The following is a 55,603-nucleotide window of genomic DNA, read 5'->3' on the forward strand; positions in this document are numbered from 1 at the left end:
TCTTCGCGCGGGCCCGTGCCATCGCGCTGGAGCGCGAGTCCGATCACCAATGGGTCCGCCAGCTGCAGGCTGAGCAGGGCCCGCAACGCCACCGCCACGAATCATGAGCAGCTTGCAAACCCTGATCGATCTGGGCGGCTACGGCCGCTACGTCTGGCCGGCCTATGGCCTGAGCCTCCTGCTGATGTTGGTGGAGCCTTGGCTCTTGCGCCGGCGCCTGGCGCGCGCGCTGGCACCGCGCCAGGACGGGGAGGGCGAGGCATGAAGGCGCGCAACAAGCGGCTCCTCCTGGCGGCGGGCGCACTCGCCCTGCTGGGCCTCGCAGCCGCCCTGGTGATGAATGCCTTCCGCAGCAACCTGGTGTTCTTCTATTCGCCGAGCCAGGTGCAGGCCGGCGAGGCGCCGCAGGGCCGGCTGTTCCGCATCGGCGGCCTGGTGGAGGCCGGCAGCGTGAAGCGCGATGGCGTGGTCGTGAGCTTCCGCGTCACCGACACCACGCATGCCATGGTGGTGGACTACCAGGGCATCCTCCCGGACCTGTTCAAGGAGGGCAAGGGCGTGGTGGCCCAGGGCCGGCTGCAGGGCGATGGCCGTTTCGTCGCGCAGGAAGTGCTGGCCAAGCATGACGAGAACTACATGCCGCCCGAGGCCGCTGAGGCACTGGAGCGTGCGCGCAAGGGCGGCAGCCTGAAGACTTCGTCGGTGGGCGCGCCATGAGGGTCGAACTGGGACACCTCGCCCTGTGGCTGGCGCTCGCGGCGACGCTGGTGCAGTCGCTACTGCCGCTGTGGGGCCTGCAGCGCGGCCGGGCCGAGCTCGCGGCGCTGGCGCGGCCGCTGGCCCGGCTGATCGCCGGCCTGGTGGCTTTCTCTTTTGTGATGCTGACGCTCAGCTTCGTGGCCAATGACTTCAGCGTGCTCTACGTGGCCGAGCATTCCAACACCGCGCTGCCGCTGGCCTACAAGATCGCTGGCGTCTGGGGCGGCCACGAGGGCTCGCTGCTGCTGTGGCTCTTGATGCTGCAGCTCTGGACCCTGGCGGTGGACCGCTTCAGTGCCCGCCTGCCCGAGCCGCTGGTGACGCGCTTGCTGGTGGTGCTGGCCTGGGTGGCGCTCGGCTTCCTGCTCTTCATGCTGCTGACCTCCAACCCCTTCGAGCGCTTGATACCCGCTGCGCCCGACGGCCGCGACCTGAACCCGCTGCTGCAGGACCCTGGCATGGTCATCCATCCGCCCATGCTCTACATGGGCTATGTGGGCTTCTCGGTGGCCTTCGCCTTCGCCATCGCGGCGCTGCTGAGCGGCGAACTGGATGCGCAATGGGCCCGCTGGACGCGCCCCTGGACCACGGCGGCCTGGGTCTTCCTCACGCTCGGGATCATGCTCGGCAGCTGGTGGGCCTATTACGAGCTGGGCTGGGGCGGCTGGTGGTTCTGGGACCCGGTGGAGAACGCCTCCTTCATGCCCTGGCTGGTGGGCACGGCCCTGATCCATTCGCTGGCCGTGACCGAGAAGCGTGGTGCCTTCAAATCCTGGACCGTGCTGATGGCCATCCTCGCTTTCTCGCTGTCCCTGCTCGGCACCTTCCTCGTCCGCTCGGGCGTGCTGAGCTCGGTCCATGCCTTTGCGTCGGACCCGAAGCGCGGGCTCTTCATCCTGGCCTTCCTGGGCGTCACCGTGGGTGGTGCGCTCGCGCTCTATGGCTGGCGCTCGGGCAAGGTGGGCCTCGGGGCCCGCTTCGAGCTGCTGTCGCGCGAGACGGCCTTGCTGGCCAACAACGTGCTGCTGCTGGTGGCCACGGCTGCCGTGCTGCTGGGCACGCTGTACCCACTGGTGCTCGATGGACTCGGCCTCGGCAAGATCTCGGTGGGCGTGCCTTACTTCGAGGCGGTCTTCGTGCCGCTGACGGCGCCGCTGCTGTTCCTGATGGCCGTGGGTCCGCTGCTGCGCTGGAAGGCCGCCGAACTGCCTCCGCTGCTGCTGCGCCTGCGCTGGGCCGCCTTGGTGGCGGTGCTGGCCGGCGTGGGCAGCACCTGGGCGGCCGGCCGCATCGGCTGGCAGGCGGCGCTGGGGCTCACGGCGGCGTTCTGGATTGTTGGCGGCGTGCTCACCGACGCCTGGCCCCGAGGCGCGACCTGGCCTGAGCGCTGGCGCCAACTGGCCGCGCAGCCGCGTGGCGCCTGGGGCATGTGGCTGGCCCATGCCGGCGTGGCCGTGTTCATCATCGGCGTGGTGATGGTCAAGGGCTACGAGCAGGAGCGCGATGTGCGCGTGCGGCCCGGCGACACGGTGAGCTTCGAGCACCTCAGCTTCCGCTTCCTCGGCGTGGAAGACGTGCAAGGTCCCAACTACCTGGCGGCGCGCGGCACGGTCGAAGCCTGGCGTGGCGAGAAGCGCGTGGCCGTGATGCAGCCGGAGAAGCGCATCTATCGCGTGCAGCAGAACCCGATGACCGAGGCCGCGATCCACACGGGGCTGCGCGGCGACCTCTATGTCTCGCTGGGCGAAGCCCTGGAGGACGGCTCCTGGACCTTGCGCGTCTACCTCAAGCCCTTTGTCGACTGGATCTGGGGCGGCTGCGTGCTGATGGCCCTGGGTGGCGCCTTGGCCGCCACGGATCGGCGTTATCGACAAGTGATACGCGAACGGCGCCTGGCCGCGTCGCCGATGCAGGAGGGGGTGGCATGAAACCGCTGTTCAGGCATTGGAAGCTTTGGCTGCCCCTGCTGCTGTTTGCCGTGCTGCTCGGCTTCCTGGCGCGCGGCCTTTCGCGCGACCCGCGTGAGGTGCCGAGCCCCTTCATCGACAAGCCGGCCCCGGCCTTGGACCTGCCACGCCTTGATCAGGCCGGGCTGCGCCTGCGCCGCGAGGACCTGCTCGGCCAGGTCTGGCTGCTCAATGTCTGGGCCTCCTGGTGCGTGGCCTGCCGCGAGGAGCACGAGACCCTGCTCGCCTACTCGCGGCGCGGGCGCGTGGCTGTCTACGGCCTCAATTACAAGGACACACGCGCAGCGGGCCAGGAGTGGCTGCGCCGCTTCGGCAACCCCTATGTGGCCTCGGGCTTCGATGACCAGGGCCTCGCGGGTATCGACTGGGGCGTCTATGGCGTGCCCGAGACCTTCGTGATCGACATGGATGGCCGTGTGCGGCTCAAGCACATCGGCCCGCTGACCGAGCAGGTCATCGCCGAGAAGATCGAGCCGCTGCTCGTGCAACTGGGAGTCTGAGGATGAAACGCTGCTGGACGCTCCTGCTGCTGTGCGTGCTGGCCCTGCCCGGGGCCCGGGCTGGCGAGGCTTCACCGCTCGCGGCCGACCCGGCGCTCGAGGCGCGCGTGATGGCCGTGTCCTCGGAACTGCGCTGCCTGGTCTGCCAGAACCAGACCATCGCCGACTCGCATGCGGGCCTGGCCATCGACCTGCGCGAGCAGGTGCGCCAACGCCTGGCGCGGGGCGAGAGCGAGGCCCAGGTGATCGCCTTCATGACCCAGCGCTATGGCGACTTCGTGCTGTACCGCCCGCCGGTCCAGCCCAGCACCTGGCTGCTGTGGTTCGGGCCGGCGCTGCTGCTGTTCGCGGCGCTGGCGGCCCTGCTGCTGCACCTGGCGCGGCGGCGCACCTTGGCCGACGCCGCCTTCGAACCCGACCCCACCGACGACTTCCTGGAACCCCGCCGATGAACCCGAACGACCTGAACCTGCTGCGCCAGCGCATTGAACAACTGGACCAGATGCAGCGCGACGGCCTGCTCTCCGAGGCCCTGCACCAGGAAAGCCGCCAGGCGCTGGAGCGCGAACTGGTGGCGGCAGTGCTGGCCGCACCGGCCGTGACGGCGGCTGCGCCGCGTGCCGGGCTGCGCACCTGGTTGCTGATCGGCGCCGTGGTGGCCGGCCTGGGCGGTGCCGGCTATTGGTGGAGCGGCTCGGCCGAGGCTGGCTGGTCCGGCATGCAGGCGGGTTTGCCCCCTTCGGCCGCGCCGGCGGCCCCGGCCGCTTCGGCGCCGCATGCGCTCGGCAACGAGCAGATGGCGGCCATGGTGCAGAGCCTCGCGGAGCGGCTCAAGACCAGCCCCGACGATGCCGAGGGCTGGGGCATGCTGGCCCGCTCCTACGCCACCCTCGGCCGGCCTGCCGAGGCGCTGCCGGCCTACGAGCGCGCGCTCAAGCTGGCGCCCAAGGATGCGCAGCTGATGGCCGACTATGCCGACACCCTCGCCCTGCAGCAGGGCCGTCAGCTCAGCGGCGCACCGATGGACTGGATACGCAAGGCCTTGCAGGCTGATCCGCGTCAGCCCAAGGCCCTGCTGCTGGCCGGCACCGAGGCCTTCAATCGCAAGGACTACGCCGCCGCACTCAAACACTGGGAGGCCGTGGTGCAGGGTGGCGTGGGGGGCAATCTGGTCGAGCAGGCGCGGGCCGGTGTCGAGGACGCACGCCAGGCGCTCGGTCAGCCGGCGGCCTCCGGCACTGCCCTGCCGGGCCTGGCCAGTGCCCGCGTAGCCGGCCAGATCCGCCTCGCGCCGGCCCTGCTGAAACAGGTGCAGCCGGACGACACGGTGTTCGTGTTCGCCCGCCCGGCCGAAGGCGCGCGCATGCCGCTGGCGATGCTGCGCAAGCAGGTGAAGGATCTGCCGCTTTCCTTCGTGCTCGACGACTCGCTGGCCATGAGCCCGCAGGCCCGCCTGTCCTCGGCGCGCGAGGTCGTGGTCACGGCCCGCATCTCGCGCAGCGGCCAGGCCCAGCCCCAGCCCGGCGACCTGGAGGGCAGCACGGCCGCCGTGGCCGTGGGCAGCGAGCAGCTGAAGTTGGTGATCGCAACGCCAGTGAAGTGACATTGTTCACGGGCGCGACTTCTCGCTTCAGCTGCGCTTCAGGTTCGGCCGGTGTCATGCCCGGCGAGAGAAGAAGAGCTTGCGTTCGATCAAGCCGACCATGAGTTCCAGGGAGCAGATTGAGAAGATCGGCGCAGCGAAGCGCCGGGAGATCGAGCATGAACTTCCTGAACCGCTTGAGCATTCGAGCCAGGCTGGGACTGGGTTACACCATCCTCACGCTGGCCGTTCTGGTCGTTGCCCTGGTGGCCATCCGCGCACTCTCCGATTCCCAGCGCAACTTCGAGGCCCAGGTCGAGCAGCTGGATCGTCTGCAGACCCTTGTCAATGATGTGCTGGACAGCACGAACGGTCGCGCGGTCGCGGCCCGCAATCTGGTGCTGGCCAGTTCTGCAGCAGATGCGTCGACCGAAGAAGCGGCGATCCGCAAGGCCCACGCGGCCGTGCAGGACAAGTTCAAGGCCTTGCAGCAGTTGGTCGAGCAGTCGGGCGGATTCTCGGCTGAGGTCAAACGGCTGTTGGTCGAATCGAGCCAGACCGAATCCCGCTATGGCCCCGTGGCGCTCGAGATCACGCGCTTGGCGGTGGCAGGCCAGCGCGAGGCCGCCGTCGCCAAGATCAACCAGGAGTGCCGGCCCTTGCTGGCACAACTGCTGCGCCAGCTGCATGAGCTGCTGGACGAGAGCGAGAAGATCAGCGCAAGCAATGTGGCGCACTCCCAGGAGGAGTTCGGCATGCTGCGCAATGGGCTGGTGGGGCTGGGCCTCGTCGCCGCCGCGATTGCCGTGGTGCTGGGGCTGACGACCACGCGATCCATCGTCCAGCCGCTGGAGCAGGCAGCCCAGGCCTCGCGCGAGTTCGCGCAGGGCAACCTGAGCCGCGAACTGAAAACAGATGGGAATGACGAGATCGCCCGCATGCTGACCGAGATGGAGACCATGCGTGGCAACCTGTCGGGCATCGTGTCCAGCGTGCGCATGTCAGCTGACGGCGTGGCCACGGCCAGCGTGCAGATCGCGCAGGGGAACCAGGACCTGTCGGGCCGCACCGAGAGCCAGGCCAGCGCCTTGCAGCAAACCGCCTCGTCGATGGAAGAGTTGAACTCGACCGTGCGCCTGAATGCTGACAACGCCACGCAGGCCGACCAGCTGGCGCGCGACGCCTCGGCCATCGCGACCCAGGGTGGCGAGGTGGTGACCGAGGTCGTGACCACGATGCGCGGCATCCATGACAGCGCCCGCCGCATCTCCGACATCATCGGCGTGATCGACGGCATCGCCTTCCAGACCAACATCCTCGCGCTGAACGCAGCCGTCGAGGCGGCGCGGGCTGGCGAGCAGGGGCGTGGCTTTGCGGTCGTGGCCGGCGAGGTGCGGGCGCTGGCCCAGCGCAGCGCGGCGGCGGCCCGCGAGATCAAGGGGCTGATCAACGACAGCGTGTCCCGCATCGAGCGCGGCTCCGAGCTGGCCGAGCGGGCCGGCAGCACCATGCAGCAGGTGGTCGACGGCGTGTCGCGGGTGACCCAGATCATGAACGAGATCAGCTCGGCTTCCGGCCAGCAGAGCCAGGGTGTCTCGCAGGTCAATGTGGCCGTGACGCAGATGGACCAGGCCACGCAGCAGAACGCCGCCCTGGTCGAGGAAATGGCCGCAGCCGCCAACAGCATGAGCCAGCAGGCGCAGGACCTGGTGCGCGCGGTGGCGATCTTCCAGCTGCAGGGTCAGCGTCCCTGAATCAGGGGCGGCGGGGCTCAGGCCTCGCCGTGCTTGGTCTCGAAGGCAATGCCCATCTGCTGCAGCAGGGCCGTGGGCAGCACGCCGCCGGCGCAGACGATCAGCGCGTCGTTGGGGCGTGAGAGCGGGCCGCTGCTGCCACGCAGCGACACCGCCTCGGGCGTGATGCGCTCGATCTCGGTCTGCAGCAAGAGCTCGATGCGGCCGGCGGCTGCAGCGGCATCCAGCGCGCTGCGGTTCTTCGGTTTCACTCGGCTGAAGGCCTGGCTGCGGTAGGACAGCTGCACCGTCGTGCCGGGCTGCTCGGCCAGCTGCAGCGCGGCTTCCAGCGCGCTGTCGCCGCCGCCCACCACCATCACCTGCTGGCCGCGGTACTGCTCGGCATCGATCAGCCGGTAGACCACCTTCTGCAGTTCCTCGCCCGGCACGCCCAGCTTGCGCGGCGAGCCGCGCCGGCCTATGGCCAGCAGCACCGAGCGGGCACGATGCTGGCCCTGGCTGGTGTGGATCACGAAGCTTTCGCCCTGTGGCTCGATGCGGTCCATGCGCTCGTTGAAGCGGAGCGTGAGGCCGGTCTTCCCGACGATGCCATGCCAGAACTCCAGCAGCTTCTCTTTGGAGACCTCGCTCATGCGCACGCTGCCCACCAGGGGCAACCTGACCGGCGCCGTCATCGCGATCTTGGCGCGCGGGTAGTGGTAGATCGCGCCGCCGAGCGAGTCTTCCTGCTCGATCACGGCGTAGCGCAGGCCCTTCTCCTGCGCGGCCAGCGCGGCGCCGAGGCCGGCGGGGCCGGCCCCGACGATCAGCAGGTCCAGTTCGCCGGTGCCGGCCTTGCGCCGGCGTATCGCATCGACGGCCTGCACGCCCTGGCTCGCGGCCTTGCGTATCAGGCCCATGCCACCGAGCTCGCCGGCGATGAAGAGGCCCGGCACGTTCGACTCGAACTGCGGCGAGACCTTGGGAATGTCGACGCCGCGCTTCTCGGTGCCGAAGACCAGGGTGATTGCCTCGACCGGGCAGGCCTCGGCGCAGGCGCCATGGCCTATGCAGGCCGAGGCATTGATCAGGGTGGCGCGGCCCTCGACGATGCCCAGCGCCCCTTCCGGGCAGGCCGTGACGCAGCCACCGCTGCCTATGCAGCGCACCGGGCTGACGATGGGATGCAGCGAGGGCGGTTCGTTGAGCCCGGCCTGGTCGGCCTCGGCGCGTGCCTCGGCATTGCCGCGCTCGCGCCGGCGGCGCATCAAGAGGTGCAGGCCGACGGCGGCGGCGCCGACGCCGAGGTAGAGGGGGAGGTAGGTGCTGCTGCTCATGGCTTGGCGCGGGGCGGGCGGCTGTCGATCAGGCCGCTGACCGGCAGCTCGGGCCGTGGCGCCGCCCGCTCCGCGAGTGCGTAGTGTTGGCTGAACAGGCCGCCCTGGGAATGCAGCTGCAACCATTGCTCACCTTGTGCCTGCTCCGCTGTCCAGCGGCGGCTGCCACCAGCCCAGGACAGCTGCAGCTCGGGGCTGCCTTGGGGCGGCAGCAGCACGCGGACCCGCGTGCCTGGCAGCAGCCAGATCGGCGGCTCGCCGGCGAGTTGCACGCGCACGCGGCCGTGGCGGTCGTCGGGCTCGGCACGGACCAGGTTCAGCACCCGGTCGCCGGGCTGCAGCGGCCGCTCGGCCAGAGGCCGGGCCGTACACAGCGCCTGGCGAACATGGGGTACGCACAGGCGCTCGCCGACCACCGTCGTGCCGGGCAGGGCGCAAGCGGCCAGCCAGGGCAGCAGCAGGGCGAGTGGGATCCAGGGCTTCATGGGGAACTCCTTGTGACGGGGGGACCGGACATGGGCCAGAGCCGGCCACTTGCCAGCGCGAGGCGGCCTTCCAGCAGCTGCTGATCGATGCGCGCCTGGGCCTGGGCCAGCGCCGCCTCCTGGGCCTGGCGGCGTGCGGCCCAGCGGTCGCCCAGTTGCGCTTCGCCAAGGGCATAGGCGCGGGCGAGCTTGTCGGCGTGCTGTTGCAAGGCCTCGGCATGGCGGGCCTGCAGGCTCAACTGCTGCTGCGCAAGTTCGAGCTGGCGCAACAGCTGCTGGGCCCGCAGTTGCGCGTCGAGGCGGGCCTGGTCGAGCGTGGCCTCGGCGGCGGCCGCGCGGGCCTCGGCAGCCCGGCCGGCCTGGCTGCGGCCTTCGCCACCAAAGGGCAGGGTGAGGCTCAGGCCCAGCACGCGCTCCTCGCCGCTGCGGCCCCGCAATGCGCGCACCGCCAGCACCGGGTCGGGCCGCTGTTCGCGCCGCTCCAGCTCGGCCAGGCGCCGGCTGAGCCGGGCCTCGGCCTCGGCCAGCATCAGTGCGGCATCCTGCTCTGAGAGTTGGGCTGCGTTGGTGCCCTGCGCGGCCGGTGCCTGCCAGGTGGCGGGCGGCAGCGGCGCATCGCCCAGCAGGGACTGCAGGCGCCGCCGCTGTTCGTCGGCGGCGCTGCGGCCCTGGGCCAGGCGCGACTCGGCACCGGCCAGCGCCGCCTCGGCCTGCAGCAGCTCGGCGGGGGCGGCATCGCCCAGTTGCCGGCGCCGCGTCAGCGCAGCCACCTCCTGGGCCACGCTGTCGCGTTGAGCTTGCAGCAGCGCCTGACCCTCGGTCTCGCGCCGCCAGGCGGCCCATTGCGCCAGCAGCCGCTCGGCCTGCTCGCGCCAGGCCAGCGCCAGCCGGGCACGGCCATAGTCTTCGCGGGCGCTGCCGGCCAAGTCGGCGGCGGCGGCCTTGCCAGGCAGGCGCCAGGGGCGCTGCAGGCTGAGCTCCAGGTCCTGGTTGCTTCCGGGCTGCAGCAGCGGTTCACGGCGCTGGGCGGTGGCCAGCGAGAGGGTCCATTCGCCGCTGCCGGCGCGGGTCTGGGCGGCCAGGGCGCCCTGTTCCTGGCGGCCGGCCAGGGCCGCGCGCCAGGCCGGTGAGGCCAGCAGGGCGGGCTCGGGCGACCAGATCGCAGGCGTCTGCGCCGAGGTGCTCGTCCAGGCGCTCATCCACACCGCCAGCAGGCCAACAAGGGTCCAGCGTTTCATGCGAAGGCCTCCAGCTGTTCCACCGGCTGCACCCACAGGCCGCCATCGGTGCCGGCCAGCAGGGCCTTCAGCGCTGCGATCAGTGCTGCACTGTGCTCGCGCGCCAGCACCAGCTTGACCTCCACGCGCTCGGCATAGCCTTGCACCCGCTCCTCGATGCCGGCCAGCTGCACCAGCGGCCCGCGTGCGGCGACGCGGTGCACAGCGAACTCGATGGCCTCGCCCGGCTGTTCCATCAACCAGTCCACCAGGCGCGGCTCGGCGGCGGCCGGCACGACCAGCACCACGCAGACCAGATCACTCATGGGCTTCATCACAGGGCCTCCTTGGCCAGGCCGAAACGGCGGAACATCAAAGGCAGCAGCAGCAGGGTCAGCGCCGTGGACGAGAGCAGGCCGCCGATCACGACGATGGCGAGTGGCCGCTGGATCTCGCTGCCCGGGCCGCTGGCAAACAGCAGCGGCACCAGGCCGCCGGCGGTGATGGCCGCCGTCATCAGCACCGGCCGCAGCCGGCGCTGCGCGCCCTCGCGCACCACCTCGGCCAGCGGCCGCCCGGCCGCCAGCAGCTCGTTGAAATGGCTGAGCATCACCACGCCGTTCAGCACGGCGATGCCCAGCAGGGCGATGAAGCCCACCGAGGCCGGCACCGACAGGTATTCGCCCGCCACGCTCAGCGCCGCGATGCCGCCAATCAGCGCCAGCGGCACATTGGCCAGCACCAAGAGGGCCTGGCGCACCGAGCCGAAGGTGCTGAACAGCAGGAAGAAGATCAGGCCGAGGCTGACCGGCACGCCCAGCGCCAGGCGGCGCGCGGCGCGCTGCTGGTTCTCGAACTGGCCGCCCCAGGCGAGGCTGTAGCCGGCCGGCAGCTTGAGCTCGCGGGCCATCAGCGCCTGGGCCTCGCGCACGAAGCCGACCAGGTCGCGGCCGCGCACATTGGACTGCACCATCACGTAGCGCTGGGCCTGTTCGCGGTCGATCTTGACCGGGCCCTCGACGCTGGCGAGTCGGGCCACGCCGGCCAGCGGTACGGCGATTCCCTGGTCGCTGGCGATGCGCAGTCTTGCGAACGCGTCAGGGTCACTTCGCAGGGACTCCGGGCCGCGCACTTGAAGCGGTATGCGTCGGCCCTCGCGGTGCACCAGGCCGGCGCTCTCGCCTTCGACCCAGTGGCGCAGCTCCTGCTGGATGGTCTCGGCGTCCAGCCCCAGGCGGCCGGCGGCGCTGCGGTCGATGTCGACCTGCAGGTAGCGCACGCCGTCGTTGCGCAGCGTCAGCGTGTCCTCGGCGCCGGGCAGGCTGGCGATCAGCTTCTCGGCCTGCTGGGCCAGCTGGTTGAGGCGGGCCAAGTCGCTGCCGTAGATCTTGAGCGCCAGGTCTCCGCGCGCGCCGGACAGCATCTCGCTGATGCGCATGTCGATGGGCTGGGTGAAGGCGATGTCCACGCCGGGGAAGTCGCTCATCACCGCGCGCAGCTGCTCGAGCAGCCAGGCCTTGTCGGGCTTGCGCCATTGCTCGATGGGCTTGAGCACCAGGAAGCTGTCGGTCTGGTTGAGGCCCATGGGGTCGAGGCCCAGCTCGTCGGCGCCGCTGCGGGCCACCACGTGCAGCACTTCGGGCACGCGCTCGCGCAGCGCCTGCTGCACGCGCAGGTCCAGGGCCACGGTGGCGTCAATGCCTATCGAGGGCAGCTTCTCCAGCTGCAGGATCATGTCGCCTTCATCCATGGTGGGCATGAAGGTCTTGCCCACCCAGGCCATGGCGCCTACGGCGCCCAGCAGGGCGACGGCCGTGCCGAGGGCAAGCGTCCGGCCGTGGGCCAGCGCCCAGTCCAGCAACCGTGCATAGGCCGGTGCGATGCGCCGCATCAGCCAGGGCTCGTGCGGATCGCCCGTCTTCAGCAACCAGGAGGCCAGCACCGGCACCACGGTCAGCGACAGCAGCAGCGAAGCCAGCAGCGCGAAGACGATGGTCAGGGCCACCGGCCCGAACAGCTTGCCCTCCAGCCCCTCCAGGCTCAAGAGCGGCAGGAAGACGATGACGATGATGGCGATGCCCGAGGCCACCGGTGCGGCCACGGCGCTGCCGGCGCGGTAGATCAGGTGCAGCACGCCGGCGCGGCGGGCGCGCTCGCCTTGCGCCAGCTCGCTCTCGATGTTCTCGACCAGCACCACGGCGCCGTCCACCAGCATGCCGATGGCGACGGCCAGGCCGCCGAGGCTCATCAGGTTGGCCGACAGGCCGAAGGCGCGCATCAGCACGAACGTGGCCAGCGCCGCCAGCGGCAGCATCAGGGCCACGACCAGGGCGGGGCGCAGCTGGCCGAGGAAGACCAGCAGCAGCACCACGACCAGGACCACGGCTTCCAGCAAGGCGCGGCCCACGGTGCCGACGGCGCGGTCCACGAGGCGGGCGCGGTCGTAGAAGACCTCGACCTTGAGCCCCGGTGGCAGCTGCAGTTCGGCGAGGCGCTGCTTGACGCCGGCCACCACCTGGCGTGCGTTGGCGCCGCGCAGGCCCAGCACGAGGCCTTCGACCGCCTCGCCCTGGCCGTCGCGGGTGACCGCGCCGTAGCGTGTCAGCGCGCCGGCCTGGACCGTTGCGATGTCGGCCAGGCGCACGACCTGACCCTCATGGCGGCGCACCACGGTCTGGGCCAGGTCGTCCAGCGTGCGGATGGCGCCCTCGGCGCGCACGATCAGGGCTTCCTCGCCGGCGGCCAGGCGGCCGGCGCCGTCATTGCGGTTGGCCGCCTGCAGGATCTCGCGCAGGCGCTTGAGCGTCAGCCCCTGGGCCTGCAGGGCCAGCGGGTCGGGCACGACCTCGAAAGTCTCGACCCGCCCCCCGAGACTGTTGACATCGGCCACGCCGGGCACGGTGCGCAGGGCGGGACGGATCTGCCAGTCCAGCAGCCGGCGCTTCTCGGCCAGCGACTGCGGGCCTTCCAGCGTGAACATGAACATCTCGCCCAGCGGCGTGGTGATGGGCGCGAGGCCGCCGGACAGGCCTTCGGGCAGGTCCTTCATCACGGCGCTGAGGCGCTCGCTGACCTGGGCTCGGGCCCAGTAGACGTCGGTGCCGTCCTCGAAATCCAGCGTGATGTCGGCCAGCGCGTACTTGGAGGTGGAGCGCAGCACGCGCTGGCGCGGCAAGCCGAGCAGCTCCTGCTCGATGGGCACGGTGATGCGCGACTCGACCTCCTCGGGCGTCAGGCCCGGCGCCTTCAGCACCAGCTTGACCTGGGTGCTGGAGACATCAGGAAAGGCGTCGATAGGCAGCGATTCGAAAGCCGCGATGCCGGCGCCGGCCAGGGCCGCGGTGGCGATGGCGACCAGGGCGCGTTGGCGCAGGGAGAACGCCAGCATGCCGGCAAACAGGTTCATGGCGAGGGCTCCGTCAGGGCTTGGCGTTGTCCAGCAAGGCGCGCAGTGCGGCCGTGCCCTGGGTCACCAGGCGCACGCCCGGCGGCAGGCCTTGCAGCAGGGCTTCGCTGCCGCGCCGCTCGACGCTGCTGGGGCGCAGCGCGCGGTAGCGGCCCTGGCCCTCGTCCTGGAAGACCAGCGGCTTGCCGTCGCGCTCGGACAGGGCGCTGGCCGCGATGCGCTGGGGCTGGGCGCCCGGTGTCCGGATCTCGACCTCGACCCACTGGCCGGGCCGTGGCGGCGAGCTGCCTTCGTAGCGGGCGCGCAGCGTCACCAGCTGCGTTGTGGGGTCGGCCACACCGGCGACGCCCAGCAGCACAGCCTGGCCGCTGCGGCCGGGCAGTTCGATGCGGGCGCCGGGGCGCAGCTGGTCGGCCAGCGGCGCCGGCAGGCTGAGCTCGATCCAGACCTGGTCGAGCCGGGCGATGCGGTACAGCGGCTGGTTGGCCTCGACCCGCTGGCCCACCTGCACCAGCTGCTCCAGCACCAGGCCCGCCATGGGGGCGCGGGCGCTCAGCAGGCCATTGCTGTCGCTGGCCGAGAGGGCGAGGGCCGTCTGGCGACCTTCGTGCATCAGCTCGGCCTGGGCCAGGGCGGCGCGGCTCGCATCCAGACGCGATTGCGCGATCAGCCCCTCCGCGGCGAGCTGCTCATCGCGCGCTGCGCTGCGGCGCGCGGCGGCCAGCTGCTGGTGGCTGCCTTCCAGGTCGTGGCCCAGCTCATGGCCTTGTGCGCTGCGCAGCTGGGCCATCAGCGCGCCGGCCGGCACGGTCTCGCCGGGCGCGAAGCGCAGCTGCTCGACCAGGCCCGGCAAGGGCAGGGCCACGACCCGCTGGGCTTGCGGCGGCAGCGCGGCGCGGCCGCTGGCGCGCTGGGCAGCACCCTGTTCGGTCTGTGCCAGGGCGCTTCGCAGGCCGAGGGCCCGCACCTGGCCGTCCTGCAGGGCCAGGACTTGAGCTTGCGCAAGGCAAGGCATGAAAGACAGGGTCAGTGCAAACGCTGCGAAGGCACGGATGGGCAACATGAGGGCTCCGATATGAACGGGCCGGATGCTGGGCAGCGCGCCTGAAGTCCAGCTGAAGCCGGCGCGGCACCCGCGGTGTTACCTTGGCTGTCCGGAGAGTGATGTCATGCGGCTGCTGTTGATCGAAGACGACGAAACCCTGGGCGAGGCGCTCAGCGCCTTCCTGCGCCTGGAGGGCCATCTGGTGGACTGGTTCAAGCGCTTGCTCGACGCGCAGACGGTGATGAGCGAGCCCTACGACGCCTTGCTGGTGGACTGGCAGCTGCCCGATGGATCGGGGCTGGACTGGGTCCGGCGCCTGCGCGAGCGCGGCGGCACCGTGCCCATCATCATGATCACGGCACGCGACCTGCTGAGCGAGCGCATCCGCGGCCTGGACAGTGGCGCGGACGACTACCTGGTCAAGCCCTTCCAGCCCGAAGAGCTGGCCGCCCGGCTGCGCGCGCTGAGCCGGCGCGCCGTCACGCAGGGCGCACCGCGCGTGCGTCTCGGCGAAGGCGCCGAGCTGGACCTGACGGCCAAGCAGGCCTTCTGGCATGGCGTGCTGGTGGAGCTGACGGCGCGGGAGTGGAATGTGCTCGGCGCGCTGGTGTCGCGGGCGGGGCGGGTGGTGTCCAAGTCGGACCTGGAGGCCTTGTCCACCGGTTTCGAGAGCGAGAGCGCCAGCAATACCCTGGAGGTCCATGTGTTCAACTTGCGCCGCAAGCTGGGCCGCGACTGCATTGAGACGGTGCGCGGCCTTGGTTACCGGGTACCGAAATGAACAACAAGTTCGAGCACCTGCCTTCGCTGCAGCGCGAGCTGATACGCACGCTGACCCTGGTGAGCCTGGGCTGGATGCTGGCGCTGTTCCTGACCCTGACCTGGGGCGTGCGCCACGAGGTCGACGACCTGATGGACGACACGCTGCGCGAGGCCGGCGAGGTGATCTACGGCCTGGTCGCGCTGCGGCCCAACCTGCCGGACGAGGCGCTGGGCGAGTTGCTGCCGGCGCCGCCCCATGTGGAGCGCGTGGTCTGGCAGATCCTGGAAGCCGACGGCAGCCTGGTGCGCCGCTCGCATGGCGCGCCCCGGCCGCCGCTGCTGCGCAGCTTCCATGCCGGGCTGTCGGATGGCAGCGACGGCTGGCGGGTCTACGGCATGCGCCTGCTGGACCGCAACCGCATCCTCTACGTCGCCCAGCATGGGGCCGAACGGTTCGAGTCGCGCTACGAATCGGTGGTTTTCGTCGGGCTCAGTGCAATGGCGGTCAGCGTGGTCTTCGCGGTGCTGCTGCGCCGGCGCGTGGCCGCAGCACTGAATCCGCTGCGCGGCCTGGCCGCCCAGATCGAGCACTACGACCCGCTGCGACCCGACACCCTGCTGCCCGAGGCCACGCGGGCCGAGATCGCCGTGGTCCGGGCCTCGATCACGGCGCTCGGAGAGCGTCTGGCGCGCCAGGTGCAGCAGGAGCAGGCCTTCGCCGCCCATGCCGCCCACGCGCTGCGCACACCGCTGGCCGGCATGGATGCGCAACTGGCCCTGGCCTTGCGCGAGGTGGATGAGTCGGCCCGGCCGCGCCTGCAGCGCACGCGCGCGGCCGTTGACCGGCTCAAGCGCGTCGTCGCCTCGCTGCTGGCCCTGTTCCGCAGCGGCCATGAACTGGCCTTGCAGCCGCTGACACTGGCCGACCTCACTCGCCAGTTGCCGGTGGAAGACCTGAGCCTGCACCTGGAGGGCGGCCCGCCGCTGCGTGCCGACCCCGACCTGATCAGCGCCGCGCTGGCCAATCTGCTGGACAACGCCGTGCGCCATGGCGCCACCGAGGTCTGGCTGTCCACCCGGCGCGAGGGACAGGTGCAATGCCTCTGTGTGCGCGACAACGGTCCCGGCGTCGATGAAGGCCGCCGCGCCGAACTGCAGGCGGGGCTGGGCGACACCAGCGAGCGGGCCGAGTCAGGCCTCGGCCTGCGCCTGGTGGACCTGATCGCACGTGCCCACGCCGGCTCGCTGACGCTGGAGCCGGGGCCGGGGTTCGCCGTGACGCTGCGCCTGTGGGAGCGCGCCCATTCGGATGGCGAGCCGATGGCTGGCTGAAGACAGGCAGAGGCCATCCTTGGCAAAACTTAAGTTAGCCCCTCGCAAGCCCTGCGAGACTGAGCGCCGCCCAAACCGGCCCTGACCAAGACCTTCCCAAGAAGGCCGGCGGGTATCGCCAGTTCGACAGTGAGTGAAACGAGGGAGTCTCCAGTGAGGAAGAGCAAGACACAGGGCTGCCAGCCGGCCTGGTTGGTCCTGGGCGTGAGCCTGGGTTGCACGGTATTGCCGGGCTTGGTCCGGGCCGCCGAGGCCGATGAATCCAAGGCGCAGAAGCCGCCACCGGCCAGCAAGGGCGAGCCGGCGACACGCGCGGCCGAGACGCTGCCGCCGGTGGTGGTGCAAAGCGCGCGCCCGGCGCTCAGCAAGCAGGTGCTCAGCGGCGCCGAACTGGGCCGCGTGGCGGGGGCCGGCAGCGACCCGATGCGGGCACTGCAGGCCCTGCCCGGCGTGGTGGCGGCGAGCGACAGCGAGGCTGCGCCGGCGATCCGCGGTTCGCGTCCGGGCGACAACCTCTACTACGTCGACTTCCTGCCGGTGGGCTATGCCTTCCACCTGGGCGGCTACCTGAGCACGGTGCATGGCGACCTGGTTCAGCAGTTCGAGCTGCACACCGGCGCCTTCGGCCCCGAGTTCGGCGACGTGAACGGCGGCATCGTCGACATCCGCCTGCGCGCGCCGCGCAAGGACCGCATCGGTGGCAAGATCAACAACGGCCTGCTCGGCGCCGACCTGCTGGTGGAAGGCCCGGTCAGCGAGAACCAGAGCTTCTACTTCGCCGCCAAGCAGAGCTACCTGGACCTGTTGATCAAGAAGTCGCAGAAGGACGAGGACAGCGGTGTGCTCTACAAGCTGCCCAAGTACGGCGATTACCAGGGCCGCTTTGCCTGGACGCTGCAGCCGGGCCAGGAGCTGAGCTTCTATGCCCTCGGCGCGCGCGACGCGATCAAGTTCAGCCTGGCGGCCGATGACACCCTGGGCCAGCAGCAGCCGGCCCTGGTCGGCAACTCGAGCTCCCGAGAATCCAGCCACACGGAAGGCCTGGTCTGGGATGCGCGTATCAGCCCGCAGCTCAGCAACAAGCTGGCCATCGGCCACCTGAGCACGGCGAGCCGGGGCCAGATCGGCTCGGCGGTCAGTGCCGACATCACCGGCAGCCAGAGTTTTCTGCGCGACCAAATGCGGCTGCGCCTCGGCGACTCGCATGAGCTCAGCGCCGGCGGCATGCTGAGCGCCTACCGCTACAAGCTGGACCTGGACCTGCTCGATGCGCGCTGCACCGAGTTCGATCCGCAATGCGATCTCTCGAGCGCCGAGCGCAAGCGCTACAAGGACGAGATCAAGTTCAACTACGCGACGGTGTTCCTGAAGGACCGCTGGCAGATCAGCGAGCAGCTCGCGGCCACGGCGGGCCTCCACTACACCCGCGACAGCTACCTGCGACGCAACATCGTCGAGCCGCGCCTCGGCCTTGAATGGCGCGCCCAGGCCAACACCACGGTCAGCCTGGCCTATGGCGAGCACAACCAGCCGCCCGAAGGCCCGCAGGTGCTGCGCGAGCTCGGCAACCCGAGCCTCGCCCATGTGCGCTCACGCCAGACCGTGCTGGGCGTGCAGCAGAGCTTGACGGACGGCTGGAGCTGGAAGGCCGAGGTCTACGACAAGCGGCTCCGCGACTTCATCGTGGCCGATCCGCGGCTCAACTATGTCAACGGCGGCAGCGGCGATGCGCGCGGCCTGGAGCTCTTCATCAAGAAGGACCCGCAGGGCTCGCGCTTCTCGGGCTGGGCCTCGGTCAGCCTGTCCAAGGCGCGGCGCCGCAACGACCTGAGCGGCCAGCAGTTCGACTTCGAGTACGACCAGCCCGTGGTCGTGAACCTGGTCGGCAACTACGAGTACAGCGAGCGTTGGCGCTTCGGTGCCAAGTGGAGCCTGCACAGCGGCAACCGCTACACGCCCATCGTCGGCACCGGCCGCTACCCGGACGGCCGCGTCAAGCCGCTGTACGCCGGCATCAACTCCGACCGCCTGCCGGCCTACCACCGCCTGGACCTGCGCGCCGACCAGAAGGTCTCGGACCGCCTGAGCTTCTACTACGAGCTGATCAATGCCTACGCCCACAAGAACATCTCGGGCTACAGCTACAACGCCGACTACAGCAAGCGCAAGGTGGTCAGCGAGCTGGGGCTGATGCCCAACGTGGGGCTGGAGTACAAGTTCTGAGTTAGCCCTGCGCCAGCAGCGTCGCCAGCTCGGCTGCCGAGCGCAGGCCGAGCTTGGCGAAGACGCGGGCGCGGTGAACCTCGACGGTGCGGATGGAAACATGCAGCTCGTCCGCAATCACCTTGTTCAGCTTGCCGGCCGCGACGCGGTGCATCACCTCGCGCTCGCGTTCGGTGAGCGAGGCGAGGCGGGCCGTGCGCTCGGCCGCATGGGCGCCTTCGGCCTGCATGGCCGCTTCGACGGCCAGGGCCTGCTCAATGCGGTCGGCCAGCGCGTTGTCGCTGTAGGGCTTTTCGAGGAAGTCGAAGGCGCCTTTCTTCAGCGCGTCGACCACCATGGGGATGTCGCCATGGCCGGTCAGGAAGAGCACCGGATTGCGCAGCCCGCGCGCCAGCAGTTCATCGTGCAGACGCGTGCCGGTCATGCCCTCCATGCGCACGTCGAGCAGGAAGACGCCGCGTGGCCGGTGGCTGAGCGCATCCAGCGCGGCCAGCACCGCCGCGCCGCTCTCGAAGGGCCGCACCTGCAGGCCGCGTGAGCCCAGCAAAAAGGCCAGTGCGTCCCGCACATCGTGGTCGTCGTCGACCAGCCAGACATCAGACATCGCTCAGCGCCTCCTCTTCATCGCCCTGATTGTCTTGATCGGCCCTCACCAAGGGCAGGCTGAACGAGAAGCGGGCACCGCCGCCCGCCGCCTCGCCGGCATCGAGCAGGCCCTGGTGGGCCTCGACGATGGAGCGGCAGATCGCGAGGCCCATGCCCATGCCTTCGCGCTTGGTGGAATAAAAGGGCGCGCACAGCTGCTCGGCCGTGAGGCCTTGCAGGCCGGGGCCGTTGTCCTGCACGTCGATGCGGACGAAGCGCTCGCCGGCGCGGCGCGCCGAGACCTCGATGCGGCGCGGCTCGGGATGCGCCGACAAGGCATCGGCGGCATTGCGCACCAGGTTGATCACGACCTGCTCGACCAGCACGGCATCAGCCACCACGTCGGGCAGATCCGGGTCCAGCTGCAGCTTGAGCTCCACGCGTGAGCGGGCCAGCTCCTTGGCTAGCAGGCTGACAGCATCGGCGATCACGCCGGGCAGGGCGCAGCGCTCGCGCTGCGGTTCGCGCCGGGTCAGGAACTCGCGGATGCGCTGCACCACGCGGCCGGCCTGGGCGGCCTGCTGGCCGAGGCGTTGCAGGGCACCCATCACGACGGGATCGGCGCCCCCCTGGCGCTCCAGCGAATTCAACACGCCGGCGTTGTAGCTGGCGATGGCGGTGAGCGGCTGGTTCAACTCATGGGCCAGCGTGGAGGCCACTTCGCCCAGCATGGTCAGGCGCGCGTTGTGGGCCTGCGTCTCGACCTGGCGGCGTTCGCGTTCTTCCAGCCGCTTGCGCTCGGTGATGTCGAGGATGGAGCCCATCCAGCCGATCTGCTGGCCGGCGGCATCGACCAGCGGCGACTCGAACACCAGCACCTCGATCGCATGGCCGTCGCGGTGGCGCCAGCGGGCTTCGTAGCCCTCGCGCGGTGCCTCGCCGGCCAGCGTGCGGCGGTTGCGGCGGGCCACTTCCTCGATGGCATCGGGTGGCCAATACGGCATGGGCGGCGTGAGCCCGAGCAAAGCTTCGGCCGGCCAGCCGACCAGCTCGCAGAAGGTGCGGTTGACGTACAGCAGCCGCCCCTCAGCATCGCGGGCCCGCAGCCCCACGAGGGCCGAGTCTTCCATGGCCTGTCGCCAGGCGGCCTCGGTGCGCCAGGCACTCTCCGCCTTCATCACCTGGCGCATCTGGCGGCGCAAGAGCCAGCTCGCCACGGCCGACAAAGGCAGGAAGCCGGCGATCAGCACCAGGGCCAGCGGCTTGAGCGCCGTGGGCTGGGGCTCGCGCAGCGTCAGCACCAGGGCGGCGTCGCTGAGCGCGGCCTCGGCCAGCGGGCCGGTGCGCAAGGGGCCGGTCAGGGCCACACGGTAGCTGGGGCCGGGCGTGGGGGCCGGCCGCAGCTCCTCGGTGCTGGCGATCACCAGGTCGGCGCTGTCCACCATCTGCACCGCGTACTTGCGCGACAGCCACCAGGGCACGCCGTTCTTCAGGAGCAGGGTGGGGTCGTAGCGCACCACCAGCTGGCCCTCGCGGCCCTCGGCACCGACCGGCTCGACCAGGTGCAGGCTGAGGCCGTCGCTGGCCGTGCTGCCCTGTGTGGGCAGCTGGGCGATCTGGCGGTTGAGGCCGTCCAGCCAGGTGACGCTGAGCCAGAGCCGGCGCAGGCCCACATTGACCTCGGGCCGCGCCGCCAGCGCCTCGGCACCGGCGTGCTGGCCGGCCAGGCCCGTGGCGAGGCGCCGCAGCAACGCTGCCTCCTCGGCGATGCGGTTGCGCAGCTGGGCCTCGGTGGACAGGGCATCCGTGATCAGGGTCTGGCGTTCCAGCTCGCGCTCGGCGAGCTCGTTGGCCCACACCCAGGCGATCACGCCGGCCACGAAGACCAGGGACAGCAGCAGCGGCAGGGTCCACAGCAGCGGCCGCCAGCCACCCCGGCGGGGGTGGGCGTCGTCTGACGTGCTGGGCCGGGCTTGCATGGCGGAAAGTCTACGGGCGCTGCGCGTGGCCGTGCCCGTGGTGCAGCCGCAAATGTGGATGTCCACAATTCCCCCCGCCCCGGGGGGCTTCAGACAATCGCCCGCACAGTGGCCGGAGCGTCCATCGCTCATCCTTCACGCAGGCCACGCCACCAGGAGACATTCATCATGACCCAGCGCCCCCACCTTGCCCGTCGCACCCTGGCCCTCGCGGCCGCCGGCCTGCTGGCCTTTGCCAGCTTCGGCGCCCAGGCCCAGAGCCCCATCGTGATCAAGTTCAGCCATGTGGTGGCGCCGGACACCCCGAAGGGCAAGGGCGCAATCCGCTTCAAGGAACTGGCCGAGCAGCGCACCGGCGGCCGCGTCAAGGTGGAGGTCTACCCGAACAGCCAGCTCTACAAGGACAAGGAAGAGCTGGAGGCCCTGCAGCTCGGCTCGGTGCAGATGCTGGCCCCGTCGCTCTCCAAGTTCGGCCCGCTGGGCGTCAAGGAATACGAGGCCTTCGACCTGCCCTTCATCTTCAAGGACACCGAGGCCTTCCGCGCCGTGACCGAAGGGCCGGTGGGCGCCGGCCTGTTCAAGAAGCTGGAGGCCAAGGGCATCACCGGCCTCGCCTACTGGGACAACGGCGCCACCCACATGACGGCCAACAAGCCGCTGAAGAACGTGGCCGACTTCAAGGGCGTGAAGATGCGCATCCAGGCCAGCAAGGTGCTGGACGCGCAGATGCGCTCGCTGGGCGCGCTGCCGCAAGTGATGGCCTTCAGCGAGCTCTACCAGGCGCTGCAGACCGGCGTGGTGGACGGCACCGAGAGCACGCCGTCCAACATCTACACGCAGAAGGTCTATGAGGTGCAGAAGCACATGACGCTGTCTGGCCACGGCCACCTGGCCTATGCCGTCGTCGTGAACAAGAAGTTCTGGGACGGCCTGCCGGCCGAGCTGCGCAGCCAGCTCGAAGGCGCCATGAAGGACGCCACCACCTACGCCAACGCCATCGCCGCCACCGAGAACGCCACGGCGCTCGACAAGATCAAGGCCAGCGGCAAGACCACCATCTACACGCCCACGGCGGCCGAGATCAACGAGATGAAGAAGGCCACCTCGGTGGTGCACAAGGAGATGGAGTCGCGCGTCGGCAAGCAGATGATCGCCGACATGTACAAGGCGGCCGGCTACGTCGTCGCCAAATAAGGCACGGGAGCGATCTGCCATGTTCAACCGCTTCCTCAACCACCTCGAGGAATGGCTGATCGCCTTCCTGATCGGCGGTGCCACGCTGGTGATCTTCGCCGCCGTGGTGCACCGCTACCTGTCCGGCGTGCCCTACATCCAGGACTACACCATCCAAATCAACATGAGCTGGGCGCAGGAGCTGTGCATCTTCATGTTCGTCTGGATGGCCAAGTTCGGCGCGGCCTATGGCGTGCGCACCGGCATCCACGTCGGCGTGGACGTGATTCTGCGCAAGCTCAAGGGCCGGGCGCACAAGGCGCTCGTGCTCGTGGGCCTGCTTGCGGGCGCGCTGTTCACCGGCACGGTGGCGGTGATGGGGGCCAACTTCGTCTGGCACATGTCCGAGACCGAGCAGACCTCGGTGGACCTGGAAGTGCCGATGTGGATCGTCTACCTCTGCGTGCCGCTAGGCTCCTCGCTGATGAGCTTCCGCTTCCTGCAGGTGGCCTGGAGCTTCTTCCAGACGGGCGAGCTGCCCCACCATGACCACGGCCATGTCGAGGGCCTGGACGACGACGACCAAGCCGCGCCGGCCAAGGCCTGAGGAGCACAAGCATGAACGCTGCCATCATCTTCGTGCTGCTGATCCTGCTGATGCTGACCGGCATGCCGATCAGCATCTCGCTGGGCCTCACGGTGCTCACCTTCCTCTTCACCATGACCGAGGTGCCGATCCAGTCGGTCGCCTTGAAGCTGTTCACCGGCATCGAGAAGTTCGAGATCATGGCGATCCCGTTCTTCATCCTGGCCGGCAACTTCCTGACCCATGGCGGCGTGGCGCGGCGGATGATCCGCTTCGCCACCAGCATGATCGGCCACTGGAGCGGCGGCCTCGGCCTTGCCGGTGTGATGGCCTGCGCGCTGTTCGCGGCGGTGTCGGGCTCCTCGCCAGCCACGGTCGTGGCCATCGGCTCGGTGATCCTGCCGGCCATGGTCAAGCAGGGCTTCCCCAACCGTTTCGGCGCCGGCATCCTGACCACCTCGGGCTCGCTGGGCATCCTGATCCCGCCGTCCATCGTGATGGTGATGTACTCGGTCTCGACCAACACCTCGGTGGGCTCGCTGTTCATCGCCGGCGTGGTGCCGGGCCTGCTGCTCGCGATCTGCCTCGGGTTCACCACCTGGTTCATCGCGCGCAAGAACAACTACCCGCGCATGCAGAAGGCCAGCTGGGCCGAGCGCTGGAAGGCCTTCCGCGAGAGCGTCTGGGGCCTGCTGCTGATCGTCATCGTGATGGGCGGCATCTACACCGGCATCTTCACGCCGACGGAAGCGGCAGCCATGTCGGCGGTCTATGCCTTCGTGATCGCCACCTTCGTCTACAAGGACATGTCCTTGAAGCGCCTCCCGAAGGTGCTGCTGGATTCGGCCAGCATGAGCGCGATGCTGCTCTACATCATCACGAACGCCGTGCTGTTCAGCTTCCTGATGACCAGCGAGAACATCCCGCAGGCCATGGCCGACTGGATGATCGGCCAGGGCTTCGGCCCCATCGCCTTCCTGCTGGTCTGCAACATCCTGCTGCTGCTGGCCGGCAATGTGATGGAACCCAGCTCCATCGTGCTGATCCTCGCGCCCATCCTGTTCCCGGTGGCGATGAAGCTCGGCATCGACCCGGTGCACTTCGGCATCCTGATCGTCGTGAACATGGAAGTGGGCATGTGCCACCCGCCGGTGGGCCTGAACCTCTACGTGGCCTCGGGCATCACCAAGATGGGCATCTCCGAGCTGACCGTGGCCGTCTGGCCCTGGCTGCTCACGATGCTGATCTTCCTGGGCGCGGTCACCTATGTGCCGCAGATCTCGCTGTGGCTGCCGCACCTGCTGCTCAAGTGACGGGGGCTTGAAGCTCAGTGCAGGGCCCGCTTCGGCGGGCCCTGCCGTTTCAGCGCGGTGCGATGATGCGGCGTTTTCCATTTCGCAGACCGCTCATGCGCCAGATCCTCGCTGCCAGCCTTCTTGCTGGCCTCGCTCTCGTTGGTACCGCACAGGCGGCCAGCCCCGTCACCACGCCCTCCGGCCTGGTCTACACCGAGCTCGTGGCCGGCAAGGGCCCAACGCCCAAGCCCACCGACAAGGTCCGCGTGCACTACCACGGCACCTTCCTGGACGGCCGCGTGTTCGATAGCTCGGTGGAGCGGGGCGAGCCTTCCGTCCTGCCCTTGAACCGCGTGATCAAGTGCTGGTACGAAGGCGTGCAGCTGATGAAGGTGGGCGGCAAGGCCAAGCTCAACTGCCCGGCCGCCTTGGCCTATGGCGAGCGCGGTGCCGGCGGCGGCAAGATTCCGCCGAACACGCCGCTGAACTTTGAGATCGAGCTGATAGGCATCGTCACGCCTTGAAGATCGCGCCGCCGGGCATGCTTCTTGCGCCGATCTGGCCAAGATGCCCGATTCCCCTGACTTCCCGCCTCCCAGCCTTCGCGTCCTCCTGATCGACGACGGCGCGCACCGCATCGCCCTAATACGCGATGAGTTGACGCGCCTGGGCTGCGAGGTGTTGGGCGTGGTGGAGCTGGCCACCCTGATCCACGACTGCGTGCAGCGGCTCAAGCCCGATGTGGTGATCGTGGACAGCGAATCGCCGACGCGCGACACGGTGGAGATGCTGGCCACGGTCTCGGAGACGCTGCCGCGGCCGGTCGTGATGTTCTCGGAGGACGGCAGCGGCGAGACCATGCGCCGGGCCCTCAAGGCCGGCGTGAGCGCCTATGTGGTGGACGGCCTGCGGGCCGAGCGCCTGGCGCCGGTGCTGCAGGTGGCAATCGCCCGCTTTGAGCAGGACCTGGCGCTGCGCCAGGAGCTGGGCCGCGCCCAGGCTCAGCTGGCCGGTCGCAAGAGCGTGGAGAGGGCCAAGGGCATCCTGATGAGCGAGCTGGGCCTGGACGAAGACGCGGCCTACAAGCGCCTGCGCAGGCTCGCGATGGACCGAGGCGAGCCCCTGGCCGCCGTGGCGGACCGGGTTATCGACGCGCACTCCCTCTTGCGCCCTGGTTGATGTTGCGTCGCACCAATCTGGCGCAACACTGCCGGCAAACAGTGCATCGCAGCCGCCAAAACCCTCCGAAATCGCTGGCACGCTTTCTGCTGAACTGAAGCCGACGGGCCCGCAACGGCGTGGGCTTTTCTGGAATCGAACAAGGACAAAGGCGTCCGACCGATGGAGACACGCGAGTGCTCTCTGGGTCGCGACGCCTTTGTCCTTTTCTGCTTGGAGATCTCGATGAACCGCACGAACGCAATGCCCATGCACAACAAGGAGGGTCTGATGAGCGAAGAACGCCGCACATTGCTGGCCGGCGCTGCCGGTGCCGCCGTGAGCGCCCTGAGCCCCATGGCCTGGGCCGCCGGCTCCGACAAGCCCGAGAAGGAGGAAGTGCGCATCGGCTTCATCCCCTTGACCGACTGCGCCTCCATCGTGATGGCCTCGGTGCTGGGCTTCGACAAGAAGTACGGCATCAAGATCATCCCGACCAAGGAGGCCTCCTGGGCCGGCGTGCGCGACAAGCTGGTGAATGGCGAGCTGGACATGGCCCATGTGCTCTACGGCCTGATCTACGGCGTGCACCTCGGCGTCAGTGGCCCCAAGAAGGACATGGCCGTGCTGATGACCCTGAACAACAACGGCCAGGCCATCACGCTCTCGAAGAAGCTGGCCGACAAGGGCGCGGTGGATGGCGCCTCGCTTGCCAAGCTGATGGCCACCGAGAAGCGCGAGTACACCTTCGCGCAGACCTTCCCGACCGGCACGCATGCGATGTGGCTGTACTACTGGCTGGCCAGCGCGGGCGTGAATCCGATGAAGGATGCCAAGGTCATCACCGTGCCGCCGCCGCAGATGGTGGCCAATATGCGCGTCGGCAATATGGACGGCTTCTGCGTTGGCGAGCCCTGGAACCACCGCGCGATCGTCGACGGCATCGGCATCACCGCCGTGACCACGCAGGACGTGTGGAAGGACCATCCCGAGAAAGTGCTCGGCACGACCGGCGAATTCGCCAAGAAGTACCCGAACACCGCGCGCGCCGTGATCATGGCCGTGCTCGAGGCCAGCCGCTGGATCGATGCGGGCCTGCAGAACAAGCTGAAGATGGCCGACACCATCGCCGACAAGTCCTACGTCAACACCGGTGTCGACGCGATCAACCAGCGCATCCTCGGCCGTTACCAGAATGGCCTCGGCAAGACCTGGGACGACCCCAACCACATGAAGTTCTTCAACGACGGGGCGGTGAACTTCCCCTATCTGTCGGACGGCATGTGGTTCCTCACCCAGCACAAGCGCTGGGGCCTGATCAAGGAACATCCCGACTACCTGGGCGTGGCCAAGCAGATCAACCAGATCGAGCTCTACAAGCAGGCCGCTTCGCAGCTGAAGGTCAATATTCCTTCGGCGCCCATGCGCACAAGCAAGCTGATCGACGGCGTGACCTGGGACGGCAAGGATCCGGCCAAGTACGCCGACTCCTTCAAAGTGAAAGCCTGAGGAGCGTGCCATGGTCTCCGCCGTCTTTCATTCCCCGCGCGAAGTGATCACTGAAGAGCCAGCCGCGGTGGCGGCCAAGCCTCGCGAGCCGGTGGCTGTCGCGGCCAAGCCGCAGCCCAAGCCGCGCGCAGCGCTCGACTGGCGCGCCTTCTGGATGCGCGTCCTGCCACCCATCCTCGGCATGGCCTTGCTGGTCGGCGTGTGGGGGCTGCTGACGCAAAAGGGCGGCAGCTTTCCCACGCCCGCTCAAACCTTCGATGCCGCCGTCAAGCTCTTTGCCGACCCCTTCTACAGCAAGGGCCCGAACGACCAGGGTATAGGCTGGAACATCCTGTTCTCCTTGCAGCGCGTGGCCATGGGCTTCGGCCTCGCGGCGCTGGTGGGCATTCCGCTGGGCTTCATCATCGGCCGCTTCGAGTTCGCGAACCGCATGGTCTCTCCGCTGATCAGCCTCCTGAAACCGGTGTCGCCGCTGGCCTGGCTGCCCATCGGCCTGCTGGTCTTCAAGAGCGCCAACCCGGCCGCGATCTGGACCATCTTCATCTGCTCGATCTGGCCGATGGTCGTGAACACCGCCGTGGGTGTGCAGCGCGTGCCGCAGGACTATCTGAACGTCGCCCGCGTGCTGAACCTGAGCGAGTGGAAGGTGATCACGCGCATCCTGTTCCCGGCCGTGCTGCCCTATCTCTTGACCGGCGTGCGTCTGTCCGTCGGCACCGCCTGGCTGGTGATCGTGGCGGCCGAGATGCTGACCGGCGGCGTGGGCATCGGCTTCTGGGTCTGGGACGAGTGGAACAACCTGAACGTCCAGCACATCATCATCGCGATCTTCGTGATCGGCATCGTGGGCCTGGCCTTGGAGCAACTGCTGATGCTCGTGGCCAAGCGCTTCTCCTTCAGCGAGGACTGACCCCATGAGCAACAGCAAAGCTTTTGTCCTGGTGCAGGACGCTGAGATGGTGTTCTCGACCCGCAAGGGCCAGTTCCATGCGCTGCGCGAGATCAACCTCGAAGTGCAGCGCGGCGAGTTCATCACGCTGATCGGCCATTCGGGCTGCGGCAAGTCCACGCTGCTGAACTTGATCGCCGGGCTGCTGTCGCCCACCCGTGGCGGCCTGATCTGTGATGGCCGCGAGATCGCCGCGCCCGGCCCTGAGCGGGCGGTCGTGTTCCAGAACCATTCGCTCCTGCCCTGGCTCACGTGCTTCGAGAACGTGTACCTGGCGGTCGAGCGCGTTTTCGGTGCCGAGGAGACAAAAGCCCAGCTCAAACAGCGCACGACTGATGCGCTGGTGCTGGTCGGCATGGGACATGCGGCCGCCAAGAAGCCGCAGGAAATTTCGGGCGGCATGAAGCAGCGCATCGGCATCGCCCGCGCGCTGGCCATGGAGCCTAAGGTCTTGCTGATGGACGAGCCCTTCGGCGCGCTTGACGCGCTGACCCGCGCCAAGCTGCAGGACGAGCTTCTGAAGATCGTGGCGAGAACGCAGAGCACGGTGGTGATGGTGACGCACGACGTGGACGAGGCCGTGCTGCTGTCGGACCGCATCGTGATGATGACCAACGGGCCCGCCGCCACCATCGGCGAGATCCTCTCGGTGGACTTGCCGCGTCCGCGTGACCGCGTGGCGCTGGCCGAAGACCCGGTCTATGTGCATGCCCGCAAGGCGGTGATCGACTTCCTCTACACCCGCCATGCCCATGTGGAGGCTGCAGCATGAAGAAGATGAAACTGGTGATGGTGGGCAACGGCATGGCCGGCGTGCGCACGCTGGAAGAGCTCTTGAAGATCGCGCCCGATCTCTACGACATCACCGTGTTCGGCGCCGAGCCGCATCCGAACTACAACCGCATCCTGCTGTCGCCGGTGCTGGCCGGCGAGCAGACGCTGGACGAGATCGTGCTCAACCCGCTCGCTTGGTACGCGGACCACGGCATCACCCTGCACCTGGGCAAGAAGGTCGCGCAGATCGATCGCGTGCGCCGCAAGGTCATCGCGGAAGACGGCACCGAGGCCGAGTACGACCGCCTCCTGATCGCCACCGGCTCCACGCCTTTCATCCTGCCGGTGCCCGGCAAGGAGCTGGACGGCGTGATCGCCTACCGCGACATCGCCGATACCAACGAGATGATCGACGCGGCCACGAAGTACCAGCATGCGGTCGTCATCGGCGGCGGCCTCTTGGGCCTGGAAGCGGCCAACGGTCTGATGCTGCGCGGCATGCAGGTGACCGTGGTGCATCTGGGCGACTGGCTGATGGAGCGCCAGCTCGACGACCAGGCGGGCGACCTGCTGCGCAAGTCGCTGGAGTCGCGCGGCCTGCGCTTCATGCTGGGCGCGCAGACGCAGGCGCTGATCGGCGGCAAGGATGGAAGAGTGATGGCCGTGCAGTTCAAGGACGGCAAGGAGATCCCGGCCGACCTGGTGGTGATGGCCGCCGGCATCCGCCCGAACACGGCATTGGCCGAAAGCGCCGGCCTGCATTGCAACCGCGGCATCGTCGTCAGCGACACCATGCAGACCGTGACCGACCCGCGCATCTACTCGGTCGGCGAATGCGCAGCCCATCGCGGCATCGCCTATGGCCTGGTGGCACCGCTGTTCGAGCAGGGCAAGGTCTGCGCCACGCACCTGGCCGAGTTCGGCATCGGCCGCTATCAGGGCTCGCAGACCAGCACCAAGCTCAAGGTCACCGGCATCGACCTGTTCAGCGCCGGCGACTTCATGGGCGGTGAGGGAAGCGAAGAAATCCTGATGAGCGACCCCTTCGCCGGTGTCTACAAGAAGCTGGTGATCAAGGACGACAAGCTCGTGGGCGCCTGCCTCTATGGCGACACGGTGGACGGCAGCTGGTACTTCAAGCTCTTGCGCGAGGGCCGCAAGATCGCGGACATCCGCGACAAGCTGATGTTCGGCGAGTCCAACATCGGCGACGTCGGCCACCAGGGCCACAACAAGGCGGCCGCCATGGCCGACTCGGACGAAGTCTGCGGCTGCAACGGCGTCAACAAGGGCACGATCTGCAAGGCGATCAAGGAGAAGGGCCTGTTCACCTTGGAGGAGGTGCGCAAGCACACCAAGGCCAGCGCCTCTTGCGGTTCCTGCACCGGCCTCGTGGAGCAGCTGCTGATGTTCACGGCCGGCGGCGACTACTCGGCCACGCCCAAGAAGAAGGCGATCTGCGCCTGCACCGACATGAGCCACCAGGACGTGCGCGACGCGATCTTCAAGGAGCACATCACCAGCCTGGATTCGCTCTACGTCAAGCTCGGCTGGAAGAGCGCCAATGGCTGCGCGACCTGCCGGCCGGCGCTGAACTACTACCTGATTTCATCCTGGCCCAAGGAGGCCGAGGACGATCCGCAATCCCGTTTCATCAACGAGCGCGCGCACGCCAATATCCAGAAAGATGGCACGTACTCGGTGATACCGCGGATGTGGGGCGGGGAGACCACGAGCTCGGAGCTGCGCAGGATTGCGGACGCGGTCGATAAGTACAAGATCCCGACGGTCAAGGTCACCGGCGGCCAGCGCATCGACCTGCTGGGCGTGAAGAAGGAGGACCTGGTCAGTGTCTGGAAGGACATCGGCATGCCCTCGGGCCATGCGTATGCGAAGGCGCTGCGCACGGTCAAGACCTGCGTGGGATCCGAGTGGTGCCGCATGGGCACCCAGGATTCGACGCAGATGGGCAAAGACCTGGAGCGGGCCATGTGGCGCATGTACGCGCCGCACAAGGTCAAGTTCGCGGTCTCGGGCTGCCCGCGCAACTGCGCGGAGGCCGGCATCAAGGACGTGGGCATCATCGGCGTGGACTCGGGCTGGGAGATGTACGTGGCCGGCAACGGCGGCATCAAGACCGAGGTGGCGCATTTCTTCGCCAAGCTGAAGACCGCCGAAGAGGTGCTGGAGTACACCGGCGCCTTCATGCAGCTCTACCGCAAGGAGGGCTGGTACCTGGAGCGCACGGTGCACTACGTCTCGCGCGTGGGTCTGGACCATGTGAAGGCCAAGATCCTCGATGACCACGACGGCCGCAAAAAGCTCTGGGCCGAGCTGCAGTTCGCGCTCGATGGCGAGCCCGACCCCTGGTTCGATTTCGACAAGGCCAAGGTCGACCTGCGTCAGTTCCAGCCCGTCTGAGGAAGCAAGCAATGAGCGAATGGAAATCGATCTGTGCCGTGTCCGACATCCCCGTGCTCGGCTCGCGCCGCGTGCAGCGCGCCAAGGGTCCGCAGGTGGCCCTGTTCCGCACGGCCGACGACCAGGTCTATGCGCTGCTGGACCGCTGCCCGCACAAGGCCGGACCCTTGAGCCAGGGCATCGTCTTTGGCAAGGCCGTGGCCTGCCCCCTGCACAACTGGACCATCGGCCTCGATACCGGCTGCGCCCGCGAGCCTGACGAAGGCAGCACGCCCAAGTTCACGGTCAAGGTTGAGCAGGGTCAGGTCTTGCTGAGCCAGCAGGAGCTGGACACGGTGGCGATCGACCTGGAGCCGGTCAAGGCTGGCCCCTGCACCCGCGCGCACTGCTGAACCCATGCAAGAGACACGCTCCACCTGCCCCTACTGCGGCGTTGGCTGTGGGGTGATCATCGAGAGCGAGGCGGGCGCCATCACCGGCGTGCGCGGCGACCCCGAGCACCCGGCCAACTTCGGCCGGCTCTGCAGCAAGGGCGGGGCCCTGCATCTCACCGCCACGCCCATCGTCTTGCAGACCAAGCGGCTCCTGCGGCCCTTGCAGCGGCTGGCGCGTGGCGGCGATCTGCAGGCGGTCAGCTGGGACCAGGCCAATGCGCAGATCGCCGAGAAGCTCTTGAGCATCCGCGCGCTGCACGGCCCGGACGCTATCGGCTTCTACATCTCCGGCCAGTTGCTGAGCGAGGACTATCACGCCTTCAACAAGCTGGCGCGTGCCCTGGTCGGCACCAACAACATCGACAGCAACTCGCGGCTGTGCATGAGCTCGGCCGTGGTGGGCTACAAGCAGAGCCTGGGCTCGGACGCGCCGCCGGCCTGCTACGAAGACCTGGACCACGCCGACTGTCTCTTCATCACCGGCGCCAACCCCGCCTGGGCTCATCCGATTCTTTTCCGCCGGCTCGAAGCGGCGCGTGCGGCGCGGCCGGAGATGAAGATCATCGTCGTCGATCCGCGTCGCACCGAGACGGCCGAGTTCGCCGACCTGCACCTGCAGATCCAGCCCGGCAGCGATGTGGCGCTGTGCCACGGCCTGCTGCACGCCATGATCTGGGAAGGCTGGCTGGACGCCGCCTTCATCGCCGAGCACACGGAAGGCTTCGATACCTTGAAGGCCCTGGTGCGCGACATGCCGCCGGCCAAGGCCGCGCGCCTGTGCGGCATCACGGAGGCCGACCTGCTGCAGGCCGCGCGCTGGTTCGCCACCTCGGGCGCCACGCTCTCGCTCTACTGCATGGGCCTGAACCAGAGCACCAGCGGCACGGCCAAGAACACGGCGCTGATCAATCTGCATCTGGCGACCGGGCAGATCGGCCGGCCGGGAGCTGGCCCGTTCTCCTTGACCGGCCAACCCAATGCCATGGGCGGCCGCGAGACCGGTGGCATGGCCACGCTCTTGCCGGGCCACCGCGATCCGGCAAACGCCGAGCACCGCGCCGAGATTGCGCGGCTCTGGGGTGTGGAGGCGCTGCCGGCCGCGCCGGGCAAGACCGCCATCGAGATGTTCGAGGCTGCCGCGCGCGGCGAGCTGAAGGCGCTGTGGATAGCCTGCACCAACCCCGCGCAATCGCTGCCCAACCAGGCCCTGGTGCGCGCCGCGTTGGAGCGCTGCGAACTGGTCATCCTGCAGGAGGCCTTCACGGGCACGGCCACGGCGGGCTATGCCGACTTCGTGCTGCCGGCCGCCACCTGGGGCGAGAAGGAAGGCACGGTGACCAACAGCGAGCGCCGCATTTCACGCGTGCGTGCCGCGATTGCAGCGCCCGGCGAGGCACGCCCTGACTGGCAGATCGTGCGCGATGTGGCGCAGCAGCTGGAGCTGCAATTGCGTCCGACCCAGCCTTCCCTGTTCGTCGTGGACAGCCCGGAAGCCCTGTGGCTGGAGCACCGTGAAGCCACGCGCGGCCGCGACCTGGACATCACCGGCCTCAGCTACGCGCTGCTGGAGCAATCGCCTCGGCAATGGCCGTTCCCTGAAGGCGCGAGCGCAGGCCGCGCGCGGCTCTACGAAGACGGCAGCTTCGCCACGCCCAATGGCCGTGCCCGCTTCATCGCCAAGCCGGCTGCCGGTGCCGTCGACAAGATCGACGCGGCCTACCCGTTTGCGCTGACCACCGGCCGCATGCGCGACCAGTGGCATGGCATGAGCCGCAGCGGCGCCGTGCCGCGTTTGATGGCCTTCGATGCCAAGCCGGCCGTGCGCCTGAATCCGCAAGACCTGGCGCGGCGCGGCCTGCGCGACGGTGAGCTGGGACAGCTGAAGACGCGGCGCGGCACCCTGGTGCTGCCGCTGCAGGCCGACGAGGCGGTCGCCTCCGGCCAGGCCTACATCCCCATGCACTGGGGCGCAGAGTTCATCGGGGGCGAAGGCGTCAATGCGCTGACGCAGGATGCCTTCTGCCCCGATGCCCGCCAGCCCGAGCTGAAGTTCGCGGCGATGAATGTGCAGCGCGCGCAACTGCCCTGGCGCATCAGTGCTGCGGCCTGGGTGCCTGCTGCTGAGAGCGCCGCGCTGCGCGAGCAGTTGCGCGCGCTGATGCCCGAGTTCGGCTATGCGCAGTGCCTGCCGGTGCCGCCGCAAGCCGAGGCCTTTGGCGATGGCGAGGGCTGGTGCCTGGATGCGGCGCTGGCGCAGTCGCCCGAACCGGCGCTGCTGCAGCGCCTGGCCGCTGTGCTCAAGCTCGAAGGCGTGGGCGTGCTGCGCTATGCCGACACGCGGCGCGGCCGCCACCGCGCGCTGCGCCTGGCGGGCGAGGGCGCCGAGGCGCGGTTGCAGGCGCTGCTGCGTGTGGGCGAGGGTGAGGAGGGCGCCTGGCTCACCGAGCTCTGGCGCGAGGCGCAGGCCGCGGCGCCGCATGGCCGCTGGCTGCTCGCGCCCGAGGCGCAGATGCCGCAGGGCCTGCAGGTCGCCAGCCCGCAGGTCTGCAACTGCTTCAACGTGCGCGAGGACGGCATCCGTGCCTGCCTCGCGGCTACCAGTGGCGCGCCGGACGAACGCCTGGCGCAGCTGCAAGGCCAATTGAAATGCGGCACGCAATGCGGCTCCTGCCTGCCAGCGCTGCGCCGCCTGGTTGCCGAAGTTCCTGAAGAGGTGATGACATGACGACCGTTAGCCTTGTTGGTGCCGGCCCAGGCGATCCGGAACTGTTGACCGTGCGCGCGCTCAAGCGCCTGCGGGACGCCGACGTGGTCCTGACCGACGACCTGGTCGATGCCCGCGTGCTGGCTTTGCTTCGGTCAGATGCCCGCGTGCTGCGCGTCGGCAAGCGCGGCGGCTGCGTGTCGACGGAGCAGCGCTTCATCCACGAGCTGATGATCCGCGAGGCGCGCAGCGGCGCACGGGTCGTGAGGTTGAAAGGGGGCGACCCCTTTGTTTTCGGACGGGGTGGCGAAGAGGTCACGGCGCTGCGCGAGGCCGGCATCGAGGTCGAGGTGGTGTCGGGCCTGACCGCCGGCATCGCCGCGCCGGCCAGCATCGGCATCCCGGTGACTGACCGCCGCCATGCACCCGGCGTGGCCTTCGTCACCGGCCACCGTCAGGACGGCGAGGATGCACCCGACTGGGCGGCCCTGGCCCGCAGCGGCCTGACTCTGGTGATCTACATGGGGCTGGCCCGCGCCGAGGAGCTCGTGGCCTCGCTGCGCGCCGGCGGGATGCCGGCGGACATGCCGGCCGCCGCGATTGCAGCGGCCCACACGGCGCAGCAGCGCCAGGTGATCTGCACGCTGGCGACCTTGCCCGCCACGCTGCGATCTGAGGGCATCGCCAGCCCGGCCATCCTGGTGATCGGTGCCGTCGTCAATGAAGCGGTGCCCTGGCAGACGCTGGTCGGAGAGACCGGACTGCTGCAGGTTGCTGGCGCCTGAGCGGTCAAGCCCGCTCGACGCGGCACTGGAAGCAGTTGAACTTGGAGCGGATGTGGACGTAGGCCACATCGGGGTCGTCCAGGATGCGCTCGCATTCGGCCTCCAGCTCGGTGCCGGCCACCACCTTGCCGGTCTCGTAGCGTATCCAGTCGCTGCGGTCATAGCCGCGCACCAGGGCCGGTTGCAGGAAGGCGAACCAGGCGGGCAGGCGGTCGCTCGCGTAGTGCGGGCAGTCCTGCTGGTGCAGGAAGATCGGGCTCACCTCGGCATAGGGCTGAACGGTGTCGAAGGGGCGATAGGCCAGCACCCGCATCTCCTCGCCCTCGGCGATCAGCTGCAGGCAATGCCGGCAGGGGTTGCCCTGGCCCTCGGCCCGGGTGCGCAAGGCGGGCTGGCCATGGGCGTCGGCGCCGTCCTGGCGTATCAGGTTCACGAAATCCGAGGCAATGCCCCATACAGCCAGCTTGTCCATTGAGTCACCCGTCAGCGGCGAGACCTCCTCGCCTTCGGATGCCATTGAAGCCCGGCAGCGCGGGCTTGGCTGGCCGTATCCGGACCTGTCAGCGCGCTGAAGTGCTTCAGCGCAGCCGGAAGTTGCTGACCACGTCGGAGAGCTTGACCGCCTGATCCTTCAGGCTCTCGGCCGCCGCCGCGCTCTCTTCTACCAGGGCAGCGTTCTGCTGCGTCATCTGGTCCAGCTCGGTCACGGCATCGTTGACCGTGCCAATGCCCGCGCTCTGCTCGATGGTGGAGGCGCTGATCTCGGCAATGATGTCGGTCACGCGCTGCACGCTGGCCACGATCTCGTTCATCGTCGTACCGGCGTCCTGCACCAGGCGGCTGCCGGCCTCGACCTTGTCCACGCTGGTGTCGATCAGCGACTTGATCTCCTTGGCCGCGCCGGCCGAGCGCTGCGCCAGCGAGCGCACCTCGGAGGCCACGACCGCGAAGCCGCGGCCCTGTTCACCGGCCCGCGCCGCTTCGACGGCCGCGTTCAGCGCGAGGATGTTGGTCTGGAAGGCGATGGAGTCGATCACGCCGATGATGTCGGCGATCTTCTTGGAGCTGCTGTTGATCTCGTCCATGGTCGAGACCACCTGGCCCACCACCGTGCCTCCGCGCTGCGCCACCTGGGCGGCGCTGCCGGCCAGCTGGTTGGCGGTGGAGGCCGCATCGGCGCTCTGGCGCACCGTGGTGGTGAGGCCGCTCATCGAGTTGGCGGTCTGCTGCAGGTTGGAGGCCGTCTGCTCGGTGCGCTGGCTCAGGTCCAGGTTGCCGGAGGCGATCTCGGCGCTGGCGGTCTGGATGCTGTCGGCACTCAGGCGCACCGCGCCCACCATGCGGTTCAGCGAGTCCTGCATGGTGGCGAGGGCTCGCTGCAGCGCGCCGATCTCGTCGCTGCGGTCGGCGCGGATGTCCTGGCTGAGGTCGCCTTCGCCGATGCGCTGGGCCTGGCCGGTCACCTCGTGCAAGGGCTGCAGCACCGAGCCGGCCAGGAAATGCGTGGCCACGCCCATCATGGCCACCAGCGAGGCCATCACGGCCGCGACCAGCCAGACGGTGCGCATGCGCTCGGCCGTGGCGGCATCGCGCAGGCCGTCGGAGCGTTGCTGCTGCAGCTTGACGAAATCCTGCTGGGCATCGAGGTAGCGCTTCAGCGCGGGCATCAGCTTGTCCTGCAGCAGGGCGGCGGCCCCGGCCGCGTCGCCACCGGCCTTGAGCTTGCTGACGTCGCCGCGCACGGCGATGTAGGCCTTGCGCGTGTCGGCAATCTTGGCCATGGCGGCCTTTTCCTCGGGCTCGGTGGCGAGCTCCTCCAGCTTCTTCTGGATCTCGGAGATGGCGGCCGTGGTGGCCTCGATCTCGGGCTTGAAGGTGGCCGTGACCGCGCCATCGCTGCTGATGATGCCGGCCACGGCGCGCGTGGCATTGGTCTCGGTCTGGCCGCGCCAGCGCAGGGCCAGTTCGAACTTCTGTTGCTGGCGCGTCTGGCTCAAACGGGCTTCCTCGGCCAGGCCCTTGGTTCGCAGGGCTGAGGCCACGGTCATCAGCAGCACCGCCAGTGCCAGGCCGGCCACCGGCATCCAGAGTTTGCTTCGCACTGAAAAGTTCATCGGGCTCTCCCATGCACCAAGACAGTGATGCTTATACCCTGGTGCCAGGCCCACCGGTTTGTTCAAAGTCGAGGCTGTTACGCTTGCCGCCACTGCAACGGTCAAACGTCACATGAGTTTCCTGGCCATCGACATCGGCAATACGCGGCTCAAGTGGGCGCTCTATGCGTCGCCCCAACCCGGCGCAGCGCTGCTGCAGCATGGGGCGGTGTTTCTGGAGAACATCGACCGGCTGGCCGAGACCGAGTGGGCCACCCTTGTTCAGCCGCACAGCATGCTGGGCTGCAACGTCGCCGGCGACGCCGTGCGCCGCCGCGTTGAGGAGCAGCTGGAACAGCTGGAGCAGTGGGACATCGAGCCGCGCTGGGTGGTCTCCGGGCCGCATGCGGGCGGCGTCACGAACGGCTATGACCATCCCAGCCGCCTGGGCACGGACCGCTTCGTGGCGCTGATAGGCGCGCGCTCGCTGGTTGTGCGGCGCGGCCAGCCCCGGGCCTGCCTGGTGGTGATGGTGGGCACGGCCGTGACCGTGGACGCGCTGGATGCCGACGGCAATTTTCTTGGCGGTCTGATCCTGCCGGGCCACGGCATCATGCTGCGGGCCCTGGAAGGCGGCACGGCCGGCCTGCGCGTGCCCACCGGTGAGGTGCGCGAGTTCCCGACCAACACCTCGGACGCCCTGACCAGCGGCGGTACCTATGCCATCGTGGGTGCCATCGAGCGCATGCACCGCCATCTGCAGCGGCGGTGTGGCCAGTCGCCGCTGACGGTGATGACCGGCGGTGCAGGCTGGAAGGTGGCGCCGGCCGTGGAGCTCGAGCATGAGCTCCATGAATCCTTGATCTTTGACGGCATCCTGGCGCTGCAGGCGCAGCGGCTGGCGCTCTGATCAGCCCCGTTCGCGCCCTTGCTCTGCCAGTTGCTCGCGCAGCAGCTGGATGTCCTCGCGCAATTCGCGCAGCTGCGCGTGCATGTCGCGCAGGATGTCCTGCTCCATGCGGTGTTCCGAGGTCTCGACCCACATGGCGGCGATGGCGGCGGTGACCAGGGACAGCACGGCATAGCCGAGCAGCACCACGAAGACGGCGAAGATGCGCGCGGCCGGCGTGGTCGGCACGAGGTCGCCGTAACCCACCGTGGCGGCGGTGGTGAAGGCGAGCCACAGACCCTCGCCCAGGCCCTGGACGCCGGGCTCCAGCGCCCAGAAGCCGACGCCGCACAGGACGAACACCACCAGGGCAATCAACAGCAGGTAGGTCAGCCCCCCTCGCGTCACCCACGACTTGATGGCCCAGACCATGCGCGCCAGCGTCAACATGGACACGATCAGGCGCGCGGCCAGGGCCCCGTGGGAGGCGGCGCTGGGGGGCAGGCTGGCGGCGGCGAGCAGGCCGGCCATGAGCACCAGGTCCAGCGCATTGGCGCGCAGGTAGTCGAGCGGCTGCGGCAACTGTCTGGCCACGCGCCACAGCGAGGTCATGACCAGCAAGGCCGCACTCAGGTAGATGCCAATGGCCAGCGGGGTCGGCAGGTTGTCCAGCAGCTCGATGTAGAAGGCCGGCACGGTGCACATCAGCGCGATCAGCACCGGCCAACGCCAGCGGGCCTCGGCGCGGCTGGCTGCGGCATTCATCTGGGGTGGTTTGGCCAAGCCCCAGCTGCGGGTGGAGATGCGGTGCGGCATGCGGCCAAGACTAGCGGCGCGCGCCGCGCTGCGCGTTGACTCGAATCAAGCATCGGGCGGCCGGGCCTGAGTCAGGCCTGGCGGACCTTCACTCTTGCATGCTCGTTGATGCCCATCGCGCCGAAGAACAGGGCCACCAGGCGGTGGGCCTCGGTGAAGATCACCGCGCGGTTCTCGCTGCGGCGGGTCAGCACCCAGTTCAGGAGATCGCCGGCCGCCATGAAGTCCAGGCGTATCAGCAGCGGGCAGTGGATGATGATGGTCGTGGCCGCGCCGAGCTGGCCGGCCATGGTCTTGAGCTGCTCGCCGATGTCGCCGGTCATCTGGCCCGAGAGTTCGAGCTGCACGTTGGCAGGCAGCTGGGCCATCTCGGTGATCTGTGATTCCAGGAAACTGGTCGTCTGCTCGCTGCCATGCACCGTGGTCGGGGGCATGCCGGCCGTGGACAGTGACTGGCCGCTGACGCGCACCCGGCACTTGGTCGGCTCCCAGGACGGCGGCGAGACCTCGTAGGTCACGCAGTAGTCGATGGCGGCCTCGTCGAAATGATCGGGGCGGTTGACCAGGCGCAGCGCCTCCAGGCGCAGCATCCAGAAGGCCGTGTCGGTGGTGCGCACCGAGACCGGCGCCAGGTCCTTCAGCAGCTGCAGGAACTGGTCGCCCGACAGCCAACGGATGTCCAGCGGCTGCAGGGCCCAGCTGCGCAGCAACTGGCGCAGGCGGCCGGCGGCATCGACGTCCAGGCTCTTCAGCGGGCCGAAGTCCAGCACCCAGGGCAGGGGCATCAGCTGGCAGCGCTGCTCCAGCTTGATGACGGCTTCCAGGTTGAGTTGCTCGGGCGCGGTCCAGCTGACGCCACCGGCCTTGGCATTGGGCACCTTCTCGCTGCGGGCGGCTTCTGACACCAGCTTGGGCATGGAGAAATACTGCGGCGCTGAGAGGCCGAACTGCTGCGCGTACTCCAGCGCCAGCGGCTCGAACTTGGCGGCCTGGCCGGTGGCGCGGTACAGGTCGAACAGCACCAGCCAGGTCTCGGCGTGCAGGTTGCGCGGGCCGCCCGCTCGGGTCAGCTCGACCAGGTCGCGCTCACAGCTGTCGTAGTCGGCGTTGGCGAAGGCGATGACGGCGTTGTCGAGTTCGGCGTCATGCACCAGCTCGGTCGGCTCGGCGGGTGCCGAGACCGGCGGTGGCATCGGCAGCTCGGGCCCGGGCGGCGGCGCGACGGCGGGTGGCGGCGGCGCCGGACGCTGCTCGGCCAGCTTGAAGCTGAGCGCGGGCTCGACCTCGAAATGCAGCTCGGGCAGCCGACTCGGCGCACCGCTGGAAGGGGGCGACATGCCGGCACCCATGGTCGCTACGGCCGGTGCCGGCGGCGCTTCCAGGCGCTCGACCTCCTCGGGCGAGGAGAACTCGCTGACGCGGCCGGCCGGCGGCTCGGTCGTCGTGGAGGCAAAGTGAATGGGGCGGGTGCTGGTCTCGAAGAAACCGGGCGGATGGGCGGGCTGCTGGACCTGCGTGTTGGCGAAGTTCTCGCCAGCCATCTGCTGTTCGATCTGATCGATCTTGGCCTTGAGGCCCTGCTCCAGCTTGGAGTCGATGCCGCTGTTGCGCGCACCGCCGCTGGCGCCGCGCTCCATGTCGTCGATGCGGGACGAGGAGCCTCCGAGGGCCGCCAGTTGCTCGGGTGTCAGGCCTTCGCGGCGGATGCGGCGCAGCATGTCGAGCTCGCGCTTGCGCACGAAGTCGTTGCGGCGCTTGCGCTCCACCATCGCGCGCAGCTCGGCCTTGGCCGCATCGGCCTCGGGATCGTCCTGGCGGGAATTCAGCTCGGCCCAGTCGGTCGTGGGGTTGGCCACGAAGCGCGCGACCTTGCGGAAGAAGCTCTCGCCGTCTTTCGGATCAGTCATGCGCGCTGTTGGGTCTGGTCGTCGAGCTGATTGTTGAAGGGATCAATCGCCGAACATCTTCTGCTTGAGCTCACGACGTTGTTGAGCTTCCAGCGACAGGGTGGCGGTGGGGCGGGCGATCAGCCGTCCAAGGCCGATGGGCTCGCCGGTTTCGTCGCAGTAACCGTACTCGCCGGTGTCCAGGCGGGCCAGCGACTGCATGATCTTTTTCAGCAGCTTGCGCTCGCGGTCGCGGGTGCGCAGCTCCAGGGCATGTTCTTCTTCGATGGTGGCGCGGTCGGCGGGGTCCGGCACGATCGAGGTGTCTTCGCGCAGATGCTCGGTGGTTTCGCCGGCATTGGACAGCACGCCGTCCTTGAGTTCGGTCAGCTTGGCGCGGAAGAACTCGATCTGCTTGTCATTCATGTACTCCGACTCGGGCATGGCCAGCACTTCGGCATCAGTCAGGTCCTTGCCGGCCTTGGACTTCCAGGCGTTGACCAGCTTGGGGTCGGCCTTGGCGGGGGTACGGGGACTTTCAATCACGGGACTACTCATTTGGCGCGTTGGCGGCTTGGGGGGAGCAAAACGATCTGCGAATCGGCTGGAACTGGTGACCGCAGGCGCCACTTCGGCGACTGGGGCCGCAGCGGCGGCCTTGGCTTTGGCGGTTTTTGCGGCCGGCCGGGCCTCGGCGCTCGCTGCGGGCGCCGGGGTGGACTTGGGGGCCGTGGTCTTGCTCACTATCGTCTCCTCGCTTGGGACTTTATACCTGCTCAGGCCGGGCCGAAACGCATTTGTGTCAAGGTTTGAAAACGCTTGAGCCAAGTTCGGGCGCGGCGGATTGTAGCCATGCTTGTCTGCCTTGCTGCTGACACGGGATCCTGGGGCTTGCCTGGCCCGGGCCAACCCTCGGTCGGCCCGGCTGCCCAGGCTCAGACCAGGCAGCCCTCCAGACCCTGCAGGAGGATGTCCTTGGGCAGGTCGATGCCGATGAAGACCATCTTGCTGATCTTCTTCTCGTTCGGCAGCCACTTGGGGCCGAGGTCCGAGCCCATCAGCTGGTGCACGCCCTGGAAGATCACCTTCTTGTCGCTGCCCTTCATGTGCAGCACGCCCTTGTAGCGCAGCATCTTGGGGCCGTAGACCTGGACGATGGCGCCGAGGAAGTCCTCCAGCTTGGCCGGGTTGAAGGGCCGCTCCGCCTTGAACACGAAGGACTTCACGTCGTCGTCGTGCGCATGGTGGTGCGGATGGTCGCAGTGCTCGCCATGCTCGTGGTCGTGATCATGGTGGTCATGATCGTGGCCGTGGTCGTGAGCATGGTCATGCGCATCGGCGTTGAGGAAGTCGGGGTCGATGTCGAGCTTGGCGTTCAGGTTGAAGCCGCGCTGGTCAAAGACCTTGGCGATGGGCACCTCGCCGAAATGCACGGCCTGCTGCGGCGCGCGCGGGTTCATGTGCTTGATGCGGTGGGCCAGGGCCTCGACGGCCGCCGGCTCCACGAGGTCGGTCTTGCTGAAAAAGATCTGGTCGGCAAAGCCCACCTGGCGGCGCGCTTCCTGGCGGGTGTCTAGCTGCTCCTCGGCATGCTTGGCGTCCACCAGGGTCAGGATGGAATCGAGCAGGTAGCTCTCGGCGATCTCGTCGTCGATGAAGAAGGTCTGGGCCACCGGGCCGGGGTCGGCGAGGCCGGTGGTCTCGATGACCACGCGCTCGAAATCGAGCTCGCCCTTGCGCTTCTTGGCGGCCAGCTCGGACAGCGTGGTGCGCAGGTCCTCGCGGATCGTGCAGCAGACGCAGCCGTTGTTCATCTGGATGATCTGCTCCTCGACGTCGTTGACGAGGATGTCGTTGTCGATGTTCTCCTCGCCGAACTCGTTCTCGATCACGGCGATCTTCTGGCCGTGAGTTTCGCTGAGCACGCGCTTCAGCAGGGTGGTCTTGCCCGAGCCGAGGAAGCCGGTGAGGATGGTGACGGGAATGAGGGCTTGGGACATGGTGGAAGCGAGAGCTGCGGGAAAGGGAGGCCGGGGAAGTGGGGGCGGACGACTTTGGTTCAAGGGTACTGCAATGTCAATCGGTTATTCTTGCCGCCTCTCTACAACGGCACCGACGTTCTCGTGTCCGAACCCCAGCCTAGTCGGCCCTCTCAGCATCGAGGGGGCGAAAAGAAATCTGCCGAGCCGCGCGGTCTCATTGACCGCATCGTGGACTTCCTCCACCCCGGCCCGGATTCCAAGAGCGAATTGATGGAGACGCTGGCCGACGCCGAACAGCGCGAGCTGATCGAGCCCGAGTCGCGCCAGATGCTGGAAGGCGTGCTGCGCATGGCCGAGCTGAGCGCCGGCGATGTGATGGTGGCCGCTCCCCGCATGGATCTGCTCGACATCGAGGCCCCCTATGAGGAGCTGCTGGCCCTGGTGATCGACACCGGGCACTCGCGCTTCCCGGTCTTCGAGGGCCAGCGCGAGAACATCATCGGCATCCTGCTGGCCAAGGATCTGCTGAAGATCCAGCGCGCGCCCGAGCTGAACCTGCGGGCGCTGCTGCGCCCCACCATCTTCGTGCCAGAGAGCAAGGGCCTGAACGAGCTGCTGCGCGACTTCCGTTCCAACCGCAACCACCTGGCCATCGTGATCGACGAGTTCGGCAACACCGCCGGCCTGATCACCATCGAGGACGTGCTGGAAGAAATCGTCGGCGAGATCGAGGACGAGTTCGACGACAAGAACGGCCAGTCCGGCCTCTACACGCTGGCCGACGGCAGCCAGCGCGTGGCCGGCGACACGGCCATCGCGGCCGTCAACGAGTCCTTTTCGGTGCACCTGCCCGAGGACGAGTTCGACACCATAGGCGGCCTCGTCGCCCACCAGCATGGCCGCGTGCCGCGCCGTGGCGAGGTGGTGGAGCTGGCGGGCCTGCTGTTTGCCGTCATGCTGACCCGGGGCGGCGCCGTGCGCTGGTTCAAGGTCACGCGCGCCGAGGCCGGCTGACCTCCGCGATGCTGCCGGCCGTCAATCGCAAGCTGCTGCTGGGCCTGGAGGTTCTCGGCTCCTGGCCCATCGTGATGCTGGCCGGCGTGCTGCACACGGCCTCGTTTGCACCGGGCCTGGCCTGGCCGCTGCAATTGCTGGCGCTGGCCATGCTGGCCCACGCCAGCTGGGACGAGACGCCCGGCCGCGCCGCGCGTCAGGGCCTGCTGTTCGGCCTCGGCTGGCTGGGCTCGGGCCTGTGGTGGCTCTACATCAGCCTGCACGACTTCGGCCATCTGCCGGGCCTGCTCGCCTGCGCGGCGGTGCTGCTGCTGGCCTTGTTCCTCTCGCTCTATTACGCCGCAGCCCTGGCCCTGGCCGCCTGGCTGCGCGACCGCCGGCCGGCCATGCAGGCGCTGATCTGGGCCAGTTGCTGGCTGGTGGCCGAGCTGGCGCGCGCGCAGTTCCTCACCGGCTTCCCCTGGATCGCCAGCGGCTATGCCCATGCGCTGGGCCCGCTCTCGCACTGGGCACCCTGGATCGGTGTCTACGGCCTGTGCGCCTTGGTCGGCCTGTTTGCGGCTGGTGTGGCGGCCGCGCTGCGTGGCAGTGGCCGGGTGCTGATGCTGGTCTTGCTGCTGATCGTGGGCGGGCGCCTGTTCCTGCCGCTGCAGTTCACCGAGGCGACCGGCAAGCTGCGGGTCTCGCTCTTGCAGCCCAATGTGCCGCAGGACCAGAAGTTCGATGCCGAGCTGATGGAGTCCAACCTGGAAAAGCTGGTGACCCAGATCGAGTCGGCGCGCGGCCAACTGGTGGTGACGCCGGAATCGGTCGTGCCGCTGCCGATGGACTGGCTGCTGGAGCGCTATCCGCAGCAGGTCGAGCGGCTCAAGCGCGCGGCCGACAAGCATCCGCTGCTGCTTGGTACCTTCCTCGGCAACGAGCGCGTGGGCTTTGTGAACTCGCTGCTGGCACTGGGCACGGCCCAGCCCTACGACTATGGCAAGCGCCATCTGCTGCCCTTTGGCGAGACCATTCCGACCGGCTTCGCCTGGTTCGTTCACGCCCTTGGCATTCCCATGGACGACCAAGGGCGTGGCCAGCATCAGCGTGCGCTCGAGATCGCGGGCCAGCGCGTGCGGCCGCTGATCTGCTACGAGGATCTGTTCGGCGAGGACTTCGTTGAAAGTGTGCAGTCCGGCCCCGACAGCGCGACCCTGCTGCTCAACGTCAGCAACCTGGCCTGGTTCGGCCCGGCCATGGTGCAGGACCAGCACCTGCAGTTCTCGCAGATGCGCGCGCTGGAGTTCCAGCGGCCCTTCATTCGCTCGACCAACACCGGCGCCACGGCCGTGATCAACCACTACGGCCGCGTGATCGCGCGGCTGCCGGCCGAGATGCGCGACCTGCTCGAGGTCGAGGTCGAGGGCCGGCGCGGTGCCACACCCTACGCGCGCTGGCTGGCTGCCGTGGGCTTGTGGCCCTTGTGGCTGCTCGCCTTGCTACCGCTGGTACTGGCCTGGCGACGCCGCCGGGCGCGCTGAAGACCCCACCTTAGAATCGGGGTCAATCTTGTTGTCACAGACTGCGACCCCCACATGCTGAGCTTCCAGCAAATCATCCTGACCCTGCAGGACTACTGGTCCCGCCAAGGCTGCGCCCTGCTGCAGCCCTACGACATGGAAGTCGGTGCCGGCACCAGCCACACCGCCACCTTCCTGCGTGCCCTCGGCCCCGAGCCCTGGAAGGCCGCCTATGTGCAGCCGAGCCGCCGCCCCAAGGACGGCCGCTATGGCGAGAACCCCAACCGCCTGCAGCACTACTACCAATACCAGGTCGTGCTGAAGCCCGCGCCGGCCAACATCCTCGAGCTCTACCTCGGCTCTCTGGAGGCCCTCGGCTTCGACCTGAAGAAGAACGACGTTCGCTTCGTGGAAGACGACTGGGAGAACCCCACGCTCGGCTGCTGGGGCCTCGGCTGGGAAGTCTGGCTGAACGGCATGGAAGTGACGCAGTTCACCTACTTCCAGCAGGTCGGCGGCATCGACTGCAAGCCCATCACCGGCGAGATCACCTACGGCCTCGAGCGCCTGGCCATGTACCTGCAGGGCAAGGACAGCGTCTATGACCTGGTCTATGTCGAGGGCAAGGACGGCGCTCCCGATATCAAGTACGGCGACGTGTTCCACCAGAACGAGGTCGAGCAGTCGACCTACAACTTCGAGCACAGCGATGTGGACTTCCTCTTGCAGGCCTTTGCGGCGCACGAGAAGCAATCCAAGTATTTGATGGAGCAGTCGCTGGCCCTGCCGGCCTATGAGCAGCTGCTGAAGGCCGGCCACAGCTTCAACCTGCTGGATGCGCGCGGCGCGATCAGCGTGACCGAACGCGCAGCCTACATCGGCCGTATCCGCAACCTGGCCCGCGCGGTGGCGCAGGCCTATCTGGAAAGCCGTGCGCGCCTCGGCTTCCCGATGGCACCCAAGGCCTGGGCTGATGAGGTCGTGGCCCAGATCGAGAAGAAGAAGGCAGCCTGAGCATGTCCACCAAGAATCTGCTGATCGAACTGTTTGTTGAAGAGCTGCCGCCCAAGGCGCTGAAGAAGCTCGGTGAATCCTTTGCCGGCGTGCTGGCCGAAAGCCTCAAGGCGCAAGGCCTGGTGTCTGCCGATGCAGTCGCCACCTCCTTTGCCTCGCCGCGCCGCCTGGGCCTGCACCTGACCCAGGTCGCTGCCAAGGCCGCCGACCGCGCCATGCAACAAAAGCTGATGCCCGTCGCGGTGGCGCTTGATGCCTCCGGCAATGCCACACCGGCCCTGTTGAAGAAGCTGGCCGCGCTGGGCGCCGATGCAAGCGTTGTGCCGCAGTTGAAGCGCGCGCCGGATGGCAAGGCCGATGCCCTGTTCCTGGACCAGGTCGTGGCCGGCGCCACCTTGGCCGAGGGTCTGCAAAAGGCCTTGGACGAGAGCCTGGCCAAGCTGCCCATCCCCAAGGTCATGACCTACCAGCTCGCCGATGGCTGGAGCGACGTGAAGTTCGTGCGCCCGGCCCATGGCCTGGTGGCACTGCATGGCGCCGAGATCGTGCCGGTGCAGGCCCTGGGCTTGACTTCGGGTCGCGTCACTCAAGGTCATCGCTTTGAGGCTCAGACTCCGGAAGTTAGCGTTGAAAGCGCAGACAGCTACGCCTCGCAGCTGCGCGAGCAGGGCGCCGTGATCGCCTCGTTCGCCGAGCGCCGCGCCGAGATCCAGCGTCAGCTGAAGGCTGCGGCCGGTGACCTGAAGCCCATCGACGACGAGGCCCTGCTGGACGAGGTGACGGCCCTGGTCGAGCGCCCCAATGTGCTGGCCTGCCAGTTCGAGCCGGAGTTCCTCGCTGTGCCGCAGGAATGCCTGATCCTCACGATGAAGGCCAACCAGAAGTACTTCCCGCTGCTGGATGCCGAGGGCAAGCTGACGCACAAGTTCCTGGTCGTCTCCAACATCAGCCCGGCCGATGCCAGCGCCGTGATCGGCGGCAATGAGCGTGTCGTGCGCCCGCGCCTGTCGGACGCCAAGTTCTTCTTCGATCAGGACCGCAAGAAGACCCTGGCCGAGCGGGTGCCAGGTCTTGCCAAGGTCGTGTACCACGGCAAGCTGGGTACGCAGGGCGAGCGCGTCGAGCGCGTGCGCGCCATCGCGGGGTTTGTCGCCGCCCAAATTGGTGCCGACGTGCAATTGGCTGACCGCGCTGCCCTGCTCGCCAAGGCCGACCTGCTGACGGACATGGTCGGTGAGTTTCCCGAGCTGCAAGGTGTCATGGGTGGCTACTACGCGCGCCATGACGGTGAGAACGAAGCGGTTGCGAAGGCCATTGCGGCTCAGTACGTCGTTCGGCGGGATGAAGAGGCCCATGCAAGCAATCTCGTCGGCGAAGCCCTGCTGCTGGCCGATCGGATCGAGACGCTGGTGGGCATCTGGGGCATCGGACTCAAGCCGACCGGCGAGAAGGATCCTTTCGCGCTGCGCCGCCATGCGCTTGGCGTGATCCGCTCGATTGAGCTGATCGCTGCCGCGGCTGCCATGGCGGGCAAGTCGCTGGCCTTCCAGCTCGAAGAGGCTCTGCAGTTTGCGGCGGCTACGTTTGCCGCCGGCACGCTGGCGGCCGAAACGGTGGCCGAGGTGAGGGCCTTCATCTACGACCGCTACCAGAACCAGTTGGCCGTCCTGTTCGATGGCCGAAGCGTTGACGCCGTCCTGTCGCAGCAGCCCTCGCTGCAAGAGGTCGTCAAACGCCTTGAAGCCGTGCGCGCCTTCGCGGCCCTGCCCGAGGCCGAGTCGCTGGCCGCCGCCAACAAGCGCATCGCCAACATCCTGAAGAAGATCGAGACGCCGGTCGAGGCCCGCATCGATGAAGCGCTCTTGAAGGAGCCGCCCGAGCAGGCACTGGCCGCTGCGCTGAAGAACGTGCAGCCGCTGGCCGACGGTTTCTTCCACAACGGCGAATATGCGGCTTCCTTGCGCGAGTTGGCGGCCCTGAAGGCGCCGGTCGATGCCTTCTTTGATGGCGTGATGGTCAATGCCGACGACGCCGCGCTGCGCGCCAACCGCCAGGGCCTGTTGAAGACCCTGCATGAGGCGATGAACCGCGTGGCCGACCTGTCGCGGCTGGCGAGCTGAAGCAAGGACGACACACGATGGGCATGCGTTCCGATCACGGCCACGGCACCAAGCTGGTCATCCTGGGCCGCGACGGGACCATCAACCATTACCGCGACGACCATGTGAAGTCGGCCGAGGAGCTCTGCCCCCTGCCCGGCGCGCTGGAGGCGGTGGCGCGGCTCAACCATGCGGGCTGGCACACGGTGATGGCGACCAACCAGCCCGGCATCGGCCGCGGCCTGCTGGACATGGCTTCGCTGAACGCCGTGCATCTGCGGCTCAACCAATTGCTGGCCGAGAAGGGCGGGCGCCTTGACGCCGTGTTCTTCTGCCCGCACACGCCGGATGAAGGCTGCAACTGCCGCAAGCCGCTGCCGGGCCTCGTCCAGCAGATCGGTGCGCGCTTCGGCGTCGATCTGCCCCAGGTCCACATGGTGGGCGCTTCGCTGCGCGACCTGCAGACGGCCCACGCCGCCGGCTGCGTGCCCCACCTGGTGCGCGGCGACCGTCTGGCCGGCACCGACGCCGCCACGATAGACGCGTTGCTGGCCCAGGTGCCGGGCAGCCAGATGCACGACAGCCTGGCGGCCTTTGCCGACTGGTTGATCCAAGACGAAAGACGCGCGAGGGGCGATCTGCGCGACGCCGATTCGCGCCCCGGAGACCTGAGTTCATGATCCTCTTGCATGCGCTGCGCTCGGCGCTGTTCATCGTCTGGCTGGCCGTCACGGTGGTGCCGGTGGCCCTGGCCGTGCTCCTGGTTTCGGTGTTCGTGCGCGGCAATCCGGTGTACTGGACCTGCGTGTTCTGGCTGCGCCTGGCCATTTGGGGCGCTCGCTTCATCTGCGGCGTGCGCTGGCGCATCCAGGGCATGGAGCACCTGCCGAGCGCCGAGCAGAGCCAGTCGGCCGTGGTGCTGCTGGCCAAGCACCAGAGCACCTGGGAGACCTTTGCCTTCCCGACGCTGATGCCGCACCCGCTGGCCTATGTGTTCAAGCGCGAGCTGCTCTACATCCCGTTTTTCGGCTGGGCGATGGCACGCATGGACATGATCCACATTGACCGCAGCAAGCGCGCCCAGGCCTGGAGCAAGGTGGCCGCGCGGGGCCGCGAGCTGGCGAAACGCGGCATCTGGGTGATCATGTTCCCGGAGGGCACGCGCATCGCGCGCGGCAAGAAGGGCGAGTACAAGACCGGCGGCACGCGCCTCGCGATCGAGACCGGCGTGCCGGTCGTGCCCATCGCCGCGACCTCGGCGCGCTGCTGGCCGCGCAAGAGCTTTCTCTTGCGTCCCGGCGTGGTCGACATCTCCATCGGCCAGCCCATTGCCTCCAGCGGCCGTGAGCCGGCCGAGCTGATGCGCGAGGTCGAGGCCTGGATCGAGGGCGAGATGCAGCGCCTGGATCCCGAGGCCTACGCCCACAGTCCCGCGCCCCAGCGCGACACGGCCATCCCTGCCTGAGTGGACGCGGCCATGCTGAAGAAACTCGCCGGCCTGTTGCAGACGCAGCTGCCGTTGTTCGAGTCCGAGCCCCCTCAGTCGCAGCAGCCGCAGCGGCCCTCGCCGCGCGGCGAGCCCGGTCCCTCCGCGCCACGCGCTCGCGAGCTGCTGCTTGGCGAGCACCGTGTGGCCTATGAGCTGCGCCGCGCGCGGCGCCGCAGCATCGGCTTCGTCGTCAATGCCGAGGGCCTGCGCGTCAGTGCGCCGCGCTGGGTCACCATTCCCGACATCGAGATCGCCCTGCAACAAAAGCAGGACTGGATACTGCGCAAGCTCGTGGAGCAGCGCGAGCGCCAGCGCCGTGTCGAGGCCGCGCGCATCGAGTGGCGCGACGGCGGCGAACTGCCCTACCTGGGACGCAAGCTGCGGCTCTCGCTGCAGCCTCAGCTCAGCGGCGTGCAACTGCAGGAAGCGGCGGAGGAGGGGGGGCTGCAGCGCCTGGCGATAGGCCTGCCGCTGGCCAGCGAGAGCGCCCAGATCCGCGATGCCGTCCATGGCTGGCTGCAGCGCGAGGCCAAGGCCTTCTTCAAGCCGCGTTGCGAACATTTCGCACAGGCGCTGGGTGTCACGATGAAGTCGCTGCGCCTCTCCTCGGCCCAGACCCGCTGGGGCAGCGCCAGCGCCGACGGTTCGGTGCGCCTGAACTGGCGGCTGATTCATTACGCGCCATCCACCATCGACTACGTGGTGGCCCATGAGTTGGCCCATCTGCGCGAGATGAACCACAGCCCGCGCTTCTGGGCCGTGGTGCGTTCTGTGCTGCCCGACTACGAAGAGGCCAAGGGCTTGCTGCGTGAAGAAAGCCTCGCCGCCTTCGGCGATGAGTGAAGCCCGGAGCCCCCGTCCCACTTAAGGGGGGTTGGCGACGAACGTCATGGGCTTCAGACTCGCGCCCTGTTAGCTGTCATCACACGGGGGCTGCCTCGGCAAGCCCCGCCAAGAATGGGAACGCCGCCGGCTATTCAGGGATGCCGGCGGCGAATCTCCCTCCAAAGCCCCAGGGGCTGAACCAGGCTGAACTACCGACTGAACCGATAAACGCCATCTGCATCCAGATGGCGTTTCAGTTTCTGGGCCCGCCACAGCGCATTCAGGTGCGCCACCGACTCGCCCATCGCAAACGTGGTCTGGTGCAGGTCCAGCTTGCGCTTGAACAAGAGCTCCAGCAGCTCGGCCGCATGGCAGGGCTTGGCGCTGCAGGCGGCCATCACTTCATCGAGCCGCTCGCGGTGATGCTCTTGCAGCTGATCCACCCGCGCATGCAGGCCGCGGAAGGGCTTGCCGTGCGAGGGCAGGACGAGGGTGTCCTGCGGCAGCGGCAAGAGGCGCGCCAGCGAATCGAGATACAAGGTCAAAGGGTCGGCCTCGGGCTCCACATCCACCACCGAGACATTGGTGGAGATGCGCGGCAGCAGCATGTCGCCCGAGATCAGGACGCCCAGCGTTTGGCAGAACAGGCTGATGTGCTCCGGTGCGTGGCCGTAGCCCACCATGCAGCGCCAGGTGTGGCCGCCGATGTCGATCTCCAGGCCATCCATCAGCCGCCGGTAGCTGGCCGGCACGCTGGGCACCATGCTGGGGTAGTAGCTGGCGCGGCCGCGTATCTTGGCCAGCGAGTCGGGGTCCGTCAGGCCATGGCTGCCGAAGAAGGCGGCGGCCGTCTCGCCGCCCATGCCTACGGTCGAACTGCTTGCCACGCGTGCAAGGTTGTAGTCGGTCGCGCTGATCCACAAACGGCATTGCCATTTCTCGGTCAACCAGGCCGAGAGGCCCATGTGATCGGGATGGAAGTGCGTGACGATGACGCGCAGCACCGGCAGGCCGTCGAGGTGGTTGGCGAACACCTGCTCCCAGGCTTCGCGCGTGGCATCGCTGCTGATGCCGCAGTCGACGAGGGTCCAGCCCTGAACTTCGCCATCGGGGCCGTCGATCTCGTCGCGCAAGAGCCAGAGGTTGATGTGGTCCAGGGCAAAGGGCAGACCCATGCGAACCCAGCGCACGCCGGGCTGCACGTCCAGCACCTGGCCGGGGGCCGGCAGGGCATCGCCCAGCGGATAGTCGAGTTCGTGTTCGCGCGGATTGGCCATGGTCGGGACTGCCTTAGACTTACGTTTACGTCAACGTTAGTCAGGCCAGTGTAGCCATGCCCCAAGCGACCCGCTCGTCCTCGCCCGCGCAGGCTCCTGAAAGCCAGGGCCGCTTGTTCACCATCACCGAGCTGGCGACCGAGTTCGACATCACGCCCCGCGCGATCCGCTTCTACGAGGACATGGGCCTGTTGGAGCCGGCCCGCGCCGGCCGCAACCGCGTCTACACCCACCGCGACCGCACCCGCCTGAAGCTCACGCTGCGCGGCAAGCGCCTCGGGCTCTCGCTGCAGGAAGTGAAGCAGCTGGTCGACATGTACGACTCCGAGAGCGGCGCCGTGCCGCAGCTCAAGGCCTTCCTCGACGTGCTGGCCCAGCACCGCCGCCAGCTGGAGCAGCAGCTCGACGACATCGAGGTCACGCTGGCCGAGATCGCCCAGCACGAAGAGCGTTGCCAGGCCTTGCTGGCCGAGGCCGACGCAGACTGACCCCCGTCTCTTGAAACGCTGAGCCTGACCGGAGGCAAGTGCTTGTCGGCCCTGGTTTTGATATGTATAGTAAACCGGACATTGAATCCGGTTTACCAGACATATGCCTCAAATCCTCCTGCTGGCCTTGTTGTCCCTGCTCACCGGCGGCCTGCTGGCCAGTGGCGTGCTGTCGGCCTTGCCGCTGCGCCCCGGCTTCATCAGCCTGGCCTTGATGCTGGCCAGCGCCGCGCTGGCGCGCCGTCATTGGCAGCGGAGCGAGCATGGGCCTGGGTCCATCGAGCGCGGCTGCTGGCACGGCCTGCTCTGTTACAGCCTGCTCGCCGGCCATCTGGCGGGCCTGCTCTGGCGCCTGGGGCCGCAGCTCGACATGCATGGCCCGAGCGGCCATGCGCTGGCGGTCGACAACTGGACGCTGATACTCGGCGCCTGGCTGAGCTGGCAGATGGCCCGCGACCCGGCGCCGCTGCGCGATGAGCGCGACCGCCTGTTTGCCGCCCAGGCCCTGAGCGCGGCCTGGTACGCGCTGCTGGGCTTGCTGGTGCTGCTGATACTGGCGCTGGGTTTTGGCGAGCACACGGTGGTGGCCCAGTTCAACCAGCCGCTGCTGGCCCACCTGCTGATCCTGATCCTGACCCTGGCCTGCGCCTTCCATGAGGCCGCACAGCTGCGCCTGTACCGGCGCGAGGCCGCACTGGAGCAACTTCAATGAGCGCGGCCAAGCCGCCGCCGGCCACGCCGGTCGACAACCAGCTGCGCCGCCTGCGCTTCGAGCATGGCGAGATGACGCAGGACGCCCTGGCCCGCGCCGTCGGCATCACCCGCCAGACCATCGTGGCGCTGGAGGGCGGCCGCTATGCGCCGTCGCTGGAGCTGGCGATGCGACTGGCCCACCTGTTTGGCCGCAAGGTCGACGAGGTCTTCTTCTGGCGCGATGGCGCGCCGCCGCCTCTTTAAGGACGCTTCATGAATTCGAGCCTCAAGCCGTGGCGCCGGCGCGCCCTGCTGTGGACGGCCGTTGCTGTCGCAGCCTGGATCCTGCTCCGGATGTTCGAGCCGGTGCTGGGCTACAGCTTTGGCTGGCAGACCTGGCCGGCCCAGGCCGAGCCGGCGGTGCGCTGGGCCGACCCCGCCTGGCAGGACCCGGCGGCCGCGGCCGATGCCGCGCTCCTGAAGTCACGTCGGCAGCTCGATGCGCCGGCCTTGTCGGCCGCCGTGATGGTGAATGGTCAGCGCGTCTGGGCCGGCGCCGTGGGCATGGCGGATCTGGAGGCGCAAACGCCGGTCGACCTGGAGACGCGTTTTCGGCTGGGTAGCACCTCCAAGGCCGTCAATGGCTTCGCCCTTGGCCTCCTGATGGAGCACGGCCGCATCGACATCGACCAACCGCTGCGCACCTACCTGCCCGAGCTGCCGGCCGCCTACGAGGCCGTCACCACGCGGCAGGCGATCAGCCACCGGGCCGGCGTGCCGGACTATGGCTTCTGCCTGTGCTTCCCGATCTGGGAGCACCGCAACCAGCGCCACTTCACGGGCGTGCGCGAGGCGCTGGCCGTTTTCACGCAGCGGCCGTTGCTGTTCACGCCGGGCGAAGACTTCCGCTACAGCAGCTACGGCGCCAACCTGGCCGGGGCGGCCATCGAGGTGGCGGCCCATCAGCCGTACACCGAGTTCGTCACCCGGTCGGTGTTCGGCCCCCTGGCCATGAGCCACAGCGGGTTCGACATCAAGGCCGCCGTCGACCCGCACCGTGCCGCCTTCTACGAGGTGGCCGAGGGCCGCTACAAGCCGGCCGATCCGGTGGACAACAGCATCCGCTACCCCTCCGGCGGCATGCTGTCCACGCCGTCCGACATGCTGCTGCTGGGCCGTGCCTGGTTCGAGGGCGAACTGCTCAGCCCGGCCAGCCGCGCGCAGCTGTTGACGGTGCAGCCGCTGAAGAACGGCAAGCCCAACCCGCAGGGCTATGCGCTCGGCATGCGCGTGGCCGAGGGCCGGGAGCTGCTGGATGGGCAGGTCAAGACCCGCATGCTCAGCCACCATGGCACGGCCGTCGGCAGCACCTCGTACTTCGCCATCTTTCCCGAGTACGGCATGGTGGTGGCGGTGATGATGAACAAGGGTCAGGAGGACCTGAAGGCGCTGGCACCCGAGGCGCACAGGCTGGCGGAGATCTTCCTGGCCGCGCGGCTGTCGAGGAAGCCCTGAGCCTGGCGCTCAGGCCGCCAGCGCATCCACCAGCACCCGCCCGTCCAGCAGCCTCAGGCTGCGCGAGGCTTGTGCCGCATGCGCTTCGGAGTGCGTGACCATCACCAGCGTCGTGCCCTCGTCGTTGAGCTCGCGCAGGATGCGCATCACCTCCTCGCCGTGCAGGCTGTCGAGGTTGCCGGTGGGCTCGTCGGCCAGCAAGAGGGCGGGGCGGGCCACGATGGCGCGGGCGATGGCCACGCGCTGCTGCTGGCCGCCGGAGAGCTGCGAGGGCCGGTGGCCGGCGCGGTGGCTGAGGCCGAGGCGGGCCATGGCCTCGTCGACGCGCTGGCGCTGCTCGCGCGCCGAGAGATCGCCGTACTCCAGCGCGAGGGCAATGTTCTCGGCCACGCTCAGTTCGTCGAGCAGGTTGAAGCTCTGGAACACGAAGCCGATGCGGCCCCGGCGCAGCTTGCTGAGCCGGGCCTCGCTCCAGCCGGCCACGTTCTGGCCTTCGAACCAGTACTCGCCGCTGCTGGCCGCATCGAGCAGGCCGAGGATGCCGAGCAAGGTGGACTTGCCGCAGCCCGAGGGCCCGGTGATGGCCAGGTACTCACCGGCCTCGATGTCGAGGTGGATGCGGTCCAGCGCCGTGGTCTCCACCTCGCCGGTCTGGTAGGTCTTGGAGAGATTGCGGATCTTGAACATGGGGTTCTCTTTCTGAAGCTCAGGGTTGCAGGCGCAGGCTTTGCGCCGTGGCAAAGGGGCGGTAGCTTGAAATGATGACGCGCTCGCCGGGCGCGAGGCCACCCAGCACCTCGATCAGTCCGGCGGCGCGCCGGCCCAGGCGCACGGGGCGGCGCTGCGCCTCGCGGCCGGCGGCATCGAGCACGAAGACCCAGGCGCCGCCGCTCTCGACGTAGAAGGGGCCGTCGCCCAGCAGCAGGGCCGGGCTGCTCGCGCCCAGCGCGAGCCGGCAATCCAGGTTCTGGCCCACCTGCAGGGCCGGCGGCGCGGCGTCGAAGCCCAGCTCGACGCTGAAGCGGCCGTCTTTGACCTGGGGGTCGATGCGGGCCACGCTCAGCGCATGGACCTGGCCGCCGAGCTCGACGCTGGAGGGCTGGCCGACGGCGATGCGGCCCAGGTAGAACTCGTCAACCCGGGTGACCAACTTGAAGTTCGCGGCACTGTCGATGCGCCCCAGGCGGGCGCCGGGGTGGACGGTCTCGCCCACCTGCAGGCTGAACCCGGTCAGGCGGCCGTCGGCCGGTGCGCGCACGCTCAACGCATCGGTGCTGGCGCGCTGGGACTGCAGGCGCCGCTCCAAGCCCTGCACCGCGCG

The 55,603-nt window shown here is 68.5% G+C and carries 52 protein-coding genes (2 of these 52 cut by a window edge); 35 read left to right on the plus strand and 17 right to left on the minus strand.

Annotated elements, in window-relative coordinates; all coding sequences use genetic code 11:
• The 8 genes from ccmC to J7U46_RS17950 all read left to right on the plus strand — a co-directional run.
• Positions 1–107, plus strand: the 3' end of a protein-coding gene (gene ccmC, locus J7U46_RS17915; protein ID WP_282828295.1) for a heme ABC transporter permease CcmC. Its footprint begins 682 nt before the window's first position; 107 of the gene's 789 nt are visible here — the last part of the coding sequence; its start codon lies off the left edge, out of view; it ends in the stop codon at positions 105–107.
• The gene (ccmD, locus tag J7U46_RS17920; protein ID WP_282828297.1) at positions 104–265 is read left to right on the plus strand and encodes a heme exporter protein CcmD; all 162 of its coding nucleotides are present in this window, start codon (positions 104–106) and stop codon (positions 263–265) included. Before ccmC ends, ccmD begins: the two co-directional genes overlap by 4 nt.
• Positions 262–717 (plus strand): cytochrome c maturation protein CcmE, encoded by a 456-nt coding sequence (gene ccmE, locus J7U46_RS17925; RefSeq protein ID WP_282828299.1) that lies wholly within the window; start codon positions 262–264, stop codon positions 715–717. Before ccmD ends, ccmE begins: the two co-directional genes overlap by 4 nt.
• Complete coding sequence (locus J7U46_RS17930) at positions 714–2,687, plus strand: heme lyase CcmF/NrfE family subunit (RefSeq protein ID WP_282828301.1); 1,974 nt, start codon at positions 714–716, stop codon at positions 2,685–2,687. Before ccmE ends, J7U46_RS17930 begins: the two co-directional genes overlap by 4 nt.
• Positions 2,684–3,226 carry a DsbE family thiol:disulfide interchange protein gene (locus tag J7U46_RS17935; RefSeq protein ID WP_282828303.1) on the plus strand — a complete coding sequence of 181 codons (543 nt, stop codon included), beginning with the start codon at positions 2,684–2,686 and terminating at the stop codon, positions 3,224–3,226. The genes J7U46_RS17930 and J7U46_RS17935 overlap by 4 nt, the downstream gene beginning before the upstream one ends.
• 2 nt (positions 3,227–3,228) lie before the next feature.
• Positions 3,229–3,678, plus strand: coding sequence for a cytochrome c-type biogenesis protein (locus J7U46_RS17940; RefSeq protein WP_282828304.1), 450 nt, complete (start codon positions 3,229–3,231; stop codon positions 3,676–3,678).
• The gene (ccmI, locus tag J7U46_RS17945; RefSeq protein ID WP_282828306.1) at positions 3,675–4,829 is read left to right on the plus strand and encodes a c-type cytochrome biogenesis protein CcmI; all 1,155 of its coding nucleotides are present in this window, start codon (positions 3,675–3,677) and stop codon (positions 4,827–4,829) included. The genes J7U46_RS17940 and ccmI overlap by 4 nt, the downstream gene beginning before the upstream one ends.
• Before the next feature lie 158 nt (positions 4,830–4,987).
• On the plus strand, positions 4,988–6,562 hold the full coding sequence (locus J7U46_RS17950; protein ID WP_282828308.1) for a methyl-accepting chemotaxis protein: 1,575 nt from the start codon (positions 4,988–4,990) through the stop codon (positions 6,560–6,562).
• A gap of 17 nt (positions 6,563–6,579) precedes the next feature.
• On the opposite strand, the gene J7U46_RS17955 is transcribed toward J7U46_RS17950, so the two are convergent.
• From J7U46_RS17955 to J7U46_RS17980, 6 genes are read right to left on the minus strand one after another with little or no spacing between them, the layout of a single operon-like run.
• Positions 6,580–7,878: an NAD(P)-binding domain-containing protein gene (locus tag J7U46_RS17955; protein ID WP_282828309.1), complete on the minus strand. Its 1,299-nt coding sequence runs from the start codon at positions 7,876–7,878 to the stop codon at positions 6,580–6,582.
• On the minus strand, positions 7,875–8,363 hold the full coding sequence (locus J7U46_RS17960; protein WP_282828311.1) for a hypothetical protein: 489 nt from the start codon (positions 8,361–8,363) through the stop codon (positions 7,875–7,877). Before J7U46_RS17960 ends, J7U46_RS17955 begins: the two co-directional genes overlap by 4 nt.
• Positions 8,360–9,601, minus strand: a complete 1,242-nt coding sequence (locus tag J7U46_RS17965) for a TolC family protein (RefSeq protein ID WP_282828313.1) — start codon at positions 9,599–9,601, stop codon at positions 8,360–8,362. The genes J7U46_RS17960 and J7U46_RS17965 overlap by 4 nt, the downstream gene beginning before the upstream one ends.
• Positions 9,598–9,915, minus strand: coding sequence for a DUF3240 family protein (locus J7U46_RS17970; protein WP_282828315.1), 318 nt, complete (start codon positions 9,913–9,915; stop codon positions 9,598–9,600). The genes J7U46_RS17965 and J7U46_RS17970 overlap by 4 nt, the downstream gene beginning before the upstream one ends.
• Positions 9,915–12,980, minus strand: coding sequence for a CusA/CzcA family heavy metal efflux RND transporter (locus tag J7U46_RS17975; protein ID WP_349239497.1), 3,066 nt, complete (start codon positions 12,978–12,980; stop codon positions 9,915–9,917). Before J7U46_RS17975 ends, J7U46_RS17970 begins: the two co-directional genes overlap by 1 nt.
• A gap of 19 nt (positions 12,981–12,999) precedes the next feature.
• Positions 13,000–14,049 (minus strand): efflux RND transporter periplasmic adaptor subunit, encoded by a 1,050-nt coding sequence (locus J7U46_RS17980; protein WP_282828319.1) that lies wholly within the window; start codon positions 14,047–14,049, stop codon positions 13,000–13,002.
• Between the two features lie 106 nt (positions 14,050–14,155).
• Here J7U46_RS17980 and J7U46_RS17985 point away from each other — a divergent pair, with 106 nt between their 5' ends.
• From J7U46_RS17985 to J7U46_RS17995, 3 genes are all read left to right on the plus strand, one after another.
• Positions 14,156–14,812 carry a response regulator transcription factor gene (locus J7U46_RS17985; RefSeq protein WP_282828321.1) on the plus strand — a complete coding sequence of 219 codons (657 nt, stop codon included), beginning with the start codon at positions 14,156–14,158 and terminating at the stop codon, positions 14,810–14,812.
• Positions 14,809–16,125, plus strand: a complete 1,317-nt coding sequence (locus J7U46_RS17990) for a HAMP domain-containing sensor histidine kinase (protein ID WP_282828322.1) — start codon at positions 14,809–14,811, stop codon at positions 16,123–16,125. The genes J7U46_RS17985 and J7U46_RS17990 overlap by 4 nt, the downstream gene beginning before the upstream one ends.
• Before the next feature lie 153 nt (positions 16,126–16,278).
• Positions 16,279–18,348, plus strand: coding sequence for a TonB-dependent receptor (locus J7U46_RS17995; protein ID WP_282828323.1), 2,070 nt, complete (start codon positions 16,279–16,281; stop codon positions 18,346–18,348).
• A gap of 1 nt (position 18,349) precedes the next feature.
• Here J7U46_RS17995 and J7U46_RS18000 read toward each other — a convergent pair whose 3' ends face one another.
• Together J7U46_RS18000 and J7U46_RS18005 are read right to left on the minus strand one after the other, a co-directional pair.
• A complete protein-coding gene (locus J7U46_RS18000; RefSeq protein ID WP_282828324.1) occupies positions 18,350–18,952 on the minus strand; it encodes a response regulator in 603 nt (200 codons plus the stop codon).
• Positions 18,945–20,912, minus strand: coding sequence for a PAS domain-containing sensor histidine kinase (locus J7U46_RS18005; protein ID WP_282828325.1), 1,968 nt, complete (start codon positions 20,910–20,912; stop codon positions 18,945–18,947). Before J7U46_RS18005 ends, J7U46_RS18000 begins: the two co-directional genes overlap by 8 nt.
• Positions 20,913–21,080: 168 nt before the next feature.
• Here J7U46_RS18005 and J7U46_RS18010 point away from each other — a divergent pair, with 168 nt between their 5' ends.
• The 12 genes from J7U46_RS18010 (at position 21,081) to cobA (ending at position 34,700) form a co-directional block, all read left to right on the plus strand.
• The gene (locus J7U46_RS18010; RefSeq protein WP_282828326.1) at positions 21,081–22,106 is read left to right on the plus strand and encodes a TRAP transporter substrate-binding protein; all 1,026 of its coding nucleotides are present in this window, start codon (positions 21,081–21,083) and stop codon (positions 22,104–22,106) included.
• A gap of 19 nt (positions 22,107–22,125) precedes the next feature.
• Positions 22,126–22,692: a TRAP transporter small permease gene (locus tag J7U46_RS18015; protein ID WP_282828327.1), complete on the plus strand. Its 567-nt coding sequence runs from the start codon at positions 22,126–22,128 to the stop codon at positions 22,690–22,692.
• A gap of 11 nt (positions 22,693–22,703) precedes the next feature.
• Positions 22,704–23,984: a TRAP transporter large permease subunit gene (locus tag J7U46_RS18020; RefSeq protein WP_282828328.1), complete on the plus strand. Its 1,281-nt coding sequence runs from the start codon at positions 22,704–22,706 to the stop codon at positions 23,982–23,984.
• Between the two features lie 95 nt (positions 23,985–24,079).
• Positions 24,080–24,490, plus strand: coding sequence for an FKBP-type peptidyl-prolyl cis-trans isomerase (locus J7U46_RS18025; RefSeq protein WP_282828329.1), 411 nt, complete (start codon positions 24,080–24,082; stop codon positions 24,488–24,490).
• A gap of 43 nt (positions 24,491–24,533) precedes the next feature.
• On the plus strand, positions 24,534–25,145 hold the full coding sequence (locus J7U46_RS18030; RefSeq protein WP_282828330.1) for an ANTAR domain-containing protein: 612 nt from the start codon (positions 24,534–24,536) through the stop codon (positions 25,143–25,145).
• Between the two features lie 225 nt (positions 25,146–25,370).
• On the plus strand, positions 25,371–26,633 hold the full coding sequence (locus J7U46_RS18035) for a CmpA/NrtA family ABC transporter substrate-binding protein (protein ID WP_282828331.1): 1,263 nt from the start codon (positions 25,371–25,373) through the stop codon (positions 26,631–26,633).
• 10 nt (positions 26,634–26,643) lie between these two features.
• The gene (ntrB, locus tag J7U46_RS18040) at positions 26,644–27,543 is read left to right on the plus strand and encodes a nitrate ABC transporter permease (RefSeq protein ID WP_282828332.1); all 900 of its coding nucleotides are present in this window, start codon (positions 26,644–26,646) and stop codon (positions 27,541–27,543) included.
• A gap of 4 nt (positions 27,544–27,547) precedes the next feature.
• Positions 27,548–28,354 (plus strand): ABC transporter ATP-binding protein, encoded by an 807-nt coding sequence (locus J7U46_RS18045; RefSeq protein WP_282828333.1) that lies wholly within the window; start codon positions 27,548–27,550, stop codon positions 28,352–28,354.
• Complete coding sequence (gene nirB, locus J7U46_RS18050; protein WP_282828334.1) at positions 28,351–30,777, plus strand: nitrite reductase large subunit NirB; 2,427 nt, start codon at positions 28,351–28,353, stop codon at positions 30,775–30,777. Before J7U46_RS18045 ends, nirB begins: the two co-directional genes overlap by 4 nt.
• An 11-nt stretch (positions 30,778–30,788) precedes the next feature.
• Positions 30,789–31,169, plus strand: a complete 381-nt coding sequence (gene nirD / locus J7U46_RS18055) for a nitrite reductase small subunit NirD (RefSeq protein ID WP_282828335.1) — start codon at positions 30,789–30,791, stop codon at positions 31,167–31,169.
• Positions 31,170–31,173: 4 nt separating this feature from the next.
• Positions 31,174–33,936, plus strand: a complete 2,763-nt coding sequence (locus J7U46_RS18060; protein ID WP_282828336.1) for a nitrate reductase — start codon at positions 31,174–31,176, stop codon at positions 33,934–33,936.
• Positions 33,933–34,700, plus strand: a complete 768-nt coding sequence (gene cobA / locus J7U46_RS18065; RefSeq protein WP_282828337.1) for a uroporphyrinogen-III C-methyltransferase — start codon at positions 33,933–33,935, stop codon at positions 34,698–34,700. The genes J7U46_RS18060 and cobA overlap by 4 nt, the downstream gene beginning before the upstream one ends.
• Before the next feature lie 4 nt (positions 34,701–34,704).
• Here cobA and J7U46_RS18070 read toward each other — a convergent pair whose 3' ends face one another.
• Together J7U46_RS18070 and J7U46_RS18075 are read right to left on the minus strand one after the other, a co-directional pair.
• A complete protein-coding gene (locus J7U46_RS18070) occupies positions 34,705–35,217 on the minus strand; it encodes a DUF1203 domain-containing protein (RefSeq protein WP_282828338.1) in 513 nt (170 codons plus the stop codon).
• A gap of 61 nt (positions 35,218–35,278) precedes the next feature.
• The gene (locus J7U46_RS18075) at positions 35,279–36,814 is read right to left on the minus strand and encodes a methyl-accepting chemotaxis protein (RefSeq protein ID WP_282828340.1); all 1,536 of its coding nucleotides are present in this window, start codon (positions 36,812–36,814) and stop codon (positions 35,279–35,281) included.
• A gap of 112 nt (positions 36,815–36,926) precedes the next feature.
• Here J7U46_RS18075 and J7U46_RS18080 point away from each other — a divergent pair, with 112 nt between their 5' ends.
• The gene (locus tag J7U46_RS18080) at positions 36,927–37,703 is read left to right on the plus strand and encodes a type III pantothenate kinase (protein ID WP_282828342.1); all 777 of its coding nucleotides are present in this window, start codon (positions 36,927–36,929) and stop codon (positions 37,701–37,703) included.
• Here the strand turns inward: J7U46_RS18080 and J7U46_RS18085 are convergent, their stop codons facing one another.
• The 4 genes from J7U46_RS18085 to J7U46_RS18100 all read right to left on the minus strand — a co-directional run bounded on the left by J7U46_RS18085 (position 37,704) and on the right by J7U46_RS18100 (position 42,384).
• On the minus strand, positions 37,704–38,498 hold the full coding sequence (locus J7U46_RS18085; RefSeq protein ID WP_282828344.1) for a potassium channel family protein: 795 nt from the start codon (positions 38,496–38,498) through the stop codon (positions 37,704–37,706). It abuts the gene before it with no gap.
• 71 nt (positions 38,499–38,569) lie between these two features.
• Positions 38,570–40,405, minus strand: coding sequence for a hypothetical protein (locus tag J7U46_RS18090; protein ID WP_282828346.1), 1,836 nt, complete (start codon positions 40,403–40,405; stop codon positions 38,570–38,572).
• Between the two features lie 42 nt (positions 40,406–40,447).
• Positions 40,448–41,131, minus strand: coding sequence for an RNA polymerase-binding protein DksA (gene dksA, locus J7U46_RS18095; RefSeq protein ID WP_282828781.1), 684 nt, complete (start codon positions 41,129–41,131; stop codon positions 40,448–40,450).
• A gap of 188 nt (positions 41,132–41,319) precedes the next feature.
• Positions 41,320–42,384, minus strand: coding sequence for a GTP-binding protein (locus J7U46_RS18100; RefSeq protein ID WP_282828348.1), 1,065 nt, complete (start codon positions 42,382–42,384; stop codon positions 41,320–41,322).
• Positions 42,385–42,507: 123 nt separating this feature from the next.
• Between J7U46_RS18100 and J7U46_RS18105 the strand changes: the two genes are divergently transcribed.
• From J7U46_RS18105 to J7U46_RS18135, 7 genes are read left to right on the plus strand one after another with little or no spacing between them, the layout of a single operon-like run.
• Positions 42,508–43,380, plus strand: a complete 873-nt coding sequence (locus J7U46_RS18105; protein ID WP_282828350.1) for a transporter associated domain-containing protein — start codon at positions 42,508–42,510, stop codon at positions 43,378–43,380.
• Between the two features lie 8 nt (positions 43,381–43,388).
• Positions 43,389–44,903 carry an apolipoprotein N-acyltransferase gene (gene lnt / locus J7U46_RS18110; protein WP_282828352.1) on the plus strand — a complete coding sequence of 505 codons (1,515 nt, stop codon included), beginning with the start codon at positions 43,389–43,391 and terminating at the stop codon, positions 44,901–44,903.
• A 54-nt stretch (positions 44,904–44,957) separates the two neighbouring features.
• Entirely contained in the window at positions 44,958–45,896 is a 939-nt protein-coding gene (gene glyQ / locus J7U46_RS18115; RefSeq protein WP_282828354.1) for a glycine--tRNA ligase subunit alpha, read from the plus strand.
• A 2-nt stretch (positions 45,897–45,898) separates the two neighbouring features.
• On the plus strand, positions 45,899–48,016 hold the full coding sequence (gene glyS, locus J7U46_RS18120; protein ID WP_282828357.1) for a glycine--tRNA ligase subunit beta: 2,118 nt from the start codon (positions 45,899–45,901) through the stop codon (positions 48,014–48,016).
• Positions 48,017–48,033: 17 nt separating this feature from the next.
• A complete protein-coding gene (gene gmhB, locus J7U46_RS18125; protein WP_282828359.1) occupies positions 48,034–48,675 on the plus strand; it encodes a D-glycero-beta-D-manno-heptose 1,7-bisphosphate 7-phosphatase in 642 nt (213 codons plus the stop codon).
• Between the two features lie 5 nt (positions 48,676–48,680).
• Positions 48,681–49,460: a lysophospholipid acyltransferase family protein gene (locus J7U46_RS18130; protein WP_282828783.1), complete on the plus strand. Its 780-nt coding sequence runs from the start codon at positions 48,681–48,683 to the stop codon at positions 49,458–49,460.
• A 12-nt stretch (positions 49,461–49,472) separates the two neighbouring features.
• Complete coding sequence (locus tag J7U46_RS18135; RefSeq protein WP_282828361.1) at positions 49,473–50,327, plus strand: SprT family zinc-dependent metalloprotease; 855 nt, start codon at positions 49,473–49,475, stop codon at positions 50,325–50,327.
• Between the two features lie 191 nt (positions 50,328–50,518).
• Here J7U46_RS18135 and J7U46_RS18140 read toward each other — a convergent pair whose 3' ends face one another.
• Entirely contained in the window at positions 50,519–51,586 is a 1,068-nt protein-coding gene (locus J7U46_RS18140) for an MBL fold metallo-hydrolase (RefSeq protein WP_282828363.1), read from the minus strand.
• Positions 51,587–51,642: 56 nt separating this feature from the next.
• On the opposite strand from J7U46_RS18140, the gene J7U46_RS18145 reads away from it, so the two are divergent.
• From J7U46_RS18145 to J7U46_RS18160, 4 genes are all read left to right on the plus strand, one after another.
• Positions 51,643–52,074 (plus strand): MerR family DNA-binding transcriptional regulator, encoded by a 432-nt coding sequence (locus J7U46_RS18145; protein ID WP_282828365.1) that lies wholly within the window; start codon positions 51,643–51,645, stop codon positions 52,072–52,074.
• Positions 52,075–52,177: 103 nt separating this feature from the next.
• Positions 52,178–52,786 (plus strand): hypothetical protein, encoded by a 609-nt coding sequence (locus tag J7U46_RS18150; protein WP_282828368.1) that lies wholly within the window; start codon positions 52,178–52,180, stop codon positions 52,784–52,786.
• Complete coding sequence (locus tag J7U46_RS18155) at positions 52,783–53,031, plus strand: helix-turn-helix transcriptional regulator (RefSeq protein WP_282828370.1); 249 nt, start codon at positions 52,783–52,785, stop codon at positions 53,029–53,031. Before J7U46_RS18150 ends, J7U46_RS18155 begins: the two co-directional genes overlap by 4 nt.
• Positions 53,032–53,040: 9 nt before the next feature.
• On the plus strand, positions 53,041–54,282 hold the full coding sequence (locus J7U46_RS18160; RefSeq protein WP_282828372.1) for a serine hydrolase domain-containing protein: 1,242 nt from the start codon (positions 53,041–53,043) through the stop codon (positions 54,280–54,282).
• A 9-nt stretch (positions 54,283–54,291) separates the two neighbouring features.
• Here J7U46_RS18160 and J7U46_RS18165 read toward each other — a convergent pair whose 3' ends face one another.
• Entirely contained in the window at positions 54,292–54,969 is a 678-nt protein-coding gene (locus tag J7U46_RS18165) for an ABC transporter ATP-binding protein (protein WP_282828375.1), read from the minus strand.
• Between the two features lie 19 nt (positions 54,970–54,988).
• A protein-coding gene (locus J7U46_RS18170) for an efflux RND transporter periplasmic adaptor subunit (protein WP_282828377.1) crosses the window boundary here: on the minus strand, positions 54,989–55,603 show its 3' end. Its footprint extends 678 nt past the window's final position; 615 of the gene's 1,293 nt are visible here — the last part of the coding sequence; the start codon falls outside the window, past its right edge — the gene reads right to left on this strand; it ends in the stop codon at positions 54,989–54,991.

Origin of the sequence: Pelomonas sp. V22 (assembly GCF_030014915.1) — a bacterium.
GTDB lineage: Bacteria > Pseudomonadota > Gammaproteobacteria > Burkholderiales > Burkholderiaceae_C > JAUASW01.

Excerpts from the sequence above, each read along its gene's own strand:
- ccmE (WP_282828299.1), top strand. The coding sequence starts at position 262 with ATGAAGGCGCGCAACAAGCGGCTCCTCCTGGCGGCGGGCGCACTCGCC.
- J7U46_RS18140 (WP_282828363.1), bottom strand. The coding sequence starts at position 51,586 with ATGGCCAATCCGCGCGAACACGAACTCGACTATCCGCTGGGCGATGCC.
- J7U46_RS18060 (WP_282828336.1), top strand. The coding sequence starts at position 31,174 with ATGCAAGAGACACGCTCCACCTGCCCCTACTGCGGCGTTGGCTGTGGG.
- lnt (WP_282828352.1), top strand. The coding sequence starts at position 43,389 with ATGCTGCCGGCCGTCAATCGCAAGCTGCTGCTGGGCCTGGAGGTTCTC.
- J7U46_RS18000 (WP_282828324.1), bottom strand. The coding sequence starts at position 18,952 with ATGTCTGATGTCTGGCTGGTCGACGACGACCACGATGTGCGGGACGCA.
- J7U46_RS18020 (WP_282828328.1), top strand. The coding sequence starts at position 22,704 with ATGAACGCTGCCATCATCTTCGTGCTGCTGATCCTGCTGATGCTGACC.
- J7U46_RS18085 (WP_282828344.1), bottom strand. The coding sequence starts at position 38,498 with ATGCCGCACCGCATCTCCACCCGCAGCTGGGGCTTGGCCAAACCACCC.
- J7U46_RS18165 (WP_282828375.1), bottom strand. The coding sequence starts at position 54,969 with ATGTTCAAGATCCGCAATCTCTCCAAGACCTACCAGACCGGCGAGGTG.
- glyQ (WP_282828354.1), top strand. The coding sequence starts at position 44,958 with ATGCTGAGCTTCCAGCAAATCATCCTGACCCTGCAGGACTACTGGTCC.
- J7U46_RS17955 (WP_282828309.1), bottom strand. The coding sequence starts at position 7,878 with ATGAGCAGCAGCACCTACCTCCCCCTCTACCTCGGCGTCGGCGCCGCC.
- J7U46_RS17965 (WP_282828313.1), bottom strand. The coding sequence starts at position 9,601 with ATGAAACGCTGGACCCTTGTTGGCCTGCTGGCGGTGTGGATGAGCGCC.
- J7U46_RS18075 (WP_282828340.1), bottom strand. The coding sequence starts at position 36,814 with ATGAACTTTTCAGTGCGAAGCAAACTCTGGATGCCGGTGGCCGGCCTG.
- J7U46_RS18145 (WP_282828365.1), top strand. The coding sequence starts at position 51,643 with ATGCCCCAAGCGACCCGCTCGTCCTCGCCCGCGCAGGCTCCTGAAAGC.
- gmhB (WP_282828359.1), top strand. The coding sequence starts at position 48,034 with ATGGGCATGCGTTCCGATCACGGCCACGGCACCAAGCTGGTCATCCTG.
- J7U46_RS18090 (WP_282828346.1), bottom strand. The coding sequence starts at position 40,405 with ATGACTGATCCGAAAGACGGCGAGAGCTTCTTCCGCAAGGTCGCGCGC.
- J7U46_RS18010 (WP_282828326.1), top strand. The coding sequence starts at position 21,081 with ATGACCCAGCGCCCCCACCTTGCCCGTCGCACCCTGGCCCTCGCGGCC.
- ccmD (WP_282828297.1), top strand. The coding sequence starts at position 104 with ATGAGCAGCTTGCAAACCCTGATCGATCTGGGCGGCTACGGCCGCTAC.
- J7U46_RS17960 (WP_282828311.1), bottom strand. The coding sequence starts at position 8,363 with ATGAAGCCCTGGATCCCACTCGCCCTGCTGCTGCCCTGGCTGGCCGCT.
- J7U46_RS18005 (WP_282828325.1), bottom strand. The coding sequence starts at position 20,912 with ATGCAAGCCCGGCCCAGCACGTCAGACGACGCCCACCCCCGCCGGGGT.
- J7U46_RS17950 (WP_282828308.1), top strand. The coding sequence starts at position 4,988 with ATGAACTTCCTGAACCGCTTGAGCATTCGAGCCAGGCTGGGACTGGGT.
- J7U46_RS18135 (WP_282828361.1), top strand. The coding sequence starts at position 49,473 with ATGCTGAAGAAACTCGCCGGCCTGTTGCAGACGCAGCTGCCGTTGTTC.
- glyS (WP_282828357.1), top strand. The coding sequence starts at position 45,899 with ATGTCCACCAAGAATCTGCTGATCGAACTGTTTGTTGAAGAGCTGCCG.
- ntrB (WP_282828332.1), top strand. The coding sequence starts at position 26,644 with ATGGTCTCCGCCGTCTTTCATTCCCCGCGCGAAGTGATCACTGAAGAG.
- J7U46_RS18150 (WP_282828368.1), top strand. The coding sequence starts at position 52,178 with ATGCCTCAAATCCTCCTGCTGGCCTTGTTGTCCCTGCTCACCGGCGGC.
- J7U46_RS18030 (WP_282828330.1), top strand. The coding sequence starts at position 24,534 with ATGCCCGATTCCCCTGACTTCCCGCCTCCCAGCCTTCGCGTCCTCCTG.
- J7U46_RS18080 (WP_282828342.1), top strand. The coding sequence starts at position 36,927 with ATGAGTTTCCTGGCCATCGACATCGGCAATACGCGGCTCAAGTGGGCG.
- nirD (WP_282828335.1), top strand. The coding sequence starts at position 30,789 with ATGAGCGAATGGAAATCGATCTGTGCCGTGTCCGACATCCCCGTGCTC.
- nirB (WP_282828334.1), top strand. The coding sequence starts at position 28,351 with ATGAAGAAGATGAAACTGGTGATGGTGGGCAACGGCATGGCCGGCGTG.
- J7U46_RS17980 (WP_282828319.1), bottom strand. The coding sequence starts at position 14,049 with ATGTTGCCCATCCGTGCCTTCGCAGCGTTTGCACTGACCCTGTCTTTC.
- J7U46_RS17985 (WP_282828321.1), top strand. The coding sequence starts at position 14,156 with ATGCGGCTGCTGTTGATCGAAGACGACGAAACCCTGGGCGAGGCGCTC.
- J7U46_RS17935 (WP_282828303.1), top strand. The coding sequence starts at position 2,684 with ATGAAACCGCTGTTCAGGCATTGGAAGCTTTGGCTGCCCCTGCTGCTG.
- ccmI (WP_282828306.1), top strand. The coding sequence starts at position 3,675 with ATGAACCCGAACGACCTGAACCTGCTGCGCCAGCGCATTGAACAACTG.
- J7U46_RS17930 (WP_282828301.1), top strand. The coding sequence starts at position 714 with ATGAGGGTCGAACTGGGACACCTCGCCCTGTGGCTGGCGCTCGCGGCG.
- J7U46_RS17970 (WP_282828315.1), bottom strand. The coding sequence starts at position 9,915 with ATGAAGCCCATGAGTGATCTGGTCTGCGTGGTGCTGGTCGTGCCGGCC.
- J7U46_RS18160 (WP_282828372.1), top strand. The coding sequence starts at position 53,041 with ATGAATTCGAGCCTCAAGCCGTGGCGCCGGCGCGCCCTGCTGTGGACG.
- J7U46_RS17990 (WP_282828322.1), top strand. The coding sequence starts at position 14,809 with ATGAACAACAAGTTCGAGCACCTGCCTTCGCTGCAGCGCGAGCTGATA.
- J7U46_RS18025 (WP_282828329.1), top strand. The coding sequence starts at position 24,080 with ATGCGCCAGATCCTCGCTGCCAGCCTTCTTGCTGGCCTCGCTCTCGTT.
- J7U46_RS18155 (WP_282828370.1), top strand. The coding sequence starts at position 52,783 with ATGAGCGCGGCCAAGCCGCCGCCGGCCACGCCGGTCGACAACCAGCTG.
- J7U46_RS18015 (WP_282828327.1), top strand. The coding sequence starts at position 22,126 with ATGTTCAACCGCTTCCTCAACCACCTCGAGGAATGGCTGATCGCCTTC.
- J7U46_RS18035 (WP_282828331.1), top strand. The coding sequence starts at position 25,371 with ATGAACCGCACGAACGCAATGCCCATGCACAACAAGGAGGGTCTGATG.
- cobA (WP_282828337.1), top strand. The coding sequence starts at position 33,933 with ATGACGACCGTTAGCCTTGTTGGTGCCGGCCCAGGCGATCCGGAACTG.
- J7U46_RS18070 (WP_282828338.1), bottom strand. The coding sequence starts at position 35,217 with ATGGCATCCGAAGGCGAGGAGGTCTCGCCGCTGACGGGTGACTCAATG.
- J7U46_RS18045 (WP_282828333.1), top strand. The coding sequence starts at position 27,548 with ATGAGCAACAGCAAAGCTTTTGTCCTGGTGCAGGACGCTGAGATGGTG.
- J7U46_RS18100 (WP_282828348.1), bottom strand. The coding sequence starts at position 42,384 with ATGTCCCAAGCCCTCATTCCCGTCACCATCCTCACCGGCTTCCTCGGC.
- J7U46_RS17940 (WP_282828304.1), top strand. The coding sequence starts at position 3,229 with ATGAAACGCTGCTGGACGCTCCTGCTGCTGTGCGTGCTGGCCCTGCCC.